The following is a 52,269-nucleotide window of genomic DNA, read 5'->3' as shown; positions in this document are numbered from 1 at the left end:
ACCGTCGGCGCAGCCTTGCTGCTGTCGCCGCGCTTGGTCCACGCGCAGCCGCAGCCGCTGCTACGCAGTTGCAATCTGCAGCGTCAGGATGCGGGGCTGCGACTTCGGCTCGCTTTGAGTACCCAGGTCGCCTACCGCAGCTTCAGCCTGTCCAATCCAGCGCGCTTGGTCATCGACCTGCCGGGCGTCTCGACGCAACCACCGCAGGTCGATCCATTGCCTGACGGTCTTGCGGTCGTTGCCATCCGCAGCGGCCCGCACGGCGATGGGCTGCGCGTGGTGCTCGATCTGGCGCAGCCGCTAACAGCCACGGCGCGCTGGGAGGATGGTGCACTGGTGGTCGATCTTGCTGCTGTGTCCGGCACTGCGTCGTTGTCCGCAGCCGATCCGACCGAGCCGGCCGTTGCGGCGGCTGCGCCCACGCGCTCCCGCCTGCATCCCTACGTGGTCGCCATCGACGCCGGTCACGGCGGCAAGGATCCCGGCGCGGTCAGTGCCGATGCGCGCTACGAGAAGCATGTGGCCATGGCAGTCGCGGGGCGGCTGCACCAGCGCCTGGCGGCCGATCCGCGTTACCGGCCGACGATGATCCGCAGCGACGATCGCTTCGTGCCCTTGCATGAGCGCGTCATGATCGCCCATCGCCGCAACGCCGATCTGTTCGTGTCGATCCATGCCGATGCCGCGCCCAGCAGTGCCGCACGTGGCGCCTCGGTGTTCGCCTTGTCCCAAGGTGGCGCCAGCTCGGCATTGGCGCGCTGGATCGCCGATAGCGAGAACGCGGCCGATGACATGGGCGATAGCGCACGCCGCCTGCGGGTGCCGAGTAATCCGGTGTTGTCGCGGGTGCTGGCCGACCTGTCGCTCAGCGGCACCATCGCCAGCAGCCTGGAGTTCGGCAAGCTGATGCTCGATCGCCTGCAGCACGTCACACGACTGCATCAGGACCAGGTGGGTCAGGCCGGGTTTGCAGTGCTGAAATCGCCTGATATCCCGTCATTGCTGGTGGAAACCGGCTTCATGAGCAATCGCGACGATTGCAACCGGCTCTGTGGCGACGCGCATCAGGATGAACTGGCGCAGACGCTGCACGCCGGCATCGACGACTACTTCCAGGCATTTCCCGGTCGCGCCTGAGTGCGGCCGTCCCTTTCTTCTTCCATGGGTTTTCATGTCCGCCACGCTTCCCGATATCGCCGTCACCGAACCTTCCGCGCTGCATGCGCCCATACGCTGGGTCGGCATGCAGGACATTGCGATTCCCGTGCGCCTGGACGAGGCCGAGCCGAGTGGCACGGTGGCTGCACGCGCGCAGGTGCAGGTCGATCTGCCGCGGCCCGAACTCAAGGGTATCCACATGTCACGGCTGTATCGCTTGCTGGATCGGCATCTGGAGCAACCGCTATCACCGGCGATGCTCTCGCAGTTGCTGCAGGCAATGATCGACAGCCATGCCGATTGCGGCAGCCGTGCGGCGCGGGTGAGTCTGGCCTTCGAAGTGATGTTGCGGATGCCGGCACTGCGCAGTGAGGGACTGGCCGGTTGGCGTGCCTATCCGGTGCGCATCGACGCACAGAGCAGGGCGGGGCGCAGTGAGATGCGTCTGCAGATCGATGTGCTGTATGCCTCCACCTGCCCGTGTTCGGCCGCGCTATCACGTCAGTTGTTGAGCAAGGCCTTCGCGCAACAGCATGCTGGACAGACCGCTTTGCGGGTCGAGGATGTCGCGCAGTGGCTGCAACGCAACGGCTCGTATGCCACGCCACATAGCCAGCGCAGCGTGGCGCAAGTGCGCGTGGACTTGGTCGCGCGCGTGCAGCGTTTCGACATCCGCGCGTTGGTGCTCTTGTGCGAAGGCGCATTGGCCACGCCAGTACAGGCAGCGGTGCGGCGGATTGATGAGCAGGCATTTGCACGCTTGAACGGTGCCAACCTGATGTACGTGGAAGATGCCGCGCGCCGGCTACGCAAGGAGTTGGCCGAGCGCTATGCCTCATTTCATGTGGCGGTCCGCCATTTCGAAAGCCTGCACGCGCACGACGCGGTTGCCGAAACTGGCAGTGATGCAGACGTCTTCCACATGATTGCCGAGTCGCAAGACCACTGACGTGCGCTGCAGACATCTACGGCAATTCGTGCCAGGCGCGTGTTGCCCACGCGCTTGGTCAGCTACACGGCATTGCATCTGAATGAGGCGGAATGACCTGCGCGCGGGCCGGCCAGCATGCGGTGATCGGCGTTGGCTGCGCTGGAGCGGCGTGGTACTTGCTCAGCGCGGTTGAACACCTCTCACGCAGTACGGTGCGGCGTGTTGCTGCGCAGGCGGCCTCGGCTATCGGCACAGCGGCCGCCATCGCAGCGGTCGCCATCGCAGCGGTCGCTGTATAACGGCCGCGACCACACCTGCGCTGCCACGAGCTGCCCCTGATTCAATCGCCTGCATTCCTGGCCCACAACGCAAAAGCCCCGCAATCGCGGGGCCTTGGCGTGTCTGCAGAGGACGAAGTTGGCGCTCCCTAGGGGGCTCGAACCCCTGTTTTAGCCTTGAGAGGGCCACGTCCTAACCGCTAGACGAAGGGAGCGTTTGGTGCGAGCTGTGCAGCGCGCTAGTATAGTGAGGTAAAAGCCGTTGGGCAATCCTGAAACACGAAACGGAAGCGCCACCATCGAACCTTCAGTTACATCCCCGTTCACGCTGCGCGTCATCCCACGCGACCAGCACACCATCTCGCGCAAGGACATCAGCCCCAACGCGTTGCGCGTGCTGTACCGCCTGCGCGAATCCGGCTTTGGCGCCTACCTGGTTGGTGGTGCGGTGCGCGACCTGCTGGTCGGCGGCCACCCCAAGGACTTCGACGTGGCCACCAGCGCCACGCCGGAGGAAGTCAAGGCGCTGTTCCGCAATTGCCGCCTGATCGGCCGCCGCTTCCGCCTGGCGCATGTGGTGTTCGGCCGCGAGATCATCGAAGTCGCTACCTTCCGCGCCAATATCGATGACGGCAGCGGTGACCGCGAGCTGGATAACGGCCGCCTGGTGCGCGACAACGTCTACGGCACCATCGAAGACGATGCGATTCGCCGCGACTTCACGTGCAACGCGCTGTATTACGCGATCGAGGATTTCTCGGTGCGTGATTACTGCGGCGGCTTCGAAGACGTGCAGGCGCGCTTGATGAAGTTGATCGGCGACCCGGAGCTGCGCTACCAGGAAGATCCGGTGCGCATGCTGCGCGCGGTGCGCCTGGCGGCCAAGTTGAACTTCGACATCGAAGCCGGCACCGCCGAGCCGATCCCACGCCTGGCCGGGCTGTTGTCCGAAGCGGCGCCCGCGCGTCTGTTCGAAGAGATTCTCAAGCTGTTCCTGTCCGGGCACGGCGTGGCCAGTTTCGAGGGCCTGGAGCGTTACGGCCTGCTCGGCGCACTGTTCCCCGAAAGTGCAGCCGCGCTCAAATCCAACCGGAGCGGCGCATTGCGCGCGATGGTGCTGGAAGGCCTGCGCAACACCGATGCACGCGTGGCCAATGATGAGCCGGTCTCGCCAGCGTTCCTGTTCGCGCTGCTGCTGTGGCCGGCCTTCTGCCGCACCCTGATGGGGCTGCAGGCGCAGGGCGTGCAGCCGGAAGACGCACAGCGTCGCGCCGCCGATCGGGTGACCTTGCACCAGCTGGAACGGGTGGCCTTGCCGCGTCGCTTCTCGCTGCCGATGCAGGAAATCTGGCTGCTGCAGACCCGGTTCTCCTCGCGCCAGCGCAAGCGCGTATTCCGCACCTTGTCGCACCCGCGCTTCCGGGCCGCGTTCGACTTCCTGGTGCTGCGCCAGTTCGCCTCGTCCGACCATGCCGCCGATGTCGAGTTCTGGCGCGATGCGCAGCAGTCGTCCGGCCAGGAGCTGGTGGACGCGATCGAGAACGCGCAGGCCGATCACGATGGGGATGAGTCGGCACCGCGCAAGCGCCGCCGCCGCCGCCGTCGTACCGGCGCCGCCGCAGGCGAGTAGGGCGTGCTGACCGCCTTTGTCGGCCTGGGCGCCAACCTGGGCCAGGCCGAGGCCACCGTGCGCGCGGCCATCGTCGCGCTGGGCACGCTGCCGCAGTCGTCGGTCACCGCCGCTTCGCGGCTGTACCGCACGCCGGCCTGGGGCCGCGAGGACCAGCCGGACTTCATCAATGCCGTGGCCGCCGTGCGCACTACGCTGGCGCCGCTGGCGCTGCTGGACGGGCTGCTGGCGATCGAGCAGGCGTTCGGCCGCGACCGTCGCGACGGCGAGCGCTGGGGCCCGCGCACCCTGGATCTGGATGTGTTGCTGTATGCCGAGCAGGTGATCGACCTGCCGCGTCTGCAGGTGCCGCACCCGCATCTGCATGCCCGCGCGTTCGCGCTGGTGCCGTTGGCCGAGCTCGCCCCGGAGGCGATCATTCCAGGGCATGGAACAGTGCGACACGCCCTGCAGGGCGTCGATGGCTGTGGGCTGGAGCCGATTGGGTAGATAATGGCCGGCTTATCACCCCACGTAATGAGTTCATGAGCAGCCACGCCGACAGCAAGCCCTGGACCGTGCCCGCCTTGGCGCAGGCCAAGCGCGACGGTCGAAAACTGGTCATGTTGACCGCCTACGACGCCGGGTTTGCGCGCACCTTCGACGCTAATGGCGTGGATCTGATCCTGGTGGGCGACTCGCTGGGCATGGTGGTGCAGGGGCACGATTCCACGCTGCCGGTGACCACGGCCGACATGGTCTATCACACCGCCGCGGTGGCCCGCGTGCTGGAGCGTGCGTTGCTGGTGGCCGACTTGTCGTTCCAGGCCGATGCCACGCCCGAACGTGCGCTCGATGCCGCCACCCAGCTGCTGCAGGCGGGTGCGGAGATGGTCAAGATCGAAGGCGCCGGGCACAAGCTCGACGTGATCCGCTACCTGGTTGAGCGCGAAATCCCGGTGTGTTCGCATCTGGGGCTCACGCCGCAATCGGTGCTGCGCTTCGGCGGCTACAAGGTGCAAGGCCGTGGCGAAGCCGGCGAACAGCTGCGTCGCGACGCCCAGGCTGCGGTCGATGCCGGTGCCAGCCTGATCGTGCTCGAATGCGTGCCGACGCCGATCGCGGCGCAGATCAGCGCCGAGTTGCGCGTGCCCACGATCGGCATCGGTGCCGGCCCCGGCTGCGATGGCCAGGTGCTGGTGATGCACGACATGCTGGGCCTGGACAGCGGCCATCGCCGTCCCAAGTTCGTCAAGGATTTCCTCGCTGAAGGCGGGTCGGTGGCGGGCGCCGTGCAGGCCTACGCGCAGGCCGTGCGCGATGGCAGCTTTCCCGACGCCGAGCACGCGTACGCCGCATGATCCAGACCCTTACCGATCTGTCGGCGCTGCGCGCACTGGTCACCGGCTGGAAGCGCGAGGGGCTGCGCGTAGCGCTGGTGCCTACCATGGGCAACCTGCACGCCGGGCACTATTCGCTGGTGATGCTGGCGCGCCAGTACGCCGACCGCGTGGTCTCCAGCGTGTTCGTCAATCCGACCCAGTTCGGCCCCAACGAAGACTTCGCACGCTACCCGCGCACGCCCGAAGCCGACATGCGTGGCCTGGAGGATGCCGGGTGCGACGCGCTGTGGTTGCCGGACGTGGACACCATGTATCCGCTCGGCACAGCGCTGGCCACGCCGATCCATGCACCCGGTGTCAGCGACGTGCTCGAAGGCGTCTGCCGGCCCGGCCACTTCGATGGCGTCTGCACGGTGGTGGCGCGCCTGTTCAATCAGGTGCAGCCGGACGTGGCTGCCTTCGGCAAGAAGGATTATCAGCAGCTGGCGGTGATCCGGCAGATGGTGGCCGACCTGGCGTTTCCGATCGAAATCCTGGGCGGCAGCATCGTGCGCGAGGCCGATGGCCTGGCGATGAGCTCGCGCAATCAGTATCTGTCGGCCGACGATCGCCCGATCTCGGCACAGATCCGCAAGGTGCTGCTGCAGATGCGCGACAGCCATGCCGCCGGCGTGCCGCGCCTGCAGGTCGAGGCAGCGGCAACCCAGGCACTGGAAGCAGTGGGTTTCCGTGTCGACTACACCGCGCTGCGCCTGCCTGATCTGAGCGAGCCCGACGACGGTTTAGGCGCCCCGGCAGCCGGCCCACGCGTGGCGCTGATTGCTGCCCGGATCGGCAGCACCCGGCTGATCGACAACCTGGAATTCTGAGGCCGCGCGCGCGGCCGGCCTGAAGCCCTCACGACCGGCTGCGCTGCTGGCCGGTCGATGCCTGCACTTTCCGCTAAAATGCCGGCTTTCCTTTGCGTTGTAGCCACATGCACCTGTCCCTGCTGAAAGCCAAGATCCACCGCGCCACCGTCACTCACTCCGAGCTCAACTACGAGGGCTCGATCGCCATCGACGGCCTGCTGCTGGAAGCGACCGGCATCCGCGAATTCGAACAGGTCCACATCTGGGACGTCACCAATGGTGCGCGTTTCAGCACCTATGCCATCCGTGCCGAAGAAGGCAGCGGCATCATCTCGCTCAATGGCGGCGCAGCGCGCCACGTGCAGGTGGGCGATCTGATCATCGTGGCCGCGTTCGCCAGCATGAGCGAAGACCAAGCCAAGACCTTCAAGCCCAATCTGGTATATGTGGACGCGCACAACGCGATCTCCCACACCAACCACAGCATCCCCACTCAGGCCGCATGACACATACCAACGGATTCGACGCGCTTCACGCCCACGCCCAGCGCCTGCGCGGCGCTGCCATGCCCGCATTGCTTGCCGCAGAGCCCCAGCGGCCCACGCAGTACGCCCGGCAAGTCGGTCCGTTGTATTTCAACTTCGCGCGGCAGAAATACGACCGCGCCGCGCTCGATGCGCTGTTTGCAATCGCACGCGAGCGCGACCTGGCAGGCGCGTTCCAGCGGCTGTTCCGTGGCGAGCAGGTCAATGTCACCGAACAACGCGCCGCCCTGCACACCGCGCTGCGTGGTGATCTCACCGATGCACCGGTCGCATCCGATGCATACGCCACCGCCGCCGAAGTCCGGCAGCGCATGGGCGCGCTGATCCAGCAGCTGGAAGGCACCGACGTCACCGACATTGTCAGCGTCGGCATCGGGGGTTCGGATCTGGGTCCGCGTCTGGTCGCCGATGCATTGCGTGCACCGTCCGGTGCGCGTTTCCGCGTGCATTTCGTTTCCAACGTCGATGGCGCGGCCATGCAGCGCACTCTGGCAACGCTGGACCCGGCACGGACCGCCGGCATCCTGATTTCCAAGACTTTCGGCACCCAGGAAACCCTGCTCAACGGCAGCATCCTGCATGCGTGGCTGGGTGGCAGTGAGCGCCTGTACGCAGTGAGTGCCAATCCCGAACGTGCCGCTAAGGCGTTCGACATTGCACCTGGCCGCGTGCTGCCGATGTGGGACTGGGTGGGCGGCCGTTATTCGCTGTGGTCGGCGGTCGGTTTCCCGATTGCACTAGCGATCGGTTTTGAGCGTTTTGAACAACTGCTCGACGGTGCCGCGCAGTTCGACGCGCATGTGTTCAACACGCCGCTGGAAGAAAACGTGGCAGTGCTGCACGGGCTGACCGCAGTGTGGAACCGTAACCTGCTCGGTAGCGCCACGCATGCGGTGATGACCTACGACCAGCGCCTGGCCTTGCTGCCGGCGTATCTGCAGCAGCTGGTGATGGAGAGCCTGGGCAAGCGCGTCAAGCTGGACGGCGCGGCCGTGGACAGCGACACCGTGGCGGTGTGGTGGGGCGGTGCCGGCACCGACGTGCAGCACAGCTTCTTCCAGGCGCTGCATCAGGGCACCAGCGTGGTGCCGGCCGATTTCATCGGCACCGTGCACAACGACGACCCGTACGCAGAAAACCATGTCGCGCTGATGGCCAACGTGCTGGCGCAGACCGAGGCCCTGGCCAATGGCCAGGACAGTAGCGATCCGCACCGCAGTTATCCGGGCGGTCGCCCGAGCACAGTGATCCTGCTCGATGCACTCACCCCGCAGGCGCTGGGTGCGCTGATTTCGATGTACGAGCACAGCGTGTACGTGCAGTCGGTGATGTGGGGCATCAACGCGTTCGACCAGTTCGGTGTCGAGTTGGGCAAGCAGTTGGCCAGCCAATTGCTGCCTGCCCTGAAGGGCGAGGCCGCCGATGTGGCCGACCCGGTCACGCGCGAGCTGTTGGCCAAGCTGCGCGGCTAAGCGCGGCTGCAATCGCCGGTGTGTTGAGTGACGGGGCCTTCGGGCCCCGTTGCGTTTGAGCCATTCGCTGCTGGGCAGCCTGCTGCAGGAGGATGGCGACACCTGGTTCAACCCGGACGCCTTCACCCGGCAATGGGTGGAGCAGGGCTAGGCGTTGGACGAGGCCAATACGCAGGCTGGCAGGAAGGCCTGCGGCGGCTGCGCCGTGCAATGGACGAGGGCCACGACTATGCCTTCGAAACCACGCTAGGCGCGCAGACAATCCCGCGTCTATTGCTCCACGCCTGTGCGCAGCACCGCGTCGCCGTGTGGTTTTGCGGCTTGTCGAGCGTGGAGCTGCATCTGCAACGCGTCGCGTCGCGTCGCGGGTGGCCGCAGGGGGCCATGCCATTGCCGAGCAAAAGATCCGCGAGCGCTTTGATGCATCGCGCGCCAACCTGATTACGTTGTTGCCGCATCTGGCAGTGCTGCATGTGTACGACAACAGTGCGCCGGCCGATGCGGCGGGGCAGGGTGGAACCACTGCTGGTACTGGAGCTGGATCACCCCGGGGTGCATTACCCGGCCACCGCCGAGCAACTGGTGCAGGTACCGGACTGGGCAAAACCCATTGTGATGGCGGCCCTGGAGGCGCGCGGCGTGTCGTGATGGCACGTCCGCTCGCAACGCCTCCGGTCGCTGCGAGCGGCACGCCAGACGGGCTTACGGCTTGCTCAACTGCACCGCCACCGGGTCACCGGTGAGGTAGCCCACTGCGGCGCCGAAACGATCCTTGTAGTTGGCGCGCACCAGTGGATCCAGCGTGGCCTTGACGGTGTCGTGCAGCGGGCTTTCCCAGTCGCCGGGATGCTGGAAATTGCTCATGACATAGGTCCAGCCATGGATCTGGTCAACCGCGTGCAGGCCGGTGGATTCGGCACCGGCCGGCACCGAGAGCAGGCGCGTCAGCGTGCCGCTGTCGACGTTGTAGGCCCACAGGAAATTGTTGACGTGCAGGCTGCTGTCTTCGCCAATGAACAGCGTGCGCAGCGACTCGGAGAACTTGAGGTTGTCCGGATTCGCCAGCCGGTTCGGGTCGGCCAGGTTGCCCAGCCCGTCGGCCTGCGCGAGGTCGTGGCCGGTCAGCGCGGCAGGCGCGGCCATGTCGATCGGCACCCATTCGCTGTGGATCGGTGCGCCCTTGGTGTCGCGGCGCCCGCCACGCAGGTTGAGCGCATACACCGCGCCGGACTGCGGGCCTTCCACCTTCACGTCGCCCGAGCCGTTGAGCATGCTGGTGACGATGTAGGACATCGCCATGTAGGCGATCTTGTCGCGCGCGTTGACGGTGGTGCCTTCGAGCTTGGTGAAGCCCAGGCTGCCGCCAACCAATGCGGCATAGCGATGGGTTTCCAGGTAGGTGGCCGCCTTCTCCATGCCCGGCTTGATGCGGATCCAGTTGTAGGTGCCGTTGAAGGGAATCTTGGTGAACGTGGCATCGCCCGGGTCGCTCAGGTGCACGTCGAGAATGTCGGCGGCGGTGAGGCGGTTGGCGAGGGCTTCGATCTCGGCGCTGGTGGCGTGTCCCAGCTTGATCCAGCTCAACGTGGCCGCGCCCGGGCCGACGCCGGAGGTCTGGTGCCACTTGCCGACATAGAGCGTGCCGGCCGACAGGTCGGCCTCGCGATCGGCGATGAACATGAAAAGCCCGCCATTGGTGGCGTCGTCGCCCATCAGCACGGTGCGCTTGTCCGGCATCACCTGCACCAGCTCGTGCGAGATGCGGCCCAGGCAATAGTGCTTGCGCACGCTGCCGGTGCCGTCCGGGTGCACGGTGATCTCCGGCAGGTGGCCGTAGTGGTACGGATTGGCGCGCTCCGGGTCGCCATACAGATGCGTGCTGTAGCTGCGGAACTGGGTATTGCCGGCCAGCGCGGTGGCGTCGGGTTCGTACTCTTCGCTGGACAGGTGGGTATTCCACGGCGACAGGCTGGCGCCGCAGGTGGTCCACAGGCCGTGGACGGGGGCGGTGTCGACGTTGTGGTATTTCACCAGCGACAGCTTGCCGGTCGCCGGGTCCTGGTCGAGCGTGAGCACGGCGATCGGTGCGGGCAGGTGGCGGTTGGTGTCGTTGCCGGCCTGGTCGCGGGTGGTGTATTCGAACTGCACCACCGCAAACACCGTGTTGCCCTTGACGCCCGCGACCTTGGCATTGGGCAGGGTGAGCAGCGACGACCCATCCGGGCAATCGGAAAAAAACGGCCGCTCGGCACCGGGTTTGGAGCGGTCGATGATGGGGCGATGCTGGATGTCGTAATAGCCGCCGGCCAGCACGGTACCGCCGTGACCATCGGGCACCTGGTCGCCGGTGACGAAGAACGGGTGATAGGCCAGGGCGTAGCGCTGGGTGCTGCCGTCATGCCGGGCCACGGTGAGCGCCGAGCCGACGGTGGTGGTGGCCATTGCCGCCGGGTTGGCCAGGGTGGGCGCCGGCATGCCGTGGAAGGTGGCCGAGACCAGCCGCGCGGGGTTTTCCGAGGGACGCAGCGGGCGCGCAGCCAATGCGGCACCGCCGAGTTGCTGCAGCGCTGCGGCGCTGGCGCTGCCCAGCGGCAGCAGAGGAACCGACGCCAGCAATTGCAGGGCGCGGCGGCGGATGGGATCGGGGGAGGCAGACATCGAAACTCCAGGCAATGACGGCAATGGCAATGCGTCGCGCGCATCGGCAAGCCGGTCACGCTAGGTCGCCCAGATGACACTTGTTTGACGGCGGGCTCACCCGTTGGCTGTGTTTCAGATTAGCGAGCTGATGCGTGGTGCCGGCTGGGCAGTACGGGTCGACGGCTGCGCACTGCGCGCACGCGCCGGTGGTGCGATGCAGCAAAGTGCGCAGGCGCGTCGGCGCAGGCGTGGCACCGGATTCGGCGATTTTCCGCGGTTTGACTGCGGCTGCCGGTATTCCAACGCTATAGCCCTGTCCGATAAGTTCCCCGTGATTTGGCATACGGGCGAGCACGGTTGACAGGGTAGGGGAATCACGTGAGCGTACGCCGCCTAAAGGCCTGCGGCGCTTGCATTGCGGCAGGAGAACCACCTGGAGACCCGGATCTTGGACATGCTGCTTCGTCGTACCGCCGCGCCCGTTGCGCGCCGCGCCCTCTCCCTGGCTACCGCTGCCGCGGTGCTGATGCTGGCTGCCTGCCAAGGCAAGGAGGCCACGTCCACCGCCGCGGCCGACACGACCGCCCCGGCGGCAACGCCGGCCGAGACCTCCACCACCATCCATCCGGACCAGTGGCCGTCGCCGAAGTGGCCGTTCGCCCAGGACCAGGCGCTGGAGCAGCGCATCAGCGACGTGATGGCCAAGATGAGCGTCGAGGAAAAGGTCGCGCAGACCATCCAGGGCGATATCGCCAGCATGACCCCGGACGATGTGCGCAAGTACCGCATCGGTTCGGTGCTGGCCGGTGGCAACTCCGACCCGGGCGGCAAGTACGACGCCAAGCCGGCCGAGTGGCTGAAGCTGGCCGACGCGTTCTATGAAGCGTCGATGGACACCTCCAAGGGTGGCAATGCGATTCCGATCATCTTCGGTATCGATGCGGTGCACGGCCAGAGCAACATCGTCGGCGCCACGCTGTTCCCGCACAACATCGGCTTGGGCGCCACGCGCAACCCGGACCTGATCAAGAAGATCGGTGAAGTCACCGCGGCCGAAACCCGCGTCACCGGCATGGAGTGGACCTTTGCGCCCACCGTCGCGGTGCCGCAGGACGACCGCTGGGGCCGCAGCTACGAAGGGTATTCCGAGTCGCCGGACGTGGTGGCCAGCTTCGCCGGCAAGATGGTCGAGGGCGTGCAGGGCGTACCGGGCACGCCGCAGTTCCTGGACGGCAGCCATGTAATTTCGTCGGTGAAGCATTTCGTCGGCGACGGCGGCACCACCGATGGCAAGGACCAGGGCGACACCAAGGTGTCCGAAGCCACCATGCGCGACATCCATGCCGCCGGTTACCCGCCGGCGATTGCCGCCGGTGCGCAGACGGTGATGGCCTCGTTCAACAGCTTCAACGGCGAAAAAATGCACGGCAACAAGGTCATGCTGACCGACGTGCTCAAGGGCCGCATGAATTTCGGCGGTTTCGTGGTTGGCGACTGGAATGGCCATGGCCAGGTCAAGGGCTGCACCAACGAGAACTGCCCGGCTTCTTTCATTGCCGGCGTCGACATGGCGATGGCCTCCGACAGCTGGAAGGGCATCTACGAGACCGAACTGACCGCAGTGAAATCCGGCCAGATTTCGATGGAGCGCCTGGACGATGCGGTGCGCCGCATCCTGCGCGTCAAGCTGCGCCTGGGCCTGTTCGAAGCCGGCAAGCCGTCCAAGCGCCCACTCGGTGGCAAGTTCGAGCTGCTCGGCGCGCCCGAGCACCGCGCCATTGCGCGCCAGGCGGTGCGTGAGTCGCTGGTGCTGCTGAAGAACCAGGCCGGCATCCTGCCGCTTGATCCGAAAAAGCGCGTGCTGGTGGTCGGCGACGGCGCCAACGACATGGGCAAGCAGTCCGGTGGTTGGACGCTGAACTGGCAGGGCACCGGCACCAAGCGCAGCGACTACCCGAACGGCAACACCATCTGGGAAGGCCTGAACAAGCAGATCACCGCAGCCGGCGGCAGCGCCGAGCTGGCCGTGGATGGCGCCTACAAGACCAAGCCCGATGTGGCCGTGGTGGTGTTTGGCGAGAACCCGTATGCCGAATTCCAGGGCGACATCGCCACGCTGCTGTACAAGCCGGGCGACGACAGCGAGCTGGCGTTGCTGAAGAAGTTCAAGGCCGAAGGCATCCCGGTGGTGGCAGTGTTTCTGAGCGGCCGCCCGCTGTGGATGAACCAGTACATCAACGTGGCCGATGCATTCGTCGCCGCGTGGTTGCCGGGCTCCGAAGGCGAGGGCATTGCCGACGTGCTGTTGCGCAAGGCCGATGGCAGCGTGCAGAACGACTTCAAGGGCAAGCTGAGCTTCTCCTGGCCCAAGACCGCGGTGCAGTTCGCCAACAATGTTGGCCAGAAGGACTACGACCCGCAGTTCAAGTTCGGCTTCGGCCTGACCTACGCCGACAAGGGCGATCTGGCTGCGCTGCCGGAAGAATCGGGCGTCTCCGGTGAGCAGTCGGTGGGTGGGGTGTACTTCGTACGCGGCAAGCCGGCGCTCGGCATTGCGATGCAGCTGTCCAACGCCGGCCAGGCCAACATGCCGGCAACGACGCTGCCGGTGGGCTTGTCCGATGGCAGCCTGAAGATGAGTGCGGTGGACCACAAGGCGCAGGAAGATGCGCGCCGCCTGCAGTGGTCCGGTGCCAAGGCCTCCAGCGTGCTGCTAGTGTCCGGCAAGCCGGTGGATGTGTCGCGCGAAAGCAACGGCGACGTGCAGTTGCAGCTGACCCTGCGCCGCGACAGCGCGGTGACCGCGCCGGTGTGGCTGGGCGTGGGCTGCGGCGAAAAGTGCGGCGGCCGTGTGGATGCGCAGAAGACCCTGGCCGCGTTGCCGCAGGGCCAGTGGAAGGTGGTGGGCATCCCGCTGAAGTGCTTTGCGGTAGCCGGCGCCGACGTGACCAAGCTGACTCAGGTTGCCAGCATTGAAAGCGCCGCGGCGCTGGACATCGCGGTGTCCAAGATTGCGCTGGGCGCACTCAACGAAGCCGAAGTCACGGTCGACTGCCCGGTCAAGTAAGTCCAGCCGCAGTGGCTGGCCGCAGGGCCACCCACTGCTGCGCTGAAGCAACACGTGCACCGCCACCATGGCGGTGCACGACAGCGGCCACCGTTGCAGGTGGTGTCAACAGCCGCCGCGGGGAGCGGTGTCGTCGAATGGCCGGGATGGCCTGCAGCCGCGGTTCGCCGCGCTGACGCTACGCACTTAAGTGCGTGGCGGCGGCACGCTGCAGGCTTGCCCGATCGGCGGCGCACACCCCAGAGCCAGACAGGAGAGTGCAGTGGGTTTGGCGACGTTGGATATCGTGATCGTGCTGGTGTATCTGGCCGGCATCTTCGTGCTCGCGCAGTGGGTGTCGCGCGAGAAGGCCGGGCACAGCAAGAGTGCCGAAGACTACTTCCTGGCCAGCAAGTCGCTGCCCTGGTGGGCGATCGGCGCTTCGCTGATCGCAGCGAATATTTCTGCCGAGCAGATCATCGGCATGGCCGGTTCCGGCTATGCGATCGGCCTGGCCATCGCTTCCTATGAGTGGATGGCGGCGTTGACGCTGCTGATCGTTGGCAAGTTCTTCCTGCCGATCTTCCTGCGCAACGGCATCTACACCATGCCGCAGTTCCTGGAACAGCGTTACGGCAAGTGGATCCGCACGCTGATGGCGGTGTTCTGGCTGCTGCTGTACGTGTTCGTCAATCTCACCTCGATCCTGTGGCTGGGCTCGATCGCGGTCAGCCAGGTCACCGGCATGGACCAGACCCTGGCACTGACCCTGATCGGCGTATTTGCGCTGGTGTACCAGCTGTACGGCGGTTTGAAGGCTGTGGCGCTGACCGACATCGTGCAGGTCACCTTGCTGGTGTTGGGCGGCCTGCTGGTGACCGGCCTGACGTTGTCGCGCATCGGCGATGGCGCCGGCGTGCTGGCCGGCTTCAAGCAGCTGTGGAGTGCGCACCCGGAGCACTTCCACATGATTCTCAGCAAGGACAACCCGTTCTACAAGGATCTGCCGGGCCTGAGCGTGCTGCTGGGCGGGCTGTGGGTGATGAACATCAGCTACTGGGGCTTCAACCAGTACATCATCCAGCGCGCACTGGCCGCCAAGAACATCGGCGAAGCGCAGAAGGGCATGGTGTTCGCGGCGTTTCTGAAGCTGCTGATGCCGGTGGTGATCGTGGTGCCAGGCATTGCCGCAGTGGTGCTGGCACCGGATCTGGCCAAGCCTGATCAGGCGTACCCCACCATGATGCAGCTGTTGCCGACCGGCATCCTGGGCCTGGTGTTTGCCGCATTGGTGGCCGCGATCGTGGCCTCGCTGGCGTCGAAGATCAATTCGGTGGCGACGATCTTTACCCTGGATTTCTACGCCAAGTTCCGCCCGCAGACCGAGCAGAAACAGCTGGTGCGTGTGGGTCGCATCGTTGCCGCCGTCTCGGTGCTGATCGGCATCCTCACCGCACGGCCGTTGCTGGGCAACTTCGACCAGGGCTTCCAGTTCATCCAGGAATTCACCGGCTTCTTTACCCCCGGTGTGGTGGTGATCTTCATGCTGGGGCTGTTCTGGAAGCGTGCCAACGAAGCCGGCGCATTGACTGCGGCGATCGGCTCGGTGGTGCTGTCGTTCGCGCTCAAGATCCTGTGGCCGGAACTGCCCTTCATGGACCGCATCGGCGTAGTGTTCGTCGCCGCGCTGGTGCTGGCGGTGGTGGTGTCGCTCCTGACACCGGCCACGCAGGCACGCGATCTGATCCGCACGAAGGACGTGGCCTACGGCACCACGCTGGGCTTCAAGATCGGTGCGGTGGGCGTGGTTGCGATTCTGATCGCGCTGTACGCGGTGTTCTGGTAAGCGCCAGCGCACATCACACGCAATAAGTAACGCGGCGCGGAGAGCATTCTCTGCGCCGCGTTGCGTTTGGGCGCCGTCACTCAGAGGCGCGCGGCTTCCAGTTGCGGTGCTGGCGGGGCAGCGTCGGTGGCGCGTTCGTACCACGGTGTCTCCAACCAGGCTTCCAGCGCTGCGGCAGGCATCGGCTTGGCGATCCAGTAGCCCTGGCCTTCGTCGCAGCCCCAGCTGCGCAGCTGTGCGTAGGCCTGCGCCGACTCGATCCCTTCGGCCACCACGCGCTGGCCCAGGCTGTGACCGAGCTGGATCATCGCCGGCACCAGGGTGCGGTCGGTGCGGCTGTCCGGCAGCGAGCGGACGAAGGATTGGTCGATCTTCAGCGAGCTGGCCGGCAGTTGTTTGAGGTAGCTGAAATTGCTGTAGCCGGTGCCGAAGTCGTCGATGGCGATATGCACGCCCAGCGCCGCAACGGCCGCCAGTTGCTCGGACAGATGCTCGGGGTGGCGGATCATCGCGCTTTCGGTGAATTCGATCTCCAGCCGGCGCGGGTCGAGCTTGTGGCGGTCCAGGCCGCGGCGCAGCAACCCGACGAAACCGGGTTGATCCAGATCGGCGGCCGACACGTTCAAGGCCAGGTTGAAGTCCAGGCCCTGCTGTTGCCAGCGTGCGGCCTGGGCGATGCCCTGGTCGATCACCCAGGCGGTGATGCGGTTGATCAGCGCGGTTTTTTCAGCCATCGGAATGAAGTCCGACGGCATCACCGGGCCGATCATCGGGTGCTGCCAGCGCAGCAGCGCTTCCACCGCCACGCAGCGGTGATCGTGCAGATCCACGCGCGGCTGGTAGTGCAGGCGCAGCTGGTTGGAGCTTGCCAGTGCGGCGGGCAGGGCGGCCAGCAGGCGGAAGGTGTTGCGCTGGACCACGTCGTGCTTACGCTCGTACAGGCTCCAGGTCAGACAATGTTCGCGGGCGACATCCACCGAGGTGGTGAGCGAGCGCAGCGTGTCGGCGGCGCCGTAGCTGGTTTCCAGCAACACCGCGCCGATCGAGGCGACCGCGGTATGCGGAATGCCCTGGTGCTCCAGCGGCGCCACGAACCCCTTGGAAATCTTGCTGCACAGCGCGCTCAGGCGTAGCGGGTCGGCGGTGGTCACCATGAAGGCGAAGGTGGTCGGATCCAGCCGGTACAAGGCGGTGCCGGCCGGCAATTTGCTGATCAAACGCTTGTAGGCCAGCGCCACATAGCCGTCTGCGTAATCCCAGCCCAGCGCCTTGACCATGTCGCGGAAATAATCGCTGCCGCACAGGTCCACCGCGATCGCGGTGGCGGCGGAATCGGCCGTGCGTTGCAGCAATACCGCGTCCAGGTCTTCGCTGAAGCGCGCGCGGTTGGGCAGGCCGGTGGGGCCATCGCGGTAGGTACTGCTGCGCAGGTTTTCGACCCGCAGCACGGCCAGGTCGCGCAGGCCTTCCAGTTGGATGCGTTGCTCCGCATCCAGCCCGGCACGCGGGCTGGTGCCAATCACGCACAGCGTGCCGATGGTGTGGCCATCGTGCAGCTTGAGCGGCGCGCCAGCGTAAAAGCGGATATGCGGCGCGCCCAGCACCAGCGGGTTGTTGCAGAAGCGCGGGTCCAGCAAGGCATCGGGAATCACCAGGACGTCATCGGAGCGCAGCGCGTGCGCGCAGAAGGCATGTTCGCGCGGGGTCTCAGGCGCTTCCAGGCCGACACGGGCTTTGAACCATTGGCGGTGTTCGTCCACCAGCGAGACCAGGGCGATCTCGGTCCCCAGCATGCGTGCGGCCATGGCGGCGATGGTGTCGAACACCGGGTCCGGCGGCGAGTCCAGCAGGCAAAGACCGTGCAGGACCGCCAGCCGTGCCGCTTCATCGAGCGCGGACGGGAGGGGGGAGGCGACAGGAGCGGGCGTGGATTGCATGTGCCCGTATCGGCCTCGAGCGCGGCGACTTGATCACGCGCGAGTGGCGCCGTTCAGTTGGCCGCGCGTGCGGGTGCCGCAGCGCGGCAATCCGCACGCTGCATTCGACACTTCGCGGAGCACTGGCGGTCGAATCACTGCGCTGCACCACGGCAGGGCGCAGACGGGTTCGGGTGCGCTGTGCCTACAGGGCCGAGGGTTTGCTCGCCGTTTGCAACGAGCGCGTGGTGCATGGACATGCACGAGATAACGTTACCAGCACGCTGGATGCGGATCTGCGCGCTCTGTCCTGATCTGTACCTGTTGTCGATTCTGTGACCCGCGCTGCGATCGCCTGCGTCGCGGGTTGGCACGGTCTTGGCGCACGCCTGATGCGCGCTGTCCGCGGACGCCGGTCTGCGGCGTCCACCTTGTCTGGAGCCGAGCATGAACACCATTCCTCGCCTGGCGCAACGCCTGGTCCTGATCCTTGCCGGCTTGGTGCTGGCCTCATCCGCGCACGCCGGCTTGTCCGTGTCGGGCACACAGCTGAAGGAATCCAATGGCAATACCTTGATCCTGCGCGGCATCAACCTGCCGCATGCCTGGTTTGCCGATCGCACCGATGCCGCGCTGGCGCAGATCGCGGCCACCGGTGCCAACAGCGTGCGGGTGGTGCTCAGTTCCGGCCACCGCTGGAACCGCACGCCCGAGGCCGAGGTGGCGCGCATCATCGCGCGCTGCAAGGCCCTGGGGTTGATCGCGGTGCTGGAGGTGCACGACACCACCGGCTATGGAAGACGGCGCCGCCGGCAGCCTGGCCAATGCCGCCAGTTACTGGACCAGCGTGCGCACTGCGCTGGTGGGCCAGGAAGACTACGTGATCATCAACATCGGCAACGAGCCCTTCGGCAATCAGCTCAGTGCCAGCGAATGGGTCAACGGCCACGCCAATGCGATCGCCACGCTGCGTGGCGCCGGGCTCACGCATGCGCTGATGGTGGATGCGCCCAACTGGGGCCAGGACTGGCAGTTCTACATGCGCGACAACGCGGGGGCGTTGCTGGCGCGCGACAGCCGCCGCAACCTGATTTTCAGCGTGCACATGTACGAGGTGTTCGGCAGCGACGCGGTGGTGGACAGCTACCTGCGCACCTTCCGCAGCAACAATCTTGCGCTGGTGGTGGGCGAGTTCGGCGCCGATCATCGCGGCGCGCCCGTGGACGAGGCGGCGATCATGCGCCGCGCGCGCGAGTACGGCGTGGGCTATCTCGGCTGGTCGTGGTCGGGCAACGACAGCAGCACGCAGTCGCTGGATATCGTGCTCGGTTGGGATCCTGCGCGTTTGAGCAGTTGGGGACGCAGCCTGATTCAGGGCCCGGACGGCATTGCCGCGACCTCGCGCCGTGCGCGGGTGTTCGGTGCGCGCGTGCGGGCGATGGAGTGATGCATCGGTGGTTCTGCGGCGGGGCGCGATGTGCCTGCAAGGATCATCGCGTCTGCTGCGTTTCGGGCAGTGTGTTCGCTGAGGCGCTGTAGCGTGGTTACAGAGCTCTAGGCGGTTGCAGAGCGCGTAAGCAATCGGCTGGCAGCCTGGATAGGGCGTTCGACGACTGCGCTGTGTATGCAACGTCGGCTGTGCTTCAGCGCAACGACAATGACTGACGCGCTGTCATCCATGAGCCGCGGCGAACGATCACCCATGCAGAGGCAGCCGCGCAACGTCTTTGCGAAAGCCTGCCGAAACCGCAGCAGGCACACCAGGCGCTCAGCGCCCGGGCTCGCGCTGCGGTCCCGGGCTTGGGCGCTTGGTGAGCTTGCGCTGCAGCGAGCGGCGGTGCATGCCCAGCAGGCGTGCGGCGGCGGACACGTTGCCGCCGGTTTCGTGCAGCGCCTGCTGGATGTGCTCCCACTGCAGGCGGCTGAGCGGGGTCATCATTTCCTGCGCGGTTTCTTCTTCGTCCGGATCGGGCAGGTCGTCGTCCTCTTCGCCCAGCGCACGCATGATGGTGGGGATGTTGGCTGGCTTGGGCAGGTAGTCGTCGGCGCCGAGCTTGATCGCCTCCACCGCGGTGGCGATGCTTGCGTACCCGGTGACCAGCAGGATGCGCATGTCCGGGCGGATTTCGCGCAGCGGCTGGATCAGGTTCAATCCCGAGTCGTGGCCCAGCTTCAGATCGATCAAGGCGAAGTCCGGCAGCGCGCTGCGTGCGGTGGACAAGGCGCTGGCCGCATCGGTGGCGGTGAGCGTTTCCACGCCGCGGCGGGCGAGGCTGCGTTGCAAGGTGCGCAGATACAGGGTGTCGTCGTCGACCAGCAGGCCGGTGCGGATGGGTGTGCTCATGCAAGGGCCTCGTGTTCGGAGAGCGGCAGGCGGAAACCGACGCGGGCGCCGCTGCCTTCGGCGGGAAGCATCCACAGTTCACCCTGCAGCCGCTCGACGGTGGCATGCGACAGGGCCAGGCCCACGCCCATGCCGTCGGGCTTGCCGCTGTTGAACAAGGTGCCCGGCAACATCGCCTGCGAGGTGTCGAAGCCCAGCCCGTAGTCGCGCACTTCGCCGACCAGTTGGTCGTCTTCCACGCGCAGGGTGAGGTCGATCAGCGGCCGGCCGGCGCGTTCGCCGGCATCGGCGGCATTGTTGAGCAGCACCATCAGCAGGTGGCTCACGCCGGGCTGCAGCATCAGCCGCAGCGGCGCGTCCTCATTGCGGCGCAGCTCGATGGTCGGGCGCACCAGGCGCCACTGTTCCAGCACATCGCGCACCGCCACCTCGCGGCTGAGATGGCCGTTGTCGGCCGGTGCTGCCAGCGCCAGCACGCGCTCGTGGCATTGCACCAGCAGCTCGCGCAGGGTTTCCAGGTCTTCGCGCAACTCGACCTGATCGCACTGGTCGGCGATGTCGTCGGCCAGCAGGGTCATCGTCGCCAGCGGGGTGTTGAGCTCATGCGCCACCGAGGCGGCATGCGTAGCCAGCGCCACGATGCCTTCGTTACGCGCAAAGCGCTCGCGCAGCGTGGAGATCTCGCGTTCGCGTTCGCGCAGCGACAACGCCAGCCGGGTGGCGAACACCAGCACCACCACGGTGGAGAGCAGGAAGTTGGCCGCCATGCCCCACATGTGCAGAGTCAGCGGGTCGAAGCCGCCGTACGGCAGTGGCAAGCCGAATGCGGCGCTGATGACGTAGCCGGCCACGCAGGCCGCCGCCACCGCCATCGCCCAGCTCAACGGCAGGGCGAGTGCGGCCAGCGCGATCAGCACCAAGAACAGCGAACCGAACGGGTTGGCGATGCCGCCGCTCCAGCCCACCATCCAGGTCAGCACCGTCACATCGACCAGGATGTGGCCGAACTCGGTGGCCGGGCTGACCGCGCCGCGGTGCGCCACCCGCAACTGCGCATACAGGTTGAACACCGCCAGCGCCGCCACCCCGGCCCAGAGCGGCTCCTGCGGTAGGGTGAGGCCCATGAGCCCGCTGGCGACCAGGATGGTGGCGGCCTGGCCGGCGGTGGCCAGCCAGCGCAGGCTGCACAGGGTCCGCAGGAAGGAGGCGTCGGAGGTATTCATCACGGCAATGCTATGCGCTCGTCGGGGTGGTGGCCTGCGACAAACCGTCGCATCCGGGCGGGGAGGGGCCGCGTGCAGCGCTTCAGCTGTGAGCGGACGGCGGACAGGCTAAAATAGCGCGATGTACGACGCCGTCACCCGCCCGAGTCCCCCCGCCGATGCCAGCGCCTGGCCGCGCCGCATCACCCAGGCCGTCAAGGTCGGTAACGTCATTGTGGGCGGAGGCCATCCGGTGGTCGTCCAGTCGATGACCAATACCGACACTGCCGACATCGCCGGCAGCGTCAAGCAGGTCGCCGAGTTGTGGCGGGCCGGCTCGGAAATGGTGCGCCTGACCGTCAACAATGCCGAGTCGGCAGCGGCCATCCCGCGCATCGTCGAGAAGCTGCGCATGATGGGCATCGAAGTGCCGTTGATCGGCGACTTCCACTACAACGGCCACCAGCTGCTCACGGCCGAACCGGCCTGCGCCGAGGCGCTGGCCAAATACCGCATCAATCCGGGCAACGTGGGCTTCGGCAAGAAGAAGGACCTGCAGTTTGCGCAGTTGATCGAATTCGCCATCCAGTACGACAAGCCGGTGCGCATCGGCGCCAACTGGGGCTCGCTGGACCAGGCGTTGGCCGCGCAGCTGATGGACGAAAATTCCAAGCGCGAGACGCCGTGGGATGCGGGCCGGGTGCTGCGCGAAGCGCTGATCCGCTCGGCGGTGGATTCGGCAGAACGCGCCGTGGAACTGGGCTTGCCGCGCGAGCGCATCATCCTGTCGGCCAAGGTGTCCGGCGTGCAGGAATTGATCGCGGTCTACCGCGACATGGCCGCGCGCTGCGACTTCGCGCTGCACCTGGGTCTGACCGAGGCCGGTATCGGCAGCAAGGGCATCGTGGCCTCGGCCGCGGCGCTGAGCGTGCTGCTGCAGGAAGGCATCGGCGACACCATCCGCATTTCGCTGACGCCCGAACCGGGGCAGTCGCGCACGCAGGAAGTGATCGTCGCGCAAGAGCTGCTGCAAACCACCGGGCAGCGCGCGTTCACGCCGCTGGTCACCGCATGCCCCGGCTGCGGCCGCACCACCTCGGAGTTTTTCCAGGAGCTGGCCGGCGTGGTGCAGAACCATGTGCGCGCCAAGATGCCGGAATGGAAGATCAGCAACCCCGGCGCGGAAAACATGACGCTGGCGGTGATGGGCTGCGTGGTCAATGGGCCGGGTGAATCGCGACACGCCAACATCGGTATCTCGCTGCCGGGCACTGGCGAAGCGCCCTCGGCACCGGTATTTGTGGATGGCGAAAAGACCGTCACCCTGCGCGGCGAGAACATCGCCTACGAATTCATCGACCTGATCGATCAGTACGTCGAACGCACCTATGTCCGTCGGGCCGGCTGAGTCGCCGGCCGGATTCAAGACCTGGCTGCAGCGCAATGCGTGGCGGTTCGGGCTGCTGTTTGCGGGCGTGCTGCTGCCGCTGGGATTGTTCGTCGACCTCGCCGACGAAGTGCATGAGCTGGAAAACTTCTATTTCGACGAACCGTTGCTGTGGAGCCTGCGCAGCATTGCCTCGCCTGGGCTGGATGCGTTCTTCAGCGTCGTCTCTAAAGTTGGCTACCAGTACGGCGTGATCCCGCTGGATATCGCGATCGTGCTGGTGTTGCTGGTGCTGCGGCGCTGGCGCGAAGGCACCTTCGCCGCGCTGGGGTTTGTGGGCTCGGCCTTGCTCAACCTGGGCGCCAAGCAGTTCTTTCAGCGGCACCGGCCCAGCTTGTGGGAATCGATCGCACCGGAAAGCACTTTCAGCTTTCCCAGTGGCCACGCGATGGGCTCGATGACCCTGGCGGCCGTGGTGATTGCATTGGCGTGGCGTACGCGTTGGCGCTGGCCGGTGACCATTGTTGCCGGCCTGTTCGCGCTGCTGGTCGGTGTCTCGCGCATCTACCTGGGCGTGCATTATCCCTCCGACATCCTCGGCGGCTGGTCGGCTGCATTGGTGTGGGTGGTGGGCCTGTATCTGGTGATGTTTCGCGGTATGCGGCGCCCGCATTGGCGCACGCCGAGCGGGGCGGTGGTGGAGCGGCCCGGGCGCGTGCCGTTCGCTGATTAAGGCGATCACAAACCGACTGCGCAGCCGCAAGGCGGGTGCGGCCGGTGCTCAGCATCAGAGCCATTCCCACTTTGTACTCTGCGGCTCCTGCGCGCCGTGCACGCCCGCCTGACCACCGTTCGCTAGGGGTTGGCAGCGGCCCTAAGAAATGCTGACACGCTCCCGTTGCCACAAGCGAGCGCCAACGATGGCTCCGATGGATGCCAGCAGAATCACGTAATACGCCGGCCCCATCGGGTGTTGCTTGAGCAGCAGCACCACGAGCAACGGGGTCAGGCCGCCGAACACGGCATAGCCCAGGTTGTAGGCAAACGACACGCCGGACAGACGCACCACCGGTGGAAACGCCTCGACCATCACGCGGGGAATCGCACCCAGCACGCCCAGCGCAGCACCGAGCAGGGCATACAGCGGGAACAGCAGTTGCGGATCGCCTGCCAGGCGATAGAACAGCCATGCGCTGATGCCCAGGATCACGCTGCCGGCCAGCAGAACACGCCCGTTGCCCCAGCGGTCCGAGAGCGCGCCGGCCACCACCGAGCCGATGGCCTGCATGAGCACCGCCAGCAGGTTGGCCTGCAGCGCGACCGGTGCCGGATAGCCATACGCAGTCTGCAGCAGCGTGGGCGTCATCAGCGACACCACCAGCACTGCGGCGGCCACCACCCAGGTCAGCCACAACGACAGCGCGAGACTGCGCGGGTGATCGCGCAGCACCACCTTCAGCGGCGTTTCGCGTACCAGCCCACGCATGGCCACCAACTCGGCGAACACGGGCGTTTCATGCAGCCAGCGCCGCAAATACACCGACAGCAGGCCGAAGATGCCGCCGGCCAGGAACGGCAGTCGCCAGGCGTATTCGGCGATTTCCTGCGGGGTGAAGGCGCGATTGAGTGCGCCGGCGCTCAGCGAACCAAGCAGCACGCCGGCAGCCAGGCCAGCAGTCAGTGTGCCGCAGGCCAGCCCTCTGCGCCGCGCGGGCACGTGTTCTGCAACGAACACCCATGCGCTGGGAACCTCGCCGCCAATGGCTGCGCCTTGTAGCAGCCGCATCGTGAGCAGCAACAGCGGTGCCGCCACGCCGATCTGCGCGTAGGTCGGCAGCACGCCAATGGCAAGCGTGGGCACCGCCATCAACCCGATGCTCAGCGCAAACATGCGCTTGCGCCCGAGCAGGTCGCCGAAATGGGCCATCACAATGCCGCCCAGCGGGCGGATCAAATAGCCGGCGGCAAAAATGCCGAACGTCTGCAACTGCCGCGTCCATTCCGGAATGCCGGGCGGGAAGAACAACTCGCCCAGCACCTTCGCGAAAAAGATGAAGATGATGAAGTCATAGAATTCCAGCGCGCCGCCCAGCGCGGACAAGCCCGGCGTTTTGTAATCGCGGCGGGTGAGTTGCGTTGGTAGGGCGTCGGTGGTCATGCAATTGCATCCTGTCGCGGGTGGCGATGCACTGCCATTGAAGCTTGGTAACGCGCCGAGCATCCAATGCTAGCTGCCATGCAGCGCCGTCGCTACGGCGTTTGGGTAATGGAATGCCGATAGCACCTATCAGACTTCACGCAAATACGCTGTTGCTTCGGTCAGGGGCGCCATTGCTGCGCCTTCACTGCGAATCAGCCGGACACGCTTGCCAATGCCGCCGCCTCGGCGTGCAACGCGGTGGTGTCGAACAACGGCAGCTGCGCATCGATGCTGTCCACCAGCAGCGAAATCTCGGTGCACCCCAGGATGATCGCTTGCGCACCGTGCTGGCCGAGGTCGGCCATGACCTGACGGAAATAGTCGCGCGATTTCGGTTTGATCACGCCCTGGCACAACTCGTCGTAGATCACCCGATGCAGCTGTGCGCGTGCCTCGGCCGGCGGCACCAGCACATCCAAGCCCCGCGCTTCCAGGCGCTCGCGATAGAACGGCTGCTCCATGGTGAAGCGCGTACCAAGCAGCCCGACACGGAGGATGCCTGCGGCGACCAATGCATCGGCGGTGGCATCGGCGATGTGCAGCAGCGGCAGGGGCGTGGCGGCGGTGATCGCGTCAGCAACGCAGTGCATCGTGTTGGTGCACAGCACGATGAAGTCGGCGCCTCCGGCCTGCAGCGCACGCGCTGCTGCGGCCATCGCCTGACCCGCCCCCTCCCAATCGCCGGCGTGCTGCAGCCGCTCGATGTCATGAAAATTGACGCTGTAAAGCAGCAGCTTCGCCGAGTGCAGGCCACCGCACGCATGGCGTACGTGCTGGTTGATGATGCGGTAATAGGGCAGGGTGGATTCCCAGCTCATTCCGCCGATCAAACCAATGGTTTTCGTTGGGACCGGCATGCGAACTCCACGTCAGTGCGGCGGATGGTAAATCGGAAACCTTACGGCGCAGGTGGTACGCAGTACGCGGCGACCGAAGTGTACGTTGGCATTGCCGAGGAGATGCATTGCCAACGATGCGCATCCAGCTGCCGCGTGGACCCGCTCACTCGCCCGGTTTGGCGCCTTCCACTGGCGCATGCGTCGCCGCGCGGCGCGCCAGCACGGTTTCGCGATGCGCGATGTACACGTTGGCAGAAATGATGATCGCCGCACCGATCACCGTGTGGCGCGCGATCGCTTCGCCGAACAGCCACCAACCCAGCAAGGCCACCAGTGGCAATTGCATGAAGCTGATCGGCTGCAACGCAGAGACTTCGCCCAGCTTGAGCGCACGCGTCCAGAACAGTTGCCCGGCGGTACCGAAGATGCCGGTGGCGATCAGCCATAGCCAGTCGATCCCGTGTGGCCAGGTCCACTGGAACAACGCGGGGATCAACGACATCGGCACCCAAAACACGTAGGTGTAGAACACCACCGTGTCCGAATCATCGCTACGCGAGAGCTGCTTGATCTGGATGGCGACCACCGCGCTGATCACCGCGGCCAGCAGTGCAATCAGCAGCCCGGGCGTGAACGTGGATGAGCCTGGCCGCAGGATCACCAGCACGCCCACAAACCCCGCCGCCACCGCCAGCCAGCGGCGCAGGCGCACCTGCTCGTGCAGCCAGATCACCGCCAGCACGGTGACAAACAACGGCGTGGAATACGACAACGAAATGGCCTGCGACAGCGGCAGATGCCCGATCGCCCAGAAGCCGCACAGCATCGAGGCCAGGCCGATCAACGTGCGCGCCAGATACTGCGGCAACTGGCGCGTGCGCGGCAGCGGTTTGCCAGGGCGCACGATCAACGGCAGCAGCGCCAACAAGCCGAATGCGTTACGAAAAAACGCAATCTCGGTCGTGGCGATGTCCTTGGACGCCAGCCGGATGGTGATGGCCATCAGGCCGAACGCAAATGTGCTGACCAGCATCCACAGCGCAGCGCGTGCCGACGCGGGCTGCGCCGTCACCAATGCGCTCCGATCACGCGCGGCTCCGGTTCCAGGATCACCGAATACCGCTCCCGCACCGATTCGGCCACCTGGCGTGCGAATGCCAGCAGCTGCGCGCCGCTGGCACTGCCGTGATTGACCAGCACCAAGGCATGCGCTTCGGAAATGCCGGCGTCGCCCTCGCGCTTGCCTTTCCAGCCGCATTGTTCGATCAGCCACGCCGCCGAGAGTTTCCCCTGGCCAGGCTGCTCGCCGGGGAACACCGGCATGTCGGCAAAGCTCGCCTGCAAGGCGGCAATCTGCTCGCTCGGCAGCAGCGGGTTCTTGAAGAAGCTGCCCGCATTACCCAACACCTCCGGGTCAGGCAGCTTGCGCTGGCGGATGTTGATCACCGCCTGCGCCACATCGGCCGCGCCCGCAAGCTCGGCGCCCATGCGCGCGAGTTCGTCGCGGATGCCGGCATAGTCCAGCCGTAGTTCGTGCAGCAGCGGCAGATTGAATTCCACCGCCACGATCAAATACCGGTCCGGCTGCTGCTTGAACACGCTGTCGCGGTAGGCAAAGGCGCACTCGGCCGGGTTCAGCCGCACGAACTGCTCGGTGCCGCGGTCGTAGGCTTCCACCACATGGATGAAGTCGCTGACCTGCGCGCCGTAGGCGCCGATGTTCTGGATCGGGCAGGCACCCACGGTGCCGGGAATCAGCGCCAGGTTTTCCAGGCCGGAAAGCCCCTGCTGCAGCGAATACATCACCAGCCCGTGCCAGTTAACCCCGGCGCCTGCGCGCACGATGGCGTGGTCGGCATGGTGGGCGATGATGGTGATGTCGCGGTTGTCGAAACACAGCACACAGCCGGGCGGGTCGCCGGCCAGCAACACATTGCTGCCGCTGCCCAGCACCAGCAGTGGTTGCCCGGCGATCTGCGGCGCAGCCAGGGCGTCGGGCAGCGCCTCGGGCGCATGGATGTTCAACAGCCAGCGTGCCGTGGCATCCACATGAAAGGTATTGAGTGCGCGGAGCGGGGCGTGTTCGATGAGTTGCCAGCGCAGCGGCGATGCCGCGCTCATAGCGGCCCCACCGCGCCGCCACTGGGCGACTCACGGCGGCGGCGGATTGCATCCACGCACTCGCCGATCAAGCGCGGCCCGCGATAGACCAGGCCGCTGTAGCACTGCACCAGGCTGGCACCGGCGGCCATCTTGGCCACCGCATCGGCGCCGGACGTGATGCCGCCCACGCCGATCAACGGAATGGACTCGGGCAGGCGTGCACGCAGGCGACGCAGCACCAGCGTGGATTGCCCCAGCAGCGGTGCGCCCGACAGGCCGCCGGCCTGCTCGGCCATCGGATGGCTGGCCACCAGGGTGCGCGTCACCGTGGTGTTGGTGGCGATCACGCCATCCACCGCCAGGTCAGCCAACACGCGCGCGGCCGCATCGATGTCGCGGTCGTTGAGGTCCGGTGCCACCTTCACCAGCATCGGCACGCGCTTGCCGTGTTGGGCGGCCAGGGCTTCCTGGGTTTCGCGCAGATCGGCGATCAGCCGGCGCAGCGCCTGTTCTTCCTGCAGCTCGCGTAAACCGGCGGTATTGGGCGAGGAAATGTTGACGGTGATGTAGTCGGCCAGCGGATACACGCGCTCCATGCAATAGCGGTAATCGCTGGTCGCTTCCTCGTTGGGCGTGTCCTTGTTCTTGCCGATGTTGATGCCGAGCAGGCCACCGCGCCGGCGCGCACGCTGCACGTTCTTCACCAGCACATCCACGCCCAGGTTGTTGAAGCCCATGCGGTTGATCACCGCCTGGTATTCGGGCAACCGGAACATGCGCGGCTTGGGATTGCCCTCCTGCGGCTTCGGCGTCACCGTGCCGATCTCGACAAACCCGAAGCCCAATGCCAGCAGCGCATCGATGTGCTCGCCGTTCTTGTCCAGCCCGGCGCCCAGGCCCACCGGGTTGGGGAACATCAGCCCGAAGGCAGGCGTGGGCAGGGGCACCGGCCGGGTGGCCACCAGCGCCGTGGTGCCGGTGCGGTAGGCGGTGTCGATGGCGCGCAGGGCCAGCGCGTGGGCGCGCTCGGCGTCGACGGCGAACAGGAAGGGGCGGGCGAGCGAATACATGCGGGTCAGTTCAATCTCCCGGCAAACACGCGGGTCTGGTAATGGAAATCGATGTGCCCATCCTGGGCATGAGCATCGAACAGGGTGCGCAGCGCGGCAAGCATCGGTGCATGCCGCGGATCGTGCGCCAAGGGCGCGTATGACGACGACAGCAAGCGGCCGCGCAAGGCCTCGAAGTCCAGCTGCTGCACGTTGGGAAACTTGGCCATCGCAACGAAACCCTCGCCGAACCACGCCTGCATGGTGGCATCGTCCTGGTAACGCTCGGCCACGGCGGTGTAGTCGGTGCCGTAGTCCAGCAACAGCTGCTCATAGCCGCGCAGGAACGCGGTGCTGTCCAGCTCGCGGCTGTTCCAGTACACCACCGCCAGGCCGCCGGGTTTCAGGATGCGGGCCCATTCGGCACGCACCGCGAGCATGTCGAACCAATGGAAAGCCTGCGCCGCAGAGACCACATCCACGCTGGCATCGGCCAGCCCGGTGGCCTCGGCAGTGCCGTCGACCGCCCGGAATTTGGCATAGCTGGCCAGCCATTGCTGCGCTGCTTCGCGCATGGCCGGATTGGGTTCCACTGCGGTCACCGGGTAGCCGGCCTCCAGGAACAACCGGCTGGAAATCCCGGTGCCGGCACCGATGTCGGCCACGTGGTTGGCGGGCGTCACGCCGAGCTGCTCATGCAGCCAGCGCAAGACCTGCGGCGGGTAGCTGGGCCGGTAGCGCACGTACGCGGCCACCCGGTCGTTGAACCGTTGCGCGGAGGATGGCGCGGCCATGCTCACGCGTTTGCCGCCGCAAACCAGGCCAGGCCGCCGAAGAACAGGACGAAGATCGCCACGCCCGCAATCCACATCGCCACCGAGATCCAGCCCAGGAGCAGGCCGCCAACGGCCAGCCCATCGCCTTCCAGGCCTTGCGGATTGCGCCGGATCTCGCCGCGCGCCAGGTGGCCGGTGATGATGGCGCAGACGCTGCCCAGGAACGGCAGCAGGGTCCAGCCGAGAATGCCTGAGACCAGGCTGACGATGGCCAGCGTGCTGGTCTGTCGGACGACATGATTCATCACAACTCCTTGGATGGCCACGGCCGGAGGGCAGGGCGCTGCACAATTATCCCAGAGCGGGCACGCAAATGGCGTGCGGTCTGCGGCGGAATGGCGGTTGTGCAGTATGGCCTGCGGCGGTGCATCGGGTCGCGGCCGATGCGTGAGGCGGTCTTTTGCGTACCGGTTGGGTAAGCGCTGGGCGTTGCATGTGCTCGCGTTGGCCCCGGCGGGGCAGCGCGCAGAAAGCAGCGCGTACGCTGCTGCGGGCAGTGGTGCCATAGGCGCAGCGAGCGCCAGGTGCCAGCACCGGACAACGCCCCGGAACCCGGGGCGCTGCGATCACAATGCGATCAAAGGTCGAACTTGATGCCCTGCGCCAGCGGCAGCGAATCGGAGTAGTTGATGGTGTTGGTCTGGCGGCGCATGTAGACCTTCCACGCATCCGAGCCGGATTCGCGACCGCCGCCGGTTTCCTTCTCGCCACCGAAGGCGCCGCCGATCTCCGCACCCGAGGTGCCGATGTTGACGTTGGCAATGCCGCAATCGCTGCCGGCCGCCGACAGGAACTTCTCGGCCGCCTTCAGGTTCTGGGTGAAGATCGACGACGACAGGCCCTGCGGCACGCCGTTCTGCAGATCGATCGCCTCATCCAGCGTGCTGTACTTCATCACGTACAGGATCGGCGCGAAGGTCTCGTGCTGCACCACCGCGTCGCTGTTCTTCAGCCCGGTCACGATCGCCGGCAACACGAAGTTGCCGGGGCGATCGATGGCGGTGCCGCCCACTTCGACCGTGCCGCCGGCGGCCTTTGCCTTGGCGATGGACTCCAGTAACTGCTCCACCGCACCGCGGCTGTTGAGCGGGCCCATCAGGTTGGCCGGGTCGGTGGGGTCGCCGATCTTGCTGTCGAGCTGCTTGTACGCCTTGACCAGCGTGGCCAGCACGTTGTCGTAGATGGATTCATGCACGATCAGCCGGCGCGTGGTGGTGCAGCGCTGGCCGGCGGTGCCGACCGCGCCGAACACGATGCCCGGCACCGCCAGCTTCAGGTCGGCGGTTTCGTCCAGGATGATGGCGTTGTTGCCGCCCAGCTCCAGCAGGCAACGGCCCAGGCGGCGTGCGACCTTCTCGGCCACCACGCGGCCAATCTGGGTCGAGCCGGTGAAGCTGATCAGCGGCACGCGGCCGTCTTCGACCAGCTTCTCCGACAAGGAGGTGCCGGCATCGTTGATCAGGAAGAAGATGTCCGGGAAGCCTGCCTCCTTGAGCGCGGCATTGCAGATCTTCATCGTTGCAATCGCGGTTAGCGGGGTCTTGTTGGACGGCTTCCAGATGCAGATATCGCCGCAAATGGCCGCCAGGAATGCATTCCACGCCCACACCGCCACCGGGAAGTTGAACGCACTGATGATGCCGACCAGGCCCAGCGGCTGGTACTGCTCGTACATGCGGTGGCCCGGGCGCTCCGAATGCATGGTGTAGCCGTACAGCATGCGGCTCTGGCCCACGGCGAAGTCGGCGATGTCGATCATCTCCTGCACCTCGCCATCGCCCTCGGGCTTGCTCTTGCCCATTTCCAGCGCCACCAGCGAACCGAGCGCGTCCTTGTGCGCACGCAGTGCCTCGCCGCACAAGCGCACGGCCTCGCCACGACGCGGCGCCGGAGTGGTGCGCCAGACCTTGAAGGCGGCCTGCGCGCGCGCCACGATCAGCTCGTAATCCTCCGGCGTGGTGGCCTGCACATCGGCGATCACCGCATTGGTGGTCGGATTGAGCGGCTGCAGCACCCCGGCACCGGTGGCCTGCGACCAGGTCCCCTCGCCAAGATAGGTGCCGGCATTGGACGGGGCGAGGTCGAGCGCCTTGAGCAGGTCAGCGGACATGGAATCTCCAAGAAAGTCGGGACGGCCGCACCCCGCACCAGGCGAGACGCAACGCGAGTAGCCGCCGATTTTAGCAGGCTACCCGCACCGCCCGCCGGCTTGGCAAGCCGGACGAACATGCGACAATGCCGCCCTTGGCCCCGTAGCTCAGCTGGATAGAGCGTCCCCCTCCTAAGGGGAAGGTCGCCCGTTCGAATCGGGCCGGGGTCACCAGGATCAATGGCTCACTTGTTGTCCAGATTTGTAATGCGCCAAATCTCTGTATTTATCCACCGGACGTCGCCACAGTTGCCATAACCTCTTGCGGCAATGTAAAGAGCAATGAAAATTGTTCATGTCGCTGAAATGCAGAAGTGATTCGTGTCCTGTTTTAATTGAACTCCCAAGCACTGGTGAAATTATGCGAATAGATTCTGTCTCTGTCAGTGGTTTGCTCGGTCAATCTGATGCTGTTAAATATCAATTTAATAGTGACTTGAATCTATTGACCGGAAGGAATGGTTCCGGGAAAACGACTATACTAAAGTTAATCTGGCTAATAATTAGCGGAAACGTATTGATTGCTCTGAAAGAAGTGCCCTTCAGGTCATGCACCATTGTAACAAGTGAATACAGTTGTACGGTCATCCGTACTGGAAGAGTCAACTGCAAGATCGAGATGGAGATCGGTGGTTTAACCTATAGCTTCGAAGACGATTCGGAAGAGCTTGGTGAATTTGGGGAGGCTGCGGAAGATAAGGCAGCGTCGCACCTTACTGTGGGAAGTTCTCTTTTTTTTCCAACATTCCGCCGCATTGAGGGAGGCTTTTCGATGACGCCCGCGCAGCGGAATCGCTCTGGAAATTTTTTCAGAACTGAGGCAGATATTGATGAACCCCTTGCTGCACTCTCTCGTAAGCTCACCGAAAAGGATCACATCTTTGTCTCTGCAATTTCCACCCAAGACATTGTGAGCCTACTCTTGAAGAAGTATGCAATCTTCTCGGAGGAGATAAATGGCTTTCAAGGTAACGTATCTCGTAGTGTCATTAATAAGATAAGGCAGTACGAGAATACTCAGGGGGGAGGGCAGAATGCGGATCAGTTACTTTCGGAAACAAGAGCTGAGATTGAGAAGATTGAAGAATTTAGATCTGAAACCATGCAGCCATTAGATGCAATACGTAGTTTGGTTGAGCGCCTTTTTAGACATTCAGGGATCTCGTTTGGCAAGCGTTTAAGTTTTGGTGATGCCGCTGAGGCAGTAAACAGTGAAGCTCTCTCTGCCGGCGAGAAACAAATGCTGAGCTTCATCTGTTATAACGCATTCTATAAGGATGCCGTTGTTTTTATTGATGAGCCGGAATTGAGTCTACACGTCGATTGGCAGCGACAGCTATATTCAATTCTGGAGTCACAAAATTCCGGAAACCAGTTTATATTCGCTACACACTCTCCGTTCATTTACGCAAAATATCCTGACAAGGAAGTTTTGGTGGGTAGCGATCGGGGGGACTTACATGTCTGACAGTGTGCGGCCTACAGTTGAGGAGATATATCATTTATTAAAAAGAACAAGTATCCCGACTGTTTTGGTTGAGGGTAAGTGTGACGTTATTTTGTATAGGCGAATAGAGGAGGATTTGAAGCAGTATGGAGTTGATATTCTCCCTGCGGGAAATAAGGGGGCAGTTCTCGCTCTAAGGGAAAGAATATTGAGCGATCCTGTTTCGTGCCAAGTGATTTTTATTGTTGATCAAGATTTATGGGTGCACAGTTCCCCGAGTCACGGATATGAAGAATTAATAACCACGGAAGGGTATTCCATAGAGAACGACCTATTCAGAGATGGTGACTTGGAAAATCTGTTGAGCGCTGATGAGGAAAAGATATTTCGTGCGGAACTTGCTTCTTTTGTGGAATGGTATGCGCTCTCTGTGAATCGGTCGCTGGCAGGTGCTGAGAGTGGTTTTAGAAGTCATCCAAATAAAATTTTGGACAACAGTGCTGAAACTGCGGTGAGCATGCAATTGCATGTTGGTGAGCACTATCCGCACCTATTTAAGGAAGAAATAATCGCTGATTATCGACGCGTTCTACGTGGGAAGTCACTGTTTGCCCTGCTAGTCAGGCGTCTAAGTGGAAGAAAGCGGAACACCAAGTTTGGGGTGAATCAGCTTATGGAAATTGGGGCATCGAGGCGAGGGGAGAATTATCATCGGATCTGTTCCGCTGTAAGGTCGAAGTTAGAAGGTGGTGGCTGACATAGTGACTATGGCCGGTAACGGGGTCAGGTTCACTTATCAAGTGTGCCGGCGTCGGTCTGCCACTAGCGAGAGCAGCTTCAGTAGCAGCAGCCAGATATTGCAGGGCTCGACCATTACCGGCGGTGGCAATGTCAGCCGAAAAACCGCCGGGGGCGACCTGCGAATCGCGCAGGGCAGCATCAAGGCCTGCGACATGCTGAGCCTGCATTCGGCACTTGATCGGGGCCCTGGAAGTTGGCAACTCCAGCAGCACGGAGCAAGGCAAGGGCAGTAACGCCGGGTTCGAGGTCGGCGTCGGTGCTTCGGTCGGTGCACAGACCGGTGTGTATACCTAAATGCGTACCGGCACAGGCAGCCAAATGTGGCAAATTCTTGCAGTTGCATGATGTGCCTTATGACACGCTGCTGGTTCGCCTTCTGCTTGAGAGATATCTATGACGAAAAAAACGCAATGGTTCGGACTAGCGGGCTGGCTGGTGCTGTGTTACTCGGTAGCAGCCTTGAGTGCTGCGGCATCCATCCAGGCGGCCAGCTTCTACGCCGGGTTGCAGCGGCCGGGCTGGGCACCGCCGGGGTGGTTGTTCGGGCCGGTGTGGACTGTGTTGTACGGGATGATGGCGGTGTCGGTGTGGTTGATCTGGCGGCGTGGCGGGTGGGGTGGGGCACGCGGTGCGCTGACCGTGTTCGTGTTGCAGCTGGGGCTCAATGGGTTGTGGAGCTGGCTGTTCTTTGCGTGGCACATGGGGGCATGGGCGTTCGCCGATATCGTGGCGCTGTGGTTGGCGCTGGTGGCGACCATCGTGACGTTCGCTCGGTACAGCCGTGGTGCTGCGTGGTTGTTGGTTCCCTATGTGCTGTGGGTCAGCTTTGCGGCGGCGCTGAACTATGCGGTATGGCAGCTCAATCCTCAGCTGCTTGGGTGAGCGGGCTAAGGTCCACGCGGCATGCTTGGGTCGCCCGGCTGCGCTGACTCTGTGGTGGGCGCTGCGCGCGTAGCGAGCGCAGAACCCTGATGTGGTCATCCCAATTCTGGGAAAGACTTCGAAACGCTCAGCTGGCGTGTCGTCGTCATAACGCCCAGAGTCATTGCTTGCCGCTGGCCCTCATCGGCCTGCATCAGATCATCGGAACCGCCGAAGTCCTAACTCTGCTGTAAAGCGCAACTCATTCGATAGAAGCGAGCTCTGTGGAACGCGTGACCAAGCCGCCAGGAGCGACGCCCGAAGCCAGGTCTCACACCTTCCAAGTTGCGCAGCGATCAACTCTGCGGCCATCAGAAAAGTTTCTATAGCAATCAATCGCTTGTGGTGGCTTTGCATAAATCTTTGTCCTGCAAGGCTTTCTGCATGCACGTGGCGTGGCGCGCAGCGCTTGCAACCCGGCCTGCTTGACAGGCTTCACTCCGGTGATGTCTTTTGACTGCATGCGTAACGCCTTCGCCATTGCTTGCCCCGTGATGCCGCCGATGCGGCGGGGTGCGGGCGTGGCCGGCATTACCACCACCATTACCACCGCCACCATTCGCCCGGTGCGGTCCGTCGTCTTCGCGTAATTTCCGAAAACAACGGCCCCGCACCCGGATCAGGATGCGGGGGTCTCCCTCTCTCACCTGAAGCGGACGGGGCCTCCTAACGAGGTCTGTCGATGTCATCGCCTGTCGTTTCGTTTGAACCCGCCGCTGTTGCAGCGCCTTCAGCCCGCACCGTGGTGCATAAATTCGGTGGCACCTCGGTTGCCGATGCCGAGCGTTACCGGCATGTGGCGCAGCTGTTGCTGGCACGCGATGAGACCGTGCAGGTGACGGTGGTGTCGGCGATGAAAGGCGTGACCGATGCGTTGATCGAGCTGGCCGAACTGGCCGCGCAGAATCGTCCCGAATGGCGCGAGCGATGGCACGAAACGCGTGCGCGCCATCGCGGTGCGGCGGTGGCGTTGCTGGGCGAGCATTCCGGGCCAACCGTGGAGTGGTTGGACGAGCGCTTCGAGCATCTGTCGCAGATCCTGGCGGCGCTTGCAGTCATCGGCGAGCTGCCGCGCGAAGTGCTTGATCGCGTGCAGGGGCTGGGTGAGGTGTATTCCGCGCAGCTGCTCGGCGACCACTTCCGTGCATTGGGCGAAGACTGCGCAGTGCTGGATGCACGCGATGTGCTGGTGGTCAATCGTGGCGAGCTGGGCGTGGATGTGGACTGGGCGGTGAGCGCGCAGCGGCTGGACACCTGGCGGCAGGCGCATCCGCAGACGCGGGTGGTGGTCACCGGGTTTGTCGCACGCGATCGCGGCGACCGCATCACCACGCTGGGGCGTAACGGCAGCGATTATTCGGGCGCAATCTTCGCGGCCTTGTTCGATGCTCACGAGCTGCACATCTGGACCGATGTGGATGGGGTGCTCTCGGCCGATCCGCGCGTGGTGCCCGAGGCGGTGCAGCTGGAAACCCTGAGCTACGACGAAGCCTGCGAGCTGGCCTATTTCGGCGCGAAGGTGGTGCATCCGCAGACCATGTCGCCGGCGATCGAGCGCGGTTTGCCGATCATCATCCGCAATACGTTCCAGCCCGAACATCCGGGCACGCGCATCACTGCCAGCAGTGCGGTGAGCGGGCCAATCAAGGGGCTGACGCTCAGCCCGGATCTGGCGGTGCTCAACCTGGAAGGCACCGGCCTGATCGGTGTGCCGGGAACGGCGGAGCGTGTGTTCGCGGCGCTGCGCACGGCGCAGGTGTCGGTGGTGATGATCTCGCAGGGCTCGTCCGAGCATTCGATCTGCTGCGTGGTCAAGCAGCATGAATCCGAGCGTGCGCGCAATGCGCTGCTGCAGGCATTTGCGCACGAGCTCACGGTTGGCCAGGTGCAGCGCGTGCAGTTGACCACCGGCATCAGCGTGCTGGCGGCGGTGGGCGATGGCATGGCCGGGCAACCTGGTGTGGCGGCGCGGCTGTTCGAGTCGCTGGGCCGCGCGCAGGTCAATATCCTGGCGATTGCGCAGGGCTCTTCGGAGCGCAACATCTCGGTGGCGATCGATGCGGCGCATGCCACCAAGGCCTTGCGCGCGGCACATGCCGGTTTCTGGTTGTCGCCACAGACGTTCTCGGTGGGTGTCATCGGGCCGGGCAACGTGGGTGCGGCGTTGCTGGATCAGCTGCGTACCGCGCAGCCGCAGCTGCTCGGCAAGGCCAACCTGGATTTGCGCCTGCGTGGCGTGGTGTCGCGCGGGCGCATGTTGCTGGAAGAGCGCAGCGTGACCGGCGATTGGCGCGATGCGTTTGCAGCGGCGTCTACGCCCACCGATCTGGAGCGCTTCACCGCGCATCTGCTCTCCGCGCACCTGCCGCATACGGTGATCATCGATTGCAGCGGCAGTGCGGAAGTGGCCGACCGCTATGCGGGCTGGCTGGCATCCGGCATCCATGTGGTGACGCCGAACAAACAGGCCGGCTCCGGCCCGTTGGCGCGCTATGAAGCGATCCGTGCCGCCGCCGATGCCAGCGGTGCGCGCTTCCGCTATGAGGCCACGGTCGGCGCCGGCCTGCCGGTGATCACCACGCTGCGCGACCTGGTCGATACCGGCGATGCGGTGACCTCGATCGAAGGCATTTTCTCCGGCACGCTGGCCTGGCTGTTCAATAAATACGACGGCAGCGTGCCGTTCTCCGAGCTGGTGACGCAGGCGCGCGGCCTGGGCTACACCGAGCCAGACCCGCGCGATGACCTGTCCGGCGTGGATGTGGCGCGCAAGTTGGTGATCCTGGCGCGCGAGGCGGGGCGGGCGATCAGCCTGGACGATGTCAGCGTGGAAAGCCTGGTGCCCGAGGCGTTGCGCCAGGCCAGCGTGGATGACTTCATGGCACAGCTGCAGACGGTGGACGCCGGCTTTGCGCAGCGGCTGGCCGACGCGCATGCGCGCGGCAACGTGCTGCGCTATGTCGCGCAACTGCCGCCAGACCGCGCGCCCAGCGTGGGCCTGGTGGAATTGCCCGCGTACCATGCCTTCGCCAATCTTCGCCTGACCGATAACGTGGTGCAGTTCACCACGCGCCGCTACTGCGAGAACCCATTGGTGGTGCAAGGCCCGGGCGCGGGGCCGGAAGTGACCGCGGCCGGCGTGTTTGCCGATCTGCTGCGCGTGGCGGCGGGCGAGGGGGCGCGCCTGTGAATCAGATGGTGGACATGGGCCATGCCGTGCCCGCCGCACGTGGGCTGCGCGAGGCGCGCGCATTTGCGCCGGCGTCGGTGGCCAACGTGGCGGTGGGCTTCGACCTGTTGGGCTACCCGCTGGATGGCGTGGGCGACACCGTGACCGTGCGCCGCATCGACGCGCCGGTGGTGCGGATTGCCGCCATTCGCGGCACCACCGTGGCGCTGCCGCTGGAGGCCGAGCGCAACACCGCCGGCGCGGCATTGATGTCGCTGCGTGCGGCATTGGCGCTGCCGTTCGGCTTTGAACTGGAGATCGACAAGGGCATCGCCTTGAGTTCGGGCATGGGCGGCTCCGCTGCCTCGTGCGTGGCTGCGCTGGTGGCGGCGAATGCCTTGCTGGACACTCCTATCAGCACCGGCCAGCTCTATCAGCACGCGCTCGATGGCGAAGCGGTGGCCAGCGGCAGCCGGCATGGCGACAACCTGGGGCCCTTGTTCCTGGGCGGGCTGGTGCTGTGCACCTTGGAGCGGCTGGTGCCGATCGCAGTGCCGGAGGCGTGGCACAGCCTTGTTGTACATCCCGAGGCAGTGCTGGAAACCCGCCGTGCGCGCGAGGCGCTGGCCGGCGACTACCGCCTGAGCGAGTTCGTGGCGCAGAGCACCAACCTGGCGCTGGTGCTGGCCGGCTGCCATGCCGGCGATGCGGACCTGGTCCGCGCCGGCCTGCGCGATGTGCTGATCGAGCCGCGGCGCGCCCCCCTGATTGCCGGCTTCGCGCAGGCCAAACAGGCTGCGCTTGCGCATGCCGCGCTGGGCGCCAGTATTTCTGGTGCCGGCCCCAGCGTGTTTGCCTGGTTCGAAACCCGCGCTGCTGCCGCTGCTGCTGCGCCGGCGGTGCAAGCCGCATTTGCCGGCGTGGGCCTGGACAGCCAGGCCTGGGTGACGCCGATCAACAGCCCCGCGGCACGGCTGCTTGCATGAGCCAGCGCACGCGTTGTTCGATCAGGCAGCAGCGGTGCGCGCAGCAGGCACGCACCGCGATGGCATGTTCATCCCACGACCACGTCGCTGATCTGCATGACTGGCGCGAGATCGGTGTAGTTGGCGATATCGGCAAGGATCTCGGCCGCGTGCGGCCCAAAGCTGCCGTTGAAGGCCTCGACCGAGTCGCAAAAGATGTGGCACATCCCGATGTACGGCGGCGTGCTGCCCGGCTCACCGCCGCTGATGCCCTTGTCCACCGTGTAGCTGAGGCAGGCCGCGCCCATGCGCGCGCTCACCAGCGGCATGTGGGTGTCGCTGTAGTAGGTGTGGTCGAAGCGGGCGCCATCACGGTACGGGTACATCACACTGACCTTGATCATTTGCGGGCTCCACGGGAAGGTGCGCGCAGCATAGCGCCGCTCCGGCAACCCCGTGCGACCGCCTGGCGGCACGCCGCCACGCCCAATGCCGCCGCTCACCCGCAGCATCCCCTTTTCTGGTTGATGGGCGCTGGCCCGTTTCCGCTCTGCCTGGAGTCCGCATGATGTTCATCTCTACCCGTGGCGCCGCACCTGCCGTGAGCCTGAGCCAGGCGATCGCCGCCGGCCTGGCCCCGGACGGCGGCCTGTACGTGCCGCAGACCCTGCCGCCGGCGCGCACCCTGCAGGCCGGCGCAACGCTGGCCGACACGGCCACCACACTGCTGCAGCCGTTCTTCGAAGGTGACGCGCTGGCAGGCGAGCTGGCGGCCATCTGCGCCGAAGCGTTTGATTTCCCGGCGCCGCTGGTGCCGCTGGCCACGCCGGGCGACTACGCGCTGGAGCTGTTCCATGGCCCCACCGCGGCCTTCAAGGATTTTGGTGCGCGGTTTCTGGCCGCTTGCCTGACGCGGCTGCGGCGCGCCGAAGACCGCCCGCTGACCATTCTGGTGGCCACCTCCGGCGATACCGGCGCGGCCGTGGCGGCGGCGTTCCATCGGCAGCCCGGTTTGAGAGTGGTGGTGCTGTATCCGGATGGCCGCGTATCGCCACGGCAGGCGCATCAGCTGGGCTGCTTCGGCGACAACATCCAGGCATTGCGTGTGGCCGGCACCTTCGACGACTGCCAGGCCATGGTCAAGCAGGCCTTGAACGATGGCGAGCTGCAGACGCAGCTGCCGCTGAGTTCGGCCAATAGCATCAGCCTGGGGCGGCTGCTGCCGCAGATGAGCTACTACGCGCACGCAGCGCTGCAGCACCACGCTGGCTCCGGGGCCGCATTGAACCTGGTGGTGCCCACCGGCAACCTGGGCAACGGCCTGGCCGCGATCCTGGCGCGCGCGCTCGGCGTGCCGCTGGGCCAGATCGTGCTGGCGTCCAACGCCAACCATGTGTTGCCCGACTACTTCGCCGGCGACGACTACGCACCGCAACCCAGCGTGGCCACCGTGGCCAACGCGATGGACGTGGGTGCACCCAGCAATTTCGAACGCCTGCGTTGGCTGTATGACGGCGACGATGCGGCGCTGCGCGAGGCGTTCCGTGCGCTCTCGGTGGATGACACGGCGATCCGCCATACCGTGCAGCAACGCTTCGCACGCTACGGCGAGGTGCATTGCCCGCATACCGCCACCGCCGTGCACGTACTGGAGCAATTGCGCGCGGAAGGGGCCGAGGGCGGCACCGGCGACTGGGCGGTGGCGGCCACGGCGCACCCGGCAAAGTTCGAGGCGGTGGTGGAGCCGCTGATCGGCCGCGCGGTGGAGATTCCGCCGGCGCTGGCGGCGCTGTTGCAGCGTCCGGCGCATGCCGAACCGCTGGCACCGGACTACCTGGCATTCCGGCAGCGTCTGCTCGTGGATGCGCCCTGACCGAACACGTTCAGCCAGCCGGGGTTGGAAACCGGGCCGGATGCGGCTATCTCTAGGGGGTGCGGGCCCACGTGGCACCGCGTCCCTGTGGGTTGTTGCATGTCTTATCGATTGATCGCCGTTGCCGCCGCGCTGTGCGGATGGGCAACAGCCGGCACGGCGGGTGCCGCCGACGCCATCGCTGCCTCGCCTGTGTCGCCCCTGGGCACACCGCAGGCAGGCCTGGTCGATGCACTGGCCCGCCAGGCACCGGCGCTGGACCGGCAGGTCCTGGCCCTGGCCACCGAAGCCCTGCAATGCGCGCGTCAACGCCAGCAGGTGGGCACCGAGCGGGTGCTCAGCGTCATCGACTACAGCCGCCCCTCCACCGAGCGGCGGCTGTGGGTGTTCGATCTGGCCCGCCAGCGGCTGTTGTTCGAAGAGTGGGTGGCGCATGGGCGCAATACCGGCAACAACCTGGCTGCGAAATTCTCCAACGACGACGGCAGTTTCCAGTCCAGCCTTGGCGCTTTTACCGCGCAGGAGGCCTACACCGGCCACAACGGCTACTCGCTGCGCCTGAAGGGGTTGGAGCCTGGCTTCAACGACCATGCACGCGACCGCGCGATCGTGATCCACGGTGCGCCGTATGTCAGCGAAGCGGTGATCCGCAGCCAGGGCCGGCTGGGCCGCAGCCTGGGGTGCCCGGCGGTACGGCCGGCGGTGGCCAAACAGTTGATCGATACCTTGCGCGAAGGCGCCTTCGTGTTCGCCTATTACCCGGACCGTGCCTGGTTGCGCCAATCGCGCCTGTTGAGTGGCGGTTGCGGCGCTGCCGTTGCCAGCGTGGGTGGGCGGTAGGAGCGCTGCGGCTGTCGTTGCCGGAGATGTTGCAGCCAGCGATTGCGATGCTTGCCCGCTCCGTTTCGCCGCCAGCGCCTGGCGGCCGGGCTCAGACCTCGTCGCCGGCCAGCTTGCGTAGCGCCGGATAGTCCAGGATCTGCACCAGATGCAGCTGGGGCAGGGCGATCAGGTGCTGCTGCTTGATCTTGGTGAAGGTGCGGCTCACCGTTTCCATGGTCAGGCCGAGATGGTCGGCGATGTCGCTGCGGCTCATCGGCAGCGCCACGGTGTCGCCGGATGCGCCCGGGCGGGTGGAGCGTGCGGCCAGGCGCAGCAGGAAATGCGCCAGCCGTTCGCTGGGTTGCAGGCGCGCCAGCAGCAGGCCGGTGTCCTGCGCGGCGGCCAGCTCCATGCCGGCACGCTGCAACAACTTGCGTTCCAGGCTTGGGTAGCGCTCGCGTAGCTGACGCATCTGCGCCATCGGCGTGCGGCAGACCCGGCTGTCGATGATGGCTTCGATATCGTGGCGATGGTGGCTGGTTTCGGTGAGCCCGACATAGTCGCCGGGCAGCACGAAGCCGGTGATCTGGCGTCGCCCATCGGCCAGGGTGCGCACCATGCGCAGCGCCCCGGAAGTCACGGTATAGACGTGGTGGCGCGTCTCGCCGGCCCGCACCAGCGTGCTGCCGGTGGCATAGGCCTGCGCGCTGGTGGCCTGGTCCAGCGCGGCCATCTCTTGTTCCGAGAGCGCCGCGCAGATCGCCCGGCCGCGCACCGCACACAACGCGCATTCGGAGTCACGGACGGTGGCGCCAGTGGCCTCGGCCGGGGCCGGGCAGGTCACGCTGGGGTCTGGAAGCTGCCGGTACATGGGCCACGCACTGCTGGGACGCGGCGAATGATACGCCATGCGGTCAGCACGGCCGCCCAGCCGGTAGAATTGCGCGTTCGCCCCACTCGATACGCAGGAGTTTCGCTCGTGATCAAGCCCCGTACGCCGCCCGGCATCATGGAATTGCTGCCGCGCGAGCAGATCGCGTTCCAGCGCATGCTGGACGTCATCCGCCGCAACTACGAGCGGTTCGGGTTCCTGCCGGTGGAAACCCCGGTGTTCGAGCTCTCCGATGTGCTGCTAACCAAATCCGGCGGCGAAACCGAGCGCCAGGTGTATTTCGTGCAGTCCACCGGCGCGCTGGCCAATGCCGCCGCGGCGGCCGACGAGGGTGCCGAGAGTGGCGGCCTGCCGGAGCTGGCGCTGCGCTTCGACCTGACCGTGCCACTGGCCCGCTATGTGGCCGAGCACGAGCACGAGTTGAGCTTTCCGTTCCGCCGTTACCAGATGCAGCGCGTGTACCGCGGCGAACGCGCCCAGCGTGGCCGCTTCCGCGAGTTCTACCAGTGCGACATCGATGTGATCGGCAAGGATGCGCTGAGCATCCGCTACGACGCCGAAGTGCTGGCGGTGATCCACGCGGTGTTCGCCGAGCTGGGCATTGGCGATTTCAAGGTGCAGTTGAACAACCGCAAGCTGCTGCGCGGCTTTTTCGAAAGCCTGGGCGTGGCTGAGGGCGAGCTGCAGCTGGCGGTGCTGCGCGAGGTCGACAAGATCGACAAGCGCGGCGCCGAGTACGTACGCGACACCTTGACCGGCGAAGGCTTCGGCATTGCGGCCGCGCAGGTGGACAAGATCCTGGCCTTCGTGGCGGTGCGCTCCAACGGGCATGCCGATGCGCTGGCGCAGTTGCAGGCGCTGGAGGCCTCGGTGGGCGCGAGCGCAACGCTGGGCGAGGGCATCGCCGAGTTGCGTGAGGTGCTGGAACTGGTCAAGGCCTTGGGCGTGCCGGAGACGGCGTATTGCCTGAACTTCTCGATCGCACGTGGGTTGGACTACTACACCGGCACCGTCTACGAGACCACGCTGACCGACCACCCGCAGATCGGTTCGATCTGCTCGGGCGGCCGCTACGAGAGCCTGGCCAGCCACTACACCAAGTCCAAGCTACCGGGCGTGGGCATTTCGATCGGCCTGACCCGCCTGTTCTGGCAGCTGCGCGAGGCCGGCCTGATCCAGGGCATCGCCGAAAGCAGCGTGCACGCGATGGTGGCGCTGATGGACGAGTCGCGCCTGGGCGATGCGCTGGATATCGCGCGCCGGCTGCGCATCGGCGGCATCAATACCGAAGTGCAGATGGAGCCGAAGAAGGTCGGCAAGCAGTTCCAGTACGCCGCGCGTGCGGGCATCCGCTTTGTGGTGCTGGCCGGCGACGACGAGCTGGCGCGTGGCGTGGTGGCGGTGAAGGACCTGGTGCGCGAGCAGCAGTTCGATGTGGCCCGTGACGAGCTGGCCAGCACGTTGCAGGTGGAGCTGGAGCAGGCCAAGGCGATGCTGGTGTCGGGGATCGCGGCGAACTGATCGCGCCCATTGCACGGGCGTTGCGGGCAGCTGGCCGGAGCGATCTGGCCGGCTGCTTTCGTTTTGGGGCAAGGATGCGTGGCGGTGACGCTGTGGTAGCGACACCAGGGCGCGTCCGTGCAAGACGCTTGCATGAACGCCGCAGGCTCGCCCGCTTGTCCTCAGTACCTCGTTTGCGCTAATGTACTAACACGCTATTACATTAACGCGATGAAACAACGACCTGCTCCCCGCGAAAGTACCGATGTCGCCGCCTCGCTGAAGATGCTGTCCGAGGCACTGGCCTGCCTGGAGGCGCCCGGCGCCGTCGAGGCCTTCCTGCGTGACCTGTGCACGCCGGCCGAACTCGAAGCCATGTCCGACCGCTGGCGGGTGGTGCCGTTGCTGGTCAAGGGCGTGCCGTATCGCGAGATTCATGACCTGACCCAGGTCAGCGTCACCACCATCGGGCGTGTCGCGCGCACCCTGGAACACGGCGCCGGCGGCTATGCCGCGGCCCTGCGCGAGCAATCGTCGCGCCCTGTCGAATCCCACTGAGAGAACAAGATGAGTGCTTCCACGGCAGCACCGGCACGTGACCGGTTGCGCATTGCCATCCAGAAAAACGGCCGCCTGGCCGAGCCGGCGCGCAGCCTGCTGGCCGCCTGCGGGCTGAGCTGGCGGCAGAGCCGCGACAAATTGTTCTGCTACGGCGAATCGTTGCCGGTGGACCTGCTGCTGGTGCGCGACGACGACATCCCGGGCCTGATCGCCGATGGCGTCTGCGACCTGGGCATCGTGGGCCAGAACGAGCTGGACGAGCAGGCATCGGCGCGGCGTCGCGCTGGCCTGCCGGCCGCGTATCACGCCGTGCGCGGCGTCGGTTTCGGCCAGTGCCGGCTGATGCTGGCGGTGCCGGAAGAGTGGGACTGGCAGGGCGTGGCGCAGCTGGCGGGCAAGCGCATCGCCACCAGCTACCCGGCGATCCTGGCCGATTGGCTGGAGCGCCAGGGCATCGACGCATCGGTAGTCGAGCTCTCCGGCTCGGTGGAAATCGCGCCGCGCCTTGGCACGGCCGATCTGATCTGCGACCTGGTCTCCAGCGGCGCGACGCTGGCCGCCAACCAGCTCAAGCCGGTCGAGCTGGTGATGGAAAGCGAGGCGGTGCTGGCCGGTGCCGTGCGCGAGCCCGCCGATGCGCGCGCGGCGCTGCTGGCGATGCTGCTGCGGCGCATGGATGGCGTGCTCAAGCTGCGCGACAGCAAACTGCTGATGTTCCGCGCCGAGCAGGGCAACGTGGATGCGCTGCGCCGCTTGCTGCCCGATGCCGACCCGCTGGTGCAGTTGCCCGACGACGGCAATGGCGCGTTGCGCCTGCAGACCATGTGCCACGGCGCGGTGACCTGGCAACGCCTGGAAGAACTGGAACGCGCAGGTGCGCAAGGCTTGATGGTATTGACGGTGGAGCGCTCGCTCGCATGAACACGCTTGATTGGACCCAACTCAGTGCAGACGCACGCACCCAGGCGTTGACGCGCCCGGTGCAGACCGTCGCCACGCAGACACGCGAGGCGGTCGCCACCCTGATCGCCGATGTGCGTGCACGCGGCGATGTGGCGCTGCGCGAGATCACCGCACGCTTCGACGGCGTCACGCTGGAGAGCTTTGCGGTCAGCGAGGCCGAATTTGCCGCGGCAGACGCCGCCATCGCGCCGGAACTGCGCCAGGCGATGCAGGACGCCGTGGCGCGCATCGACACCTTTCACCGCGCCGGCATGAGCGAAGGCTACGCGGTGGAAACCGCACCTGGCGTGGTCTGCGAAAAGATCGTGCGCCCGATCGGCCGCGTGGGCTTGTACGTGCCGGCCGGCAGCGCGCCATTGCCGTCCACCGCCTTGATGCTGGGCGTGCCGGCGCGGCTGGCAGGTTGCCGCGAAGTGGTGCTGTGCACGCCGCCGCGCAAGGATGGCAGTGTCGACCCGGCGGTGCTGGTGGCCGCGCAACTCACCGGCGTGCGCCGTGTGTTCAAGCTCGGTGGCGCGCAGGCGATTGCAGCGATGGCCTACGGCACCGACTCCATTCCCAGCTGCGACAAATTGTTCGGCCCGGGCAATAGCTTCGTTACCGAAGCCAAGCAGCAGGTGGCGCAATCCGGCGCGGCCGCGATCGACATGCCGGCCGGCCCGTCCGAGGTGCTGGTGATTGCCGATGCCGGCGCGCAACCGGCGTTTGTCGCGGCCGATCTGTTGTCGCAGGCCGAACACGGCCCGGATTCGCAGGTGCTGCTGTTGTCCGACAGCGATGCATTGATTGCCGCAGTGCAGGAGCAACTGGACCTGCAACTGGCGCAACTCTCGCGCGCCGACATCGCGCGCCAGGCGTTGGCGCAGTCGCGGTTGATCAAGGTGGCGACGCTGCCGGAGGCGTTCGAGATCAGCAACCGCTATGCACCGGAGCACCTGATCCTGGCATTGCGCGAGCCGCGTGCGTGGTTGGCGCAGGTGGAGGCCGCCGGCTCGGTATTTCTCGGCGACTACACGCCCGAAGCACTGGGCGATTACTGCAGCGGCACCAATCACGTGTTGCCGACCAGCGGTGCGGCGCGTGCCTATAGCGGCGTGAGCGTGGCCAGCTTCCAGAACATGGTGAGCGTGCAGGCGGCGAGCAAGGCCGGTATCGATGGAATCGGCGCATGCGCAGTGATTCTGGCGCGTGCCGAGGGCCTGGATGCGCACGCCAACGCGGTGGCGCTGCGCATGGGAGTGGCCGCATGAGCACGGCATCGGTAATGGATCTGGTGCGTGACGATCTACGCGCATTTGCAGGTTATGCGTCGGCGCGCACGAGTGCGTTGCAGGGCGATGTGTGGCTCAACGCCAACGAGTCGGCCTGGGGAAATCCGGCCGATCCCGACGCCAGCACGCGTCGCTATCCTGATCCGCAGCCCAAGGGCCTGCGTGCGGCGCTGGCGCAGCTGTACGGTTGTGCGCCCGAGCAATTGCTGATCGGCCGCGGTAGCGACGAGGCCATCGATCTGCTGGTGCGTGGCCTGTGCGTGCCCGAGCGCGATGCGGTGGTGGTCACACCGCCGGTGTTCGGCATGTATGCGGTGTGCGCGCGCCTGCAGAACGCGCCGTTGGTGGAGGTGCCGCTGGTCGATGGGGCGGATGGTTTCCATGCCGATGTGCCGGCGATCGTGCAGGCCGCGCTGGATGCCAAGGCCAAGCTGGTGTTCCTGTGCTCGCCGTCCAACCCAGCCGGCTCGGCGATCCCGCTGGCCGAAATCGAAGCTGCCTTGCAGGCGCTGCAGGGCAAGGCGGTGGTGGTGGTGGATGAAGCCTATGGCGAGTTCTCCGATGTGCCCTCGGCCATTGGCCTGCTTGCGCGCTACGACAATCTGGCGGTGTTGCGCACCTTGTCCAAGGCGCACGCGCTGGCGGCTGCGCGCATCGGCAGCCTGATCGCCAATGCCGAGCTGATCGCGTTGTTGCGCCGTTGCCAGGCGCCGTATCCGGTACCCACGCCATGCGCGGTGATGGCCGAGCAGGCCTTGTCTGCACCTGCGCTGGCAGTGACGCAGCGGCGGGTGACCGAGATCCGTGCCGAGCGCGCACGCCTGCATGCCGCGCTGGTGCAGGTGGCCGGCGTGCGCCAGGTCTACCCCTCGCAGGGAAACTTCCTGCTGGTGCGTTTCGACGACGCCGAAGCAGCGTTCCAGGCGCTGCTCGAAGCGGGTGTGGTGGTGCGTGATCAACGCGCGGTGCCGCGCCTGTCTGATGCGCTGCGCATCACCATCGGCACGCCCGAACAGAATGATCGTGTGCTGGGCGCATTGCAGCGCAAGCAGGAGGCCGCATGACCCCGATTCTTTTCGTCGACCGTGATGGCACGCTGATCACCGAGCCAGCCGATTTCCAGATCGACGCCTACGAAAAACTGCGCTTTGTCGACGGCGTGATTCCGGCCATGCTCAAGCTGCGCGATGCCGGCTACCAGTTCGTCATCGTCAGCAACCAGGACGGTCTGGGCAGCGAGAGCTATCCGCAGGCGTCCTTCGACGGCCCCAACAACCTGATGCTGCAGATCTTCGCCAGCCAGGGCATCGTGTTCCGCGAAGTGCTGATCGACTGCAGCTGGCCGGCCGACAACGCGCCGACGCGCAAGCCGGGCGTTGGCCTGATGGTGCCGTACCTGCAGGACCGCACGATCGACTGGAGCCGTTCGGCGATGGTGGGCGACCGCATCACCGACATCCAGTTCGCGCAGAACCTCAACATCCGCGGGTTCCAGCTGCGTACCGAGCAGTTCGGCGGCGATTGGGACTGGGCCGGCATCGCGCACGAACTGGCCGATGCGCCGCGCCGCGCGGTGGTGCAGCGCAATACCAAGGAAACCCGCATCCGCGTGGAGCTCGACCTGGATCGCGTGGCCGAACCGCACACCGCCACCGGGCTGCCGTTCTTCGATCACATGCTCGAGCAGATCGGCAAGCACGGCGGATTTGCGCTGGATATCCGCGCCGAAGGCGACCTGCACATCGATGAGCACCACACCATCGAAGACACCGGCTTGGCGCTGGGGCAGGCCTTGCGCGAAGCCTTGGGCGACAAGCGCGGTATTGGCCGCTATGGCTTTGATCCGGTCGACAGCCCATGGCGCGTGGCCGGTGATACCGCACAGCACGGCTTCACCTTGCCGATGGACGAAACCATCGCCAGTGCTGCGCTGGATTTCAGCGGCCGGCCGTACTTCGTGTTCGACGGCGACTTCAAGCGTGAGCGCGTTGGCGACATGCCCACCGAGCTGGTGCCGCACTTCTTCCGTTCGGTGTGCGATGCATCCGGATTGAATCTGCATCTGCACGTGCGCGGCGAGAACGATCACCACAAGGTGGAAGGCTGCTTCAAGGCATTGGCGCGTGCACTGCGCCAGGCGATCCGTCGCGAGGGCACCGCGTTGCCATCCACCAAGGGGGCGCTATGACCGACCTCGCGCTCATCGACGCCGGCGGTGCCAATCTGGGCTCGGTGCGCTATGCGCTCGAGCGCCTGGGCGTGGAAGCGCGCGTGGTGCGTGATGCGCAGGGCCTGCAGGGCGCCGAGCGCGTCATCCTGCCGGGCGTGGGCGCAGCGCCGGAGGCCATGGCGCGCCTGCGTGCGCAGGGCCTGATTGAACCGCTGCAGCAATTGCAGGTGCCGCTGATCGGTATTTGCCTGGGCATGCAGCTGTTGTTCGAGCATTCCGAAGAAGGCGACGTGGATTGTCTGGGAATGCTGCCGGGCATCGTGCGGCACATGACGCCGGCGCTTGGCATCCGCGTACCGCACATGGGCTGGAACCAGCTGGTGCCGATGCGTGACTCCGCGCTGCTTGCTGGATTGCCGGAGCGTGCCAGCGCCTATTTCGTGCATGGCTATGCCGCGCCAGTCACCGCCGACACCGTGGCCGCCTGCGACCACGGCGGGCTGTTCACCGCGGTGGTGCAGAGCGGCTTGCGGTGCGGCGCGCAATTCCACCCCGAGCGTTCCGCCGACACCGGCGCGTGCATCCTGCGCAATTTTCTTGAGATGAGCTTCCCATGAGTTTCACCGTTTACCCCGCGCTGGACATCCGCGACGGCCGCGTGGTGCGGCTGCTGCAAGGCGATTACGCCCGCGAAACCCGCTACGGCGACGATGTGCTGCCGCGTGCGCAGGCGTTTGCCGACGCCGGTGCGCAGTGGATGCATCTGGTGGATCTGGATGCGGCCAAGGCCGGCGGCTACACCTTGGCCGCGCTGCTCGGTCAGATCAGCCGTCAGACCGGCCTGCAGGTGCAGACCGGTGGCGGTGTGCGCTCGCGCGAGGATGTGGCGCGCATTCTCGATGCCGGCGCGGCGCGTGTAGTGGTGGGCTCGCTGGCCGTGCGCGACAGCGCCACGGTGATCGGCTGGCTGCAGGAATTCGGCACCGATCGGCTGACCATCGCGCTGGACACACGCCAGGACGCAGCGGGCGTATGGCAACTGCCGGTGCATGGCTGGACCGAAACCGCCGAGGCCACGCTGGATCAACTGGCCACGCAGTACGCGCAGGCCGGTCTGCAGCATCTGTTGTGCACCGACATCGCGCGTGACGGCATGCTGTCCGGCCCCAACATGGGCTTGTATGCGCATCTGCGCGCACTGGCGCCGCAGTTGCAGGTGCAGGTCTCCGGTGGCGCGCGCAATCTGGCCGACGTGGCCGCGGCCAAGGCGGCCGGGTGTGCCGGCATCGTGCTCGGCAAGGCGCTGCTGGAAGGTCATCTGGATCTGAAGGACGCACTGGCATGCTGAGCCGTCGCATCATTCCCTGCCTGGACGTGCGCGATGGCCGCGTGGTCAAGGGCGTCAAGTTCCGCGACCACATCGACATGGGCGACATCGTCGAGTTGGCGATGCGCTACCGCGACCAGGGCGCGGACGAGTTGGTGTTCTACGACATTGGCGCCAGCCCGGAAGGGCGTTCGGTGGACTATGCGTGGGTCGAGCGCGTTGCGCGCCTGATCGACATCCCGTTCTGCGTGGCCGGCGGCATCCGCGATGTAGAAACCGCGCGTGCGGTGTTGCATGCCGGCGCCGACAAGATCTCCATCAACTCGCCGGCATTGGGGCGGCCGCAGCTGATCTCCGAGCTGGCCGACGCCTTTGGCGTGCAATGCGTGGTGGTCGGCATCGACTCGATCCGCGAAGAGGACGGGCAGTGGCGCGTCCGCCGCTACACCGGCGACCCAAGCAAGACCCAGGCGCTGCCGATGCGCACGCTGGACTGGGTGGCCGAGGCGCAGCGACTGGGTGCGGGCGAGATCGTGCTCAATTGCATGGATAACGACGGGGTCCGGCATGGCTACGATATTGCGCAGCTGCGCCAGGTGCGCGCGTTGTGCCGGGTACCGCTGATTGCCTCCGGCGGCGCTGGCGAGATGCAGCACTTCGCCGACGTGTTCGACCAGGCCGACGCCGATGGTGCGCTGGCGGCCAGTGTCTTCCATAGCGGCGCGATTCCGATTCCGGAACTCAAGCGCTTCCTGCGTGCGCAACAGATCGAGGTACGTGATGGGCAGTGAAACTACGGCCGCGGGCGATGCGCTCGATGCGCTGGACTGGAACAAGGGCGACGGCTTGCTGCCTGTGATCGTGCAGGACGCCGACAACCTGCGCGTGCTGATGCTGGGCTACATGAACGCCGAGGCGCTTGCGGTGACGCGTGCGCGTGGCGAGGTCACTTTTTTCAGCCGCAGCAAGCAGCGCCTCTGGACCAAAGGCGAGAGCTCGGGAAATGTGCTGCGCGTGGTCGCGATCGAAACCGATTGCGATGCGGACACCTTGCTGGTGCAGGCACGTCCGCACGGCCCGACCTGCCACCTGGGCCGGACCAGTTGCTTCCCCACCGCGCCCGGCCAGTTCCTCGGCAGCCTGGACGCCTTGATCGCCGAGCGCGAGCACGAGCGCCCGCATGGCAGCTACACCACCAAGCTGTTTGAGCAAGGCATCCGCCGCATTGCGCAGAAGGTGGGCGAGGAGGGCGTGGAAACCGCGCTGGCCGGCGTAGTGCAGGGCGACGCCGAGTTGCTGGGCGAATCCGCCGACCTGCTGTACCACCTGATCGTGCTGCTCCGCGCACGCGGGCTGGGCCTGGGCGATGCAGTGGCGCTGCTGGAATCGCGGCACACGTAATCGCTCACCAGCGCACCTCGTAGGAGCGCGCTTGCGCGCGATGGGTTTTATCGATAATGCCTCGTCGCGCGCAAGCGCGCTCCTACGTAGAGCTGGGCTGCCACAGATCTGATCGCACTCAGGCTCCTCGTCGCTGCGCACTGCATCTCATTGACGCGCACGGCTGGGCCTGTTCGATGCAATGGCGCCGCTGGAATCGCGGCACAACGTTAGTTGCGCGGCGGACGGTGCACCTCGTAGGAGCGCGCTTGCGCGCGATGGGCGTTACCGATAACGCCTCATCGCGCGCGAGCGCGCTCCTACGTAGAGCTGGGCTGCCGCAGATCTGATTGCACTCAGCTCCTCGTCGCTGTGCACTGCATCTCATTGACGCGCGCGGCTGGGCCTGGTCAATGCAATGGCGCTGTTGGAAATCCCGGCACAAGATGATTCGCGTGGTAGC

General features: G+C 65.6%; 44 protein-coding genes, 2 tRNA genes and 2 pseudogenes. 32 read left to right on the top strand and 16 right to left on the bottom strand.

The features are described 5' to 3' along the window. The coding region (locus ACD584_RS19755; RefSeq protein ID WP_372357324.1) for an N-acetylmuramoyl-L-alanine amidase at positions 1-1,137 on the top strand (1,137 nt) is incomplete at its 5' end. A 34-nt stretch (positions 1,138-1,171) separates the two neighbouring features. Then, positions 1,172-2,107 (top strand): GTP cyclohydrolase FolE2, encoded by a 936-nt coding sequence (gene folE2 / locus ACD584_RS19750; protein ID WP_076036827.1) that lies wholly within the window; start codon positions 1,172-1,174, stop codon positions 2,105-2,107. 400 nt (positions 2,108-2,507) lie between these two features. Here folE2 and ACD584_RS19745 read toward each other — a convergent pair. Next, positions 2,508-2,582, bottom strand: a tRNA-Glu gene (locus tag ACD584_RS19745). A 47-nt stretch (positions 2,583-2,629) separates the two neighbouring features. Here ACD584_RS19745 and pcnB point away from each other — a divergent pair. The 7 genes and pseudogenes from pcnB to ACD584_RS19710 all read left to right on the top strand — a co-directional run bounded on the left by pcnB (position 2,630) and on the right by ACD584_RS19710 (position 8,835). Then, on the top strand, positions 2,630-3,997 hold the full coding sequence (pcnB, locus tag ACD584_RS19740; protein WP_076036828.1) for a polynucleotide adenylyltransferase PcnB: 1,368 nt from the start codon (positions 2,630-2,632) through the stop codon (positions 3,995-3,997). A gap of 3 nt (positions 3,998-4,000) precedes the next feature. Next, the gene (gene folK, locus ACD584_RS19735; protein ID WP_042598934.1) at positions 4,001-4,486 is read left to right on the top strand and encodes a 2-amino-4-hydroxy-6-hydroxymethyldihydropteridine diphosphokinase; all 486 of its coding nucleotides are present in this window, start codon (positions 4,001-4,003) and stop codon (positions 4,484-4,486) included. Between the two features lie 35 nt (positions 4,487-4,521). Beyond that, complete coding sequence (gene panB, locus ACD584_RS19730) at positions 4,522-5,337, top strand: 3-methyl-2-oxobutanoate hydroxymethyltransferase (RefSeq protein WP_042598935.1); 816 nt, start codon at positions 4,522-4,524, stop codon at positions 5,335-5,337. Further along, a complete protein-coding gene (panC, locus tag ACD584_RS19725; RefSeq protein WP_076036829.1) occupies positions 5,334-6,188 on the top strand; it encodes a pantoate--beta-alanine ligase in 855 nt (284 codons plus the stop codon). The genes panB and panC overlap by 4 nt, the downstream gene beginning before the upstream one ends. Positions 6,189-6,295: 107 nt before the next feature. Next, a complete protein-coding gene (gene panD, locus ACD584_RS19720) occupies positions 6,296-6,676 on the top strand; it encodes an aspartate 1-decarboxylase (protein WP_050911545.1) in 381 nt (126 codons plus the stop codon). Continuing rightward, a complete protein-coding gene (gene pgi, locus ACD584_RS19715) occupies positions 6,673-8,187 on the top strand; it encodes a glucose-6-phosphate isomerase (protein WP_076036830.1) in 1,515 nt (504 codons plus the stop codon). Before panD ends, pgi begins: the two co-directional genes overlap by 4 nt. Before the next feature lie 55 nt (positions 8,188-8,242). Further along, positions 8,243-8,835 (top strand): annotated as a pseudogene (locus ACD584_RS19710) (hypothetical protein). A 54-nt stretch (positions 8,836-8,889) separates the two neighbouring features. On the opposite strand, the gene ACD584_RS19705 reads toward ACD584_RS19710, so the two are convergent. After that, entirely contained in the window at positions 8,890-10,845 is a 1,956-nt protein-coding gene (locus tag ACD584_RS19705; protein ID WP_175611633.1) for a PhoX family phosphatase, read from the bottom strand. A 430-nt stretch (positions 10,846-11,275) separates the two neighbouring features. Between ACD584_RS19705 and ACD584_RS19700 the strand changes: the two genes are divergently transcribed. Both ACD584_RS19700 and ACD584_RS19695 read left to right on the top strand, forming a co-directional pair. Beyond that, positions 11,276-13,894, top strand: a complete 2,619-nt coding sequence (locus ACD584_RS19700; RefSeq protein ID WP_076037849.1) for an exo 1,3/1,4-beta-D-glucan glucohydrolase — start codon at positions 11,276-11,278, stop codon at positions 13,892-13,894. 262 nt (positions 13,895-14,156) lie between these two features. After that, positions 14,157-15,719 (top strand): sodium/sugar symporter, encoded by a 1,563-nt coding sequence (locus ACD584_RS19695; protein ID WP_042598940.1) that lies wholly within the window; start codon positions 14,157-14,159, stop codon positions 15,717-15,719. A gap of 80 nt (positions 15,720-15,799) precedes the next feature. Here ACD584_RS19695 and ACD584_RS19690 read toward each other — a convergent pair whose 3' ends face one another. Continuing rightward, on the bottom strand, positions 15,800-17,656 hold the full coding sequence (locus tag ACD584_RS19690; RefSeq protein WP_076036832.1) for a bifunctional diguanylate cyclase/phosphodiesterase: 1,857 nt from the start codon (positions 17,654-17,656) through the stop codon (positions 15,800-15,802). 426 nt (positions 17,657-18,082) lie between these two features. Here ACD584_RS19690 and ACD584_RS19685 point away from each other — a divergent pair. Continuing rightward, positions 18,083-19,082: pseudogene (locus ACD584_RS19685) on the top strand (glycoside hydrolase family 5 protein). A gap of 321 nt (positions 19,083-19,403) precedes the next feature. On the opposite strand, the gene ACD584_RS19680 reads toward ACD584_RS19685, so the two are convergent. Both ACD584_RS19680 and ACD584_RS19675 read right to left on the bottom strand, forming a co-directional pair. After that, on the bottom strand, positions 19,404-19,979 hold the full coding sequence (locus tag ACD584_RS19680) for a response regulator transcription factor (protein ID WP_011036952.1): 576 nt from the start codon (positions 19,977-19,979) through the stop codon (positions 19,404-19,406). After that, positions 19,976-21,202, bottom strand: a complete 1,227-nt coding sequence (locus ACD584_RS19675) for a sensor histidine kinase (protein WP_014507542.1) — start codon at positions 21,200-21,202, stop codon at positions 19,976-19,978. The genes ACD584_RS19680 and ACD584_RS19675 overlap by 4 nt, the downstream gene beginning before the upstream one ends. Positions 21,203-21,323: 121 nt before the next feature. On the opposite strand from ACD584_RS19675, the gene ispG reads away from it, so the two are divergent. Beyond that, the gene (gene ispG / locus ACD584_RS19670; RefSeq protein ID WP_011036954.1) at positions 21,324-22,589 is read left to right on the top strand and encodes a flavodoxin-dependent (E)-4-hydroxy-3-methylbut-2-enyl-diphosphate synthase; all 1,266 of its coding nucleotides are present in this window, start codon (positions 21,324-21,326) and stop codon (positions 22,587-22,589) included. Beyond that, entirely contained in the window at positions 22,570-23,301 is a 732-nt protein-coding gene (locus ACD584_RS19665; protein ID WP_076036833.1) for a phosphatase PAP2 family protein, read from the top strand. Before ispG ends, ACD584_RS19665 begins: the two co-directional genes overlap by 20 nt. Before the next feature lie 141 nt (positions 23,302-23,442). Here the strand turns inward: ACD584_RS19665 and ACD584_RS19660 are convergent, their stop codons facing one another. From ACD584_RS19660 to ACD584_RS19625, 8 genes are all read right to left on the bottom strand, one after another. Beyond that, on the bottom strand, positions 23,443-24,726 hold the full coding sequence (locus ACD584_RS19660; RefSeq protein WP_076036834.1) for an MFS transporter: 1,284 nt from the start codon (positions 24,724-24,726) through the stop codon (positions 23,443-23,445). A 194-nt stretch (positions 24,727-24,920) separates the two neighbouring features. Further along, positions 24,921-25,625, bottom strand: coding sequence for an aspartate/glutamate racemase family protein (locus ACD584_RS19655; RefSeq protein ID WP_076036835.1), 705 nt, complete (start codon positions 25,623-25,625; stop codon positions 24,921-24,923). A 145-nt stretch (positions 25,626-25,770) separates the two neighbouring features. Continuing rightward, positions 25,771-26,682 (bottom strand): DMT family transporter, encoded by a 912-nt coding sequence (locus ACD584_RS19650; protein ID WP_011036959.1) that lies wholly within the window; start codon positions 26,680-26,682, stop codon positions 25,771-25,773. Beyond that, positions 26,676-27,728 (bottom strand): UDP-N-acetylmuramate dehydrogenase, encoded by a 1,053-nt coding sequence (gene murB / locus ACD584_RS19645; RefSeq protein ID WP_076036836.1) that lies wholly within the window; start codon positions 27,726-27,728, stop codon positions 26,676-26,678. Before murB ends, ACD584_RS19650 begins: the two co-directional genes overlap by 7 nt. Continuing rightward, positions 27,725-28,780: a quinone-dependent dihydroorotate dehydrogenase gene (locus ACD584_RS19640; protein ID WP_076036837.1), complete on the bottom strand. Its 1,056-nt coding sequence runs from the start codon at positions 28,778-28,780 to the stop codon at positions 27,725-27,727. Before ACD584_RS19640 ends, murB begins: the two co-directional genes overlap by 4 nt. Before the next feature lie 5 nt (positions 28,781-28,785). Further along, positions 28,786-29,553: a class I SAM-dependent methyltransferase gene (locus ACD584_RS19635; protein ID WP_043921735.1), complete on the bottom strand. Its 768-nt coding sequence runs from the start codon at positions 29,551-29,553 to the stop codon at positions 28,786-28,788. 2 nt (positions 29,554-29,555) lie between these two features. Next, on the bottom strand, positions 29,556-29,840 hold the full coding sequence (locus tag ACD584_RS19630) for a DUF4190 domain-containing protein (RefSeq protein WP_011036963.1): 285 nt from the start codon (positions 29,838-29,840) through the stop codon (positions 29,556-29,558). 332 nt (positions 29,841-30,172) lie between these two features. Further along, positions 30,173-31,705 carry an aldehyde dehydrogenase family protein gene (locus ACD584_RS19625; RefSeq protein WP_076036838.1) on the bottom strand — a complete coding sequence of 511 codons (1,533 nt, stop codon included), beginning with the start codon at positions 31,703-31,705 and terminating at the stop codon, positions 30,173-30,175. Between the two features lie 136 nt (positions 31,706-31,841). Here ACD584_RS19625 and ACD584_RS19620 point away from each other — a divergent pair. From ACD584_RS19620 to ACD584_RS19605, 4 genes are all read left to right on the top strand, one after another. Then, positions 31,842-31,918 (top strand) — tRNA-Arg (locus ACD584_RS19620). Between the two features lie 121 nt (positions 31,919-32,039). After that, entirely contained in the window at positions 32,040-33,212 is a 1,173-nt protein-coding gene (locus tag ACD584_RS19615; protein WP_228438106.1) for an AAA family ATPase, read from the top strand. Further along, complete coding sequence (locus ACD584_RS19610; RefSeq protein WP_076036840.1) at positions 33,205-33,948, top strand: DUF4435 domain-containing protein; 744 nt, start codon at positions 33,205-33,207, stop codon at positions 33,946-33,948. The genes ACD584_RS19615 and ACD584_RS19610 overlap by 8 nt, the downstream gene beginning before the upstream one ends. 437 nt (positions 33,949-34,385) lie before the next feature. Beyond that, a complete protein-coding gene (locus tag ACD584_RS19605) occupies positions 34,386-34,874 on the top strand; it encodes a TspO/MBR family protein (protein ID WP_175611634.1) in 489 nt (162 codons plus the stop codon). Between the two features lie 310 nt (positions 34,875-35,184). On the opposite strand, the gene ACD584_RS19600 is transcribed toward ACD584_RS19605, so the two are convergent. Then, on the bottom strand, positions 35,185-35,445 hold the full coding sequence (locus ACD584_RS19600) for a hypothetical protein (RefSeq protein WP_175611429.1): 261 nt from the start codon (positions 35,443-35,445) through the stop codon (positions 35,185-35,187). Positions 35,446-35,595: 150 nt separating this feature from the next. Here ACD584_RS19600 and thrA point away from each other — a divergent pair, with 150 nt between their 5' ends. Both thrA and ACD584_RS19590 read left to right on the top strand, forming a co-directional pair. Beyond that, positions 35,596-38,103, top strand: a complete 2,508-nt coding sequence (gene thrA, locus ACD584_RS19595; protein ID WP_076036841.1) for a bifunctional aspartate kinase/homoserine dehydrogenase I — start codon at positions 35,596-35,598, stop codon at positions 38,101-38,103. Continuing rightward, the gene (locus tag ACD584_RS19590; RefSeq protein ID WP_076036842.1) at positions 38,100-39,068 is read left to right on the top strand and encodes a homoserine kinase; all 969 of its coding nucleotides are present in this window, start codon (positions 38,100-38,102) and stop codon (positions 39,066-39,068) included. The genes thrA and ACD584_RS19590 overlap by 4 nt, the downstream gene beginning before the upstream one ends. A 68-nt stretch (positions 39,069-39,136) precedes the next feature. Here ACD584_RS19590 and ACD584_RS19585 read toward each other — a convergent pair whose 3' ends face one another. Then, positions 39,137-39,451, bottom strand: a complete 315-nt coding sequence (locus ACD584_RS19585; RefSeq protein ID WP_029217002.1) for an EthD family reductase — start codon at positions 39,449-39,451, stop codon at positions 39,137-39,139. Between the two features lie 164 nt (positions 39,452-39,615). Here ACD584_RS19585 and thrC point away from each other — a divergent pair, with 164 nt between their 5' ends. Then, on the top strand, positions 39,616-40,920 hold the full coding sequence (gene thrC / locus ACD584_RS19580; protein WP_076037850.1) for a threonine synthase: 1,305 nt from the start codon (positions 39,616-39,618) through the stop codon (positions 40,918-40,920). Between the two features lie 99 nt (positions 40,921-41,019). Then, positions 41,020-41,760: a murein L,D-transpeptidase catalytic domain family protein gene (locus ACD584_RS19575; protein WP_011036974.1), complete on the top strand. Its 741-nt coding sequence runs from the start codon at positions 41,020-41,022 to the stop codon at positions 41,758-41,760. Positions 41,761-41,851: 91 nt separating this feature from the next. On the opposite strand, the gene ACD584_RS19570 is transcribed toward ACD584_RS19575, so the two are convergent. Next, positions 41,852-42,517, bottom strand: coding sequence for a Crp/Fnr family transcriptional regulator (locus tag ACD584_RS19570; RefSeq protein WP_175611635.1), 666 nt, complete (start codon positions 42,515-42,517; stop codon positions 41,852-41,854). Positions 42,518-42,721: 204 nt separating this feature from the next. Between ACD584_RS19570 and hisS the strand changes: the two genes are divergently transcribed. The 10 genes from hisS to hisIE all read left to right on the top strand — a co-directional run bounded on the left by hisS (position 42,722) and on the right by hisIE (position 51,827). Continuing rightward, complete coding sequence (hisS, locus tag ACD584_RS19565; RefSeq protein WP_076036845.1) at positions 42,722-44,155, top strand: histidine--tRNA ligase; 1,434 nt, start codon at positions 42,722-42,724, stop codon at positions 44,153-44,155. A gap of 210 nt (positions 44,156-44,365) precedes the next feature. Next, complete coding sequence (locus tag ACD584_RS19560) at positions 44,366-44,692, top strand: YerC/YecD family TrpR-related protein (protein ID WP_011036977.1); 327 nt, start codon at positions 44,366-44,368, stop codon at positions 44,690-44,692. Positions 44,693-44,701: 9 nt separating this feature from the next. Next, on the top strand, positions 44,702-45,616 hold the full coding sequence (gene hisG / locus ACD584_RS19555) for an ATP phosphoribosyltransferase (RefSeq protein ID WP_011269813.1): 915 nt from the start codon (positions 44,702-44,704) through the stop codon (positions 45,614-45,616). Beyond that, positions 45,613-46,908: a histidinol dehydrogenase gene (gene hisD, locus ACD584_RS19550; RefSeq protein ID WP_076036846.1), complete on the top strand. Its 1,296-nt coding sequence runs from the start codon at positions 45,613-45,615 to the stop codon at positions 46,906-46,908. The genes hisG and hisD overlap by 4 nt, the downstream gene beginning before the upstream one ends. After that, positions 46,905-47,993: a histidinol-phosphate transaminase gene (gene hisC, locus ACD584_RS19545; protein WP_076036847.1), complete on the top strand. Its 1,089-nt coding sequence runs from the start codon at positions 46,905-46,907 to the stop codon at positions 47,991-47,993. Before hisD ends, hisC begins: the two co-directional genes overlap by 4 nt. Continuing rightward, positions 47,990-49,117 carry a bifunctional histidinol-phosphatase/imidazoleglycerol-phosphate dehydratase HisB gene (gene hisB / locus ACD584_RS19540; RefSeq protein ID WP_014507574.1) on the top strand — a complete coding sequence of 376 codons (1,128 nt, stop codon included), beginning with the start codon at positions 47,990-47,992 and terminating at the stop codon, positions 49,115-49,117. The genes hisC and hisB overlap by 4 nt, the downstream gene beginning before the upstream one ends. After that, the gene (gene hisH / locus ACD584_RS19535) at positions 49,114-49,716 is read left to right on the top strand and encodes an imidazole glycerol phosphate synthase subunit HisH (RefSeq protein ID WP_076036848.1); all 603 of its coding nucleotides are present in this window, start codon (positions 49,114-49,116) and stop codon (positions 49,714-49,716) included. Before hisB ends, hisH begins: the two co-directional genes overlap by 4 nt. Continuing rightward, positions 49,713-50,447: a 1-(5-phosphoribosyl)-5-[(5-phosphoribosylamino)methylideneamino]imidazole-4-carboxamide isomerase gene (hisA, locus tag ACD584_RS19530; RefSeq protein ID WP_011036983.1), complete on the top strand. Its 735-nt coding sequence runs from the start codon at positions 49,713-49,715 to the stop codon at positions 50,445-50,447. Before hisH ends, hisA begins: the two co-directional genes overlap by 4 nt. Further along, a complete protein-coding gene (gene hisF / locus ACD584_RS19525; protein WP_011036984.1) occupies positions 50,441-51,217 on the top strand; it encodes an imidazole glycerol phosphate synthase subunit HisF in 777 nt (258 codons plus the stop codon). Before hisA ends, hisF begins: the two co-directional genes overlap by 7 nt. Continuing rightward, entirely contained in the window at positions 51,207-51,827 is a 621-nt protein-coding gene (gene hisIE, locus ACD584_RS19520) for a bifunctional phosphoribosyl-AMP cyclohydrolase/phosphoribosyl-ATP diphosphatase HisIE (RefSeq protein WP_014507577.1), read from the top strand. Before hisF ends, hisIE begins: the two co-directional genes overlap by 11 nt. Positions 51,828-52,269 lie beyond the last annotated feature (442 nt).

This window comes from Xanthomonas sp. NCPPB 2922 (assembly GCF_041520885.1).
Taxonomy (GTDB): domain Bacteria; phylum Pseudomonadota; class Gammaproteobacteria; order Xanthomonadales; family Xanthomonadaceae; genus Xanthomonas; species Xanthomonas campestris.
This window is presented reverse-complemented; position numbering and strand designations above follow the sequence as displayed.

Coding starts and splice junctions, on each gene's coding strand:
- ACD584_RS19690 (WP_076036832.1), bottom strand. CDS start 17,656: ATGCAATCCACGCCCGCTCCTGTCGCCTCCCCCCTCCCGTCCGCGCTC.
- ACD584_RS19630 (WP_011036963.1), bottom strand. CDS start 29,840: ATGAATCATGTCGTCCGACAGACCAGCACGCTGGCCATCGTCAGCCTG.
- ACD584_RS19610 (WP_076036840.1), top strand. CDS start 33,205: ATGTCTGACAGTGTGCGGCCTACAGTTGAGGAGATATATCATTTATTA.
- hisG (WP_011269813.1), top strand. CDS start 44,702: ATGAGTGCTTCCACGGCAGCACCGGCACGTGACCGGTTGCGCATTGCC.
- murB (WP_076036836.1), bottom strand. CDS start 27,728: ATGAGCGCGGCATCGCCGCTGCGCTGGCAACTCATCGAACACGCCCCG.
- ispG (WP_011036954.1), top strand. CDS start 21,324: ATGTACGACGCCGTCACCCGCCCGAGTCCCCCCGCCGATGCCAGCGCC.
- folE2 (WP_076036827.1), top strand. CDS start 1,172: ATGTCCGCCACGCTTCCCGATATCGCCGTCACCGAACCTTCCGCGCTG.
- ACD584_RS19635 (WP_043921735.1), bottom strand. CDS start 29,553: ATGGCCGCGCCATCCTCCGCGCAACGGTTCAACGACCGGGTGGCCGCG.
- hisIE (WP_014507577.1), top strand. CDS start 51,207: ATGGGCAGTGAAACTACGGCCGCGGGCGATGCGCTCGATGCGCTGGAC.
- ACD584_RS19680 (WP_011036952.1), bottom strand. CDS start 19,979: ATGAGCACACCCATCCGCACCGGCCTGCTGGTCGACGACGACACCCTG.
- hisH (WP_076036848.1), top strand. CDS start 49,114: ATGACCGACCTCGCGCTCATCGACGCCGGCGGTGCCAATCTGGGCTCG.
- ACD584_RS19665 (WP_076036833.1), top strand. CDS start 22,570: ATGTCCGTCGGGCCGGCTGAGTCGCCGGCCGGATTCAAGACCTGGCTG.
- hisA (WP_011036983.1), top strand. CDS start 49,713: ATGAGTTTCACCGTTTACCCCGCGCTGGACATCCGCGACGGCCGCGTG.
- hisC (WP_076036847.1), top strand. CDS start 46,905: ATGAGCACGGCATCGGTAATGGATCTGGTGCGTGACGATCTACGCGCA.
- pgi (WP_076036830.1), top strand. CDS start 6,673: ATGACACATACCAACGGATTCGACGCGCTTCACGCCCACGCCCAGCGC.
- ACD584_RS19600 (WP_175611429.1), bottom strand. CDS start 35,445: ATGCCGGCCACGCCCGCACCCCGCCGCATCGGCGGCATCACGGGGCAA.
- ACD584_RS19585 (WP_029217002.1), bottom strand. CDS start 39,451: ATGATCAAGGTCAGTGTGATGTACCCGTACCGTGATGGCGCCCGCTTC.
- thrC (WP_076037850.1), top strand. CDS start 39,616: ATGTTCATCTCTACCCGTGGCGCCGCACCTGCCGTGAGCCTGAGCCAG.
- panD (WP_050911545.1), top strand. CDS start 6,296: ATGCACCTGTCCCTGCTGAAAGCCAAGATCCACCGCGCCACCGTCACT.
- panC (WP_076036829.1), top strand. CDS start 5,334: ATGATCCAGACCCTTACCGATCTGTCGGCGCTGCGCGCACTGGTCACC.
- hisB (WP_014507574.1), top strand. CDS start 47,990: ATGACCCCGATTCTTTTCGTCGACCGTGATGGCACGCTGATCACCGAG.
- ACD584_RS19640 (WP_076036837.1), bottom strand. CDS start 28,780: ATGTATTCGCTCGCCCGCCCCTTCCTGTTCGCCGTCGACGCCGAGCGC.
- ACD584_RS19625 (WP_076036838.1), bottom strand. CDS start 31,705: ATGTCCGCTGACCTGCTCAAGGCGCTCGACCTCGCCCCGTCCAATGCC.
- ACD584_RS19655 (WP_076036835.1), bottom strand. CDS start 25,625: ATGCCGGTCCCAACGAAAACCATTGGTTTGATCGGCGGAATGAGCTGG.
- panB (WP_042598935.1), top strand. CDS start 4,522: ATGAGCAGCCACGCCGACAGCAAGCCCTGGACCGTGCCCGCCTTGGCG.
- hisF (WP_011036984.1), top strand. CDS start 50,441: ATGCTGAGCCGTCGCATCATTCCCTGCCTGGACGTGCGCGATGGCCGC.
- ACD584_RS19705 (WP_175611633.1), bottom strand. CDS start 10,845: ATGTCTGCCTCCCCCGATCCCATCCGCCGCCGCGCCCTGCAATTGCTG.
- ACD584_RS19575 (WP_011036974.1), top strand. CDS start 41,020: ATGTCTTATCGATTGATCGCCGTTGCCGCCGCGCTGTGCGGATGGGCA.
- ACD584_RS19675 (WP_014507542.1), bottom strand. CDS start 21,202: ATGAATACCTCCGACGCCTCCTTCCTGCGGACCCTGTGCAGCCTGCGC.
- ACD584_RS19605 (WP_175611634.1), top strand. CDS start 34,386: ATGACGAAAAAAACGCAATGGTTCGGACTAGCGGGCTGGCTGGTGCTG.
- hisD (WP_076036846.1), top strand. CDS start 45,613: ATGAACACGCTTGATTGGACCCAACTCAGTGCAGACGCACGCACCCAG.
- ACD584_RS19660 (WP_076036834.1), bottom strand. CDS start 24,726: ATGACCACCGACGCCCTACCAACGCAACTCACCCGCCGCGATTACAAA.
- ACD584_RS19560 (WP_011036977.1), top strand. CDS start 44,366: ATGAAACAACGACCTGCTCCCCGCGAAAGTACCGATGTCGCCGCCTCG.
- thrA (WP_076036841.1), top strand. CDS start 35,596: ATGTCATCGCCTGTCGTTTCGTTTGAACCCGCCGCTGTTGCAGCGCCT.
- ACD584_RS19615 (WP_228438106.1), top strand. CDS start 32,040: ATGTCGCTGAAATGCAGAAGTGATTCGTGTCCTGTTTTAATTGAACTC.